Annotated in this window: 38 protein-coding genes and 1 tRNA gene; 13 read left to right on the top strand and 26 right to left on the bottom strand. The window is 59.7% G+C overall.

Annotation, left to right across the window (positions count from 1 at the left end; all coding sequences use genetic code 11):
- Nucleotides 1-649, bottom strand: a 649-nt coding sequence (locus HMPREF9720_RS01000) for an AvaI/BsoBI family type II restriction endonuclease (RefSeq protein ID WP_039939478.1), incomplete at its 3' end; no start/stop codon positions are given.
- 96 nt (nt 650-745) lie between these two features.
- Entirely contained in the window at nt 746-1,789 is a 1,044-nt protein-coding gene (locus HMPREF9720_RS00995) for a linear amide C-N hydrolase (RefSeq protein WP_175282383.1), read from the bottom strand.
- A gap of 378 nt (nt 1,790-2,167) precedes the next feature.
- Here HMPREF9720_RS00995 and HMPREF9720_RS00990 point away from each other — a divergent pair, with 378 nt between their 5' ends.
- The 5 genes from HMPREF9720_RS00990 to tatC all read left to right on the top strand — a co-directional run bounded on the left by HMPREF9720_RS00990 (nt 2,168) and on the right by tatC (nt 6,255).
- Nucleotides 2,168-2,920: an endonuclease/exonuclease/phosphatase family protein gene (locus tag HMPREF9720_RS00990; protein ID WP_009596255.1), complete on the top strand. Its 753-nt coding sequence runs from the start codon at nt 2,168-2,170 to the stop codon at nt 2,918-2,920.
- 274 nt (nt 2,921-3,194) lie between these two features.
- The gene (yihA, locus tag HMPREF9720_RS00985; RefSeq protein ID WP_009596237.1) at nt 3,195-3,788 is read left to right on the top strand and encodes a ribosome biogenesis GTP-binding protein YihA/YsxC; all 594 of its coding nucleotides are present in this window, start codon (nt 3,195-3,197) and stop codon (nt 3,786-3,788) included.
- A gap of 83 nt (nt 3,789-3,871) precedes the next feature.
- Entirely contained in the window at nt 3,872-4,813 is a 942-nt protein-coding gene (locus HMPREF9720_RS00980) for a ribose-phosphate diphosphokinase (RefSeq protein ID WP_009596248.1), read from the top strand.
- Between the two features lie 356 nt (nt 4,814-5,169).
- Nucleotides 5,170-5,412, top strand: coding sequence for a Sec-independent protein translocase subunit TatA/TatB (locus HMPREF9720_RS00975; RefSeq protein WP_009596234.1), 243 nt, complete (start codon nt 5,170-5,172; stop codon nt 5,410-5,412).
- Between the two features lie 6 nt (nt 5,413-5,418).
- Entirely contained in the window at nt 5,419-6,255 is an 837-nt protein-coding gene (tatC, locus tag HMPREF9720_RS00970) for a twin-arginine translocase subunit TatC (RefSeq protein WP_009596241.1), read from the top strand.
- A gap of 112 nt (nt 6,256-6,367) precedes the next feature.
- Here the strand turns inward: tatC and HMPREF9720_RS00965 are convergent, their stop codons facing one another.
- The 10 genes from HMPREF9720_RS00965 to HMPREF9720_RS00920 all read right to left on the bottom strand — a co-directional run bounded on the left by HMPREF9720_RS00965 (nt 6,368) and on the right by HMPREF9720_RS00920 (nt 18,939).
- On the bottom strand, nt 6,368-7,183 hold the full coding sequence (locus HMPREF9720_RS00965; RefSeq protein WP_009596236.1) for an SDR family oxidoreductase: 816 nt from the start codon (nt 7,181-7,183) through the stop codon (nt 6,368-6,370).
- A 1-nt stretch (nt 7,184) separates the two neighbouring features.
- Nucleotides 7,185-7,970, bottom strand: a complete 786-nt coding sequence (locus HMPREF9720_RS00960; protein WP_039939476.1) for an MBL fold metallo-hydrolase — start codon at nt 7,968-7,970, stop codon at nt 7,185-7,187.
- 420 nt (nt 7,971-8,390) lie between these two features.
- On the bottom strand, nt 8,391-8,684 hold the full coding sequence (locus HMPREF9720_RS00950; RefSeq protein WP_009596264.1) for a PG0541 family transporter-associated protein: 294 nt from the start codon (nt 8,682-8,684) through the stop codon (nt 8,391-8,393).
- Between the two features lie 16 nt (nt 8,685-8,700).
- A complete protein-coding gene (locus tag HMPREF9720_RS00945) occupies nt 8,701-11,841 on the bottom strand; it encodes an efflux RND transporter permease subunit (RefSeq protein ID WP_009596246.1) in 3,141 nt (1,046 codons plus the stop codon).
- A gap of 14 nt (nt 11,842-11,855) precedes the next feature.
- The gene (locus HMPREF9720_RS00940) at nt 11,856-12,866 is read right to left on the bottom strand and encodes an efflux RND transporter periplasmic adaptor subunit (RefSeq protein WP_014774297.1); all 1,011 of its coding nucleotides are present in this window, start codon (nt 12,864-12,866) and stop codon (nt 11,856-11,858) included.
- Nucleotides 12,867-12,893: 27 nt separating this feature from the next.
- Nucleotides 12,894-14,231, bottom strand: a complete 1,338-nt coding sequence (locus HMPREF9720_RS00935; protein WP_175282382.1) for a TolC family protein — start codon at nt 14,229-14,231, stop codon at nt 12,894-12,896.
- 21 nt (nt 14,232-14,252) lie between these two features.
- A complete protein-coding gene (locus HMPREF9720_RS00930; protein WP_009596261.1) occupies nt 14,253-14,885 on the bottom strand; it encodes a TetR/AcrR family transcriptional regulator in 633 nt (210 codons plus the stop codon).
- A gap of 270 nt (nt 14,886-15,155) precedes the next feature.
- Nucleotides 15,156-16,628, bottom strand: a complete 1,473-nt coding sequence (locus HMPREF9720_RS00925; RefSeq protein ID WP_009596238.1) for a sensor histidine kinase — start codon at nt 16,626-16,628, stop codon at nt 15,156-15,158.
- 3 nt (nt 16,629-16,631) lie between these two features.
- Nucleotides 16,632-17,168 carry a hypothetical protein gene (locus tag HMPREF9720_RS14765; protein ID WP_022044035.1) on the bottom strand — a complete coding sequence of 179 codons (537 nt, stop codon included), beginning with the start codon at nt 17,166-17,168 and terminating at the stop codon, nt 16,632-16,634.
- A 220-nt stretch (nt 17,169-17,388) separates the two neighbouring features.
- A complete protein-coding gene (locus tag HMPREF9720_RS00920) occupies nt 17,389-18,939 on the bottom strand; it encodes a peptide MFS transporter (protein WP_009596240.1) in 1,551 nt (516 codons plus the stop codon).
- 97 nt (nt 18,940-19,036) lie between these two features.
- Here HMPREF9720_RS00920 and HMPREF9720_RS00915 point away from each other — a divergent pair, with 97 nt between their 5' ends.
- Entirely contained in the window at nt 19,037-21,100 is a 2,064-nt protein-coding gene (locus HMPREF9720_RS00915; protein ID WP_009596230.1) for an alpha-amylase family glycosyl hydrolase, read from the top strand.
- A 272-nt stretch (nt 21,101-21,372) separates the two neighbouring features.
- Here the strand turns inward: HMPREF9720_RS00915 and HMPREF9720_RS00910 are convergent, their stop codons facing one another.
- The 8 genes from HMPREF9720_RS00910 to HMPREF9720_RS00875 all read right to left on the bottom strand — a co-directional run bounded on the left by HMPREF9720_RS00910 (nt 21,373) and on the right by HMPREF9720_RS00875 (nt 31,380).
- Complete coding sequence (locus HMPREF9720_RS00910; protein ID WP_009596263.1) at nt 21,373-22,398, bottom strand: Gfo/Idh/MocA family protein; 1,026 nt, start codon at nt 22,396-22,398, stop codon at nt 21,373-21,375.
- A 21-nt stretch (nt 22,399-22,419) separates the two neighbouring features.
- Nucleotides 22,420-22,869, bottom strand: coding sequence for a GNAT family N-acetyltransferase (locus HMPREF9720_RS00905; RefSeq protein WP_009596250.1), 450 nt, complete (start codon nt 22,867-22,869; stop codon nt 22,420-22,422).
- Nucleotides 22,870-22,879: 10 nt separating this feature from the next.
- On the bottom strand, nt 22,880-24,187 hold the full coding sequence (locus HMPREF9720_RS00900) for an amidohydrolase (RefSeq protein WP_009596254.1): 1,308 nt from the start codon (nt 24,185-24,187) through the stop codon (nt 22,880-22,882).
- Nucleotides 24,188-24,436: 249 nt separating this feature from the next.
- The gene (locus HMPREF9720_RS00895; RefSeq protein WP_009596253.1) at nt 24,437-24,889 is read right to left on the bottom strand and encodes a DUF1573 domain-containing protein; all 453 of its coding nucleotides are present in this window, start codon (nt 24,887-24,889) and stop codon (nt 24,437-24,439) included.
- An 18-nt stretch (nt 24,890-24,907) separates the two neighbouring features.
- Nucleotides 24,908-25,597 (bottom strand): TonB family protein, encoded by a 690-nt coding sequence (locus HMPREF9720_RS00890; protein WP_009596262.1) that lies wholly within the window; start codon nt 25,595-25,597, stop codon nt 24,908-24,910.
- A gap of 44 nt (nt 25,598-25,641) precedes the next feature.
- Nucleotides 25,642-26,049 carry an ExbD/TolR family protein gene (locus HMPREF9720_RS00885; protein WP_009596235.1) on the bottom strand — a complete coding sequence of 136 codons (408 nt, stop codon included), beginning with the start codon at nt 26,047-26,049 and terminating at the stop codon, nt 25,642-25,644.
- Nucleotides 26,050-26,055: 6 nt separating this feature from the next.
- Entirely contained in the window at nt 26,056-26,730 is a 675-nt protein-coding gene (locus HMPREF9720_RS00880; protein WP_039939472.1) for a MotA/TolQ/ExbB proton channel family protein, read from the bottom strand.
- 66 nt (nt 26,731-26,796) lie between these two features.
- Complete coding sequence (locus tag HMPREF9720_RS00875) at nt 26,797-31,380, bottom strand: translocation/assembly module TamB domain-containing protein (RefSeq protein WP_009596257.1); 4,584 nt, start codon at nt 31,378-31,380, stop codon at nt 26,797-26,799.
- A gap of 59 nt (nt 31,381-31,439) precedes the next feature.
- Here HMPREF9720_RS00875 and tsaD point away from each other — a divergent pair, with 59 nt between their 5' ends.
- Nucleotides 31,440-32,462 carry a tRNA (adenosine(37)-N6)-threonylcarbamoyltransferase complex transferase subunit TsaD gene (gene tsaD / locus HMPREF9720_RS00870; RefSeq protein WP_009596231.1) on the top strand — a complete coding sequence of 341 codons (1,023 nt, stop codon included), beginning with the start codon at nt 31,440-31,442 and terminating at the stop codon, nt 32,460-32,462.
- 147 nt (nt 32,463-32,609) lie between these two features.
- Here the strand turns inward: tsaD and HMPREF9720_RS14760 are convergent, their stop codons facing one another.
- Both HMPREF9720_RS14760 and HMPREF9720_RS00860 read right to left on the bottom strand, forming a co-directional pair.
- Nucleotides 32,610-33,758 carry an Ig-like domain-containing protein gene (locus tag HMPREF9720_RS14760; protein WP_009596239.1) on the bottom strand — a complete coding sequence of 383 codons (1,149 nt, stop codon included), beginning with the start codon at nt 33,756-33,758 and terminating at the stop codon, nt 32,610-32,612.
- Nucleotides 33,759-34,031: 273 nt separating this feature from the next.
- Entirely contained in the window at nt 34,032-35,126 is a 1,095-nt protein-coding gene (locus tag HMPREF9720_RS00860) for an NAD(P)H-dependent flavin oxidoreductase (protein WP_009596251.1), read from the bottom strand.
- Nucleotides 35,127-35,396: 270 nt separating this feature from the next.
- Between HMPREF9720_RS00860 and HMPREF9720_RS00855 the strand changes: the two genes are divergently transcribed.
- Nucleotides 35,397-35,945 carry an outer membrane beta-barrel protein gene (locus HMPREF9720_RS00855; protein WP_039939470.1) on the top strand — a complete coding sequence of 183 codons (549 nt, stop codon included), beginning with the start codon at nt 35,397-35,399 and terminating at the stop codon, nt 35,943-35,945.
- A 22-nt stretch (nt 35,946-35,967) separates the two neighbouring features.
- On the opposite strand, the gene terL is transcribed toward HMPREF9720_RS00855, so the two are convergent.
- Both terL and HMPREF9720_RS00840 read right to left on the bottom strand, forming a co-directional pair.
- Nucleotides 35,968-37,326, bottom strand: coding sequence for a phage terminase large subunit (gene terL, locus HMPREF9720_RS00850; RefSeq protein ID WP_039939479.1), 1,359 nt, complete (start codon nt 37,324-37,326; stop codon nt 35,968-35,970).
- Nucleotides 37,327-38,104: 778 nt separating this feature from the next.
- Nucleotides 38,105-38,389, bottom strand: a complete 285-nt coding sequence (locus tag HMPREF9720_RS00840) for a hypothetical protein (protein ID WP_014774309.1) — start codon at nt 38,387-38,389, stop codon at nt 38,105-38,107.
- Nucleotides 38,390-38,532: 143 nt separating this feature from the next.
- Here HMPREF9720_RS00840 and HMPREF9720_RS00835 point away from each other — a divergent pair, with 143 nt between their 5' ends.
- The 4 genes from HMPREF9720_RS00835 to HMPREF9720_RS00820 all read left to right on the top strand — a co-directional run bounded on the left by HMPREF9720_RS00835 (nt 38,533) and on the right by HMPREF9720_RS00820 (nt 43,907).
- Nucleotides 38,533-39,204 (top strand): XRE family transcriptional regulator, encoded by a 672-nt coding sequence (locus HMPREF9720_RS00835; RefSeq protein WP_022043543.1) that lies wholly within the window; start codon nt 38,533-38,535, stop codon nt 39,202-39,204.
- 361 nt (nt 39,205-39,565) lie between these two features.
- Nucleotides 39,566-40,528 carry an NYN domain-containing protein gene (locus HMPREF9720_RS00830; protein ID WP_009596267.1) on the top strand — a complete coding sequence of 321 codons (963 nt, stop codon included), beginning with the start codon at nt 39,566-39,568 and terminating at the stop codon, nt 40,526-40,528.
- A gap of 498 nt (nt 40,529-41,026) precedes the next feature.
- Nucleotides 41,027-42,871, top strand: coding sequence for a 2-oxoacid:acceptor oxidoreductase subunit alpha (locus tag HMPREF9720_RS00825; protein WP_009596245.1), 1,845 nt, complete (start codon nt 41,027-41,029; stop codon nt 42,869-42,871).
- Between the two features lie 4 nt (nt 42,872-42,875).
- Entirely contained in the window at nt 42,876-43,907 is a 1,032-nt protein-coding gene (locus tag HMPREF9720_RS00820; RefSeq protein WP_009596266.1) for a 2-oxoacid:ferredoxin oxidoreductase subunit beta, read from the top strand.
- 508 nt (nt 43,908-44,415) lie between these two features.
- Here the strand turns inward: HMPREF9720_RS00820 and trxA are convergent.
- Nucleotides 44,416-44,775, bottom strand: coding sequence for a thioredoxin (trxA, locus tag HMPREF9720_RS00815; RefSeq protein ID WP_009596243.1), 360 nt, complete (start codon nt 44,773-44,775; stop codon nt 44,416-44,418).
- 575 nt (nt 44,776-45,350) lie between these two features.
- On the opposite strand from trxA, the gene HMPREF9720_RS00810 reads away from it, so the two are divergent.
- A tRNA-Ala gene (locus tag HMPREF9720_RS00810) sits at nt 45,351-45,424 on the top strand.
- 111 nt (nt 45,425-45,535) lie between these two features.
- Here HMPREF9720_RS00810 and HMPREF9720_RS00805 read toward each other — a convergent pair.
- Nucleotides 45,536-46,505, bottom strand: a 970-nt coding sequence (locus tag HMPREF9720_RS00805) for a PA14 domain-containing protein (protein ID WP_009596242.1), incomplete at its 5' end; no start/stop codon positions are given.

The following is a 46,505-nucleotide window of genomic DNA, read 5'->3' as shown; positions in this document are numbered from 1 at the left end:
TATCTATATTATTTTTAACAAGAGGTATAGTTGCATTAAAAAATAAAACTCTATCGTAAGATTTATCTTGTGGCACAATGTTCCAATAAATAGCCGTAACATCATCCACTCGTTCAAAAACATCCTCATAACTTAAGGTCTGCCACTCATTATTCTTTTTGTCATCTTTAAAAAGAATTTGAAAGGCAATTTGTTGCATTGAAAGGATAGACAATATTTTTCTAACAAGTTTCACTTGGGCGGCAGAACCTACATAGTTACGCATTGAACCGCCCAAAGAATCTCCCTTGATCAACAAAAAACGATTTTCCAATTCATCTACAAAATTTTCACCTGCCGGAGCAAGAAATTCTGAAATTAATATCCTTATAGCTTCGGTTTTATCTTCTTCCGTGAAATATTTAAAGGCCTTATCAGAAAGTCCCGATGCGGTTAATAGACTATTGCGGATCTCTTCAATATTCAATAAATCCGAAGGAGATGCAGCTTGGGAAGATAAGCTCTTTAAGGTTCTAGCCTGCTCTATATAGGGTTGAGCCTTATAATTTTTAGCACGTGCAGCTTCAATGAAACCAGCTCTCGTCTGTTCTCGTGATGTAATGAGGTCCTCAGCACATTGTATGTATTGATATTTATCCATTTCTATCATAGTTGAGTATATTGAATTGACAAATATATCAAAAATCCGCATGCGCCGGACAGGGAACTGCACGGCACATGCGGATCGGTCGGATATTCCGGCCCGTCAGACCCCGAACAGGAAGACGAAGGGTTTGTCGCTCCTGCGGAATTCGGCCGTGGCGTCGCCCGTGTAGGTCCGGCCGCCGACCAGCTTCAACACCCGTTCGGGCGTGCCCTTGCCGAAGTCGATCTTCGCCAGATCGACCCGGAAAGTCTCCATGGCCAGCGTCGGCTCGAAATAGTAGACCCGGTTTTTCTGGTCGCAGACCGTGCGCCAGCGCGTCGAGGAGATGTGGGGCTTGTCGGGCGTCGAGATGCCGTAAGGCACCGAGACGTTGCGCATGACCGACATCACGGCCGGGACGGCGATTTTCGGATCGGGACTCTTCACGACGGCGTTGATGTAGAACGACGCGCGCACGAAGCGGTCCGGAGCGCGGTTGGTGCCGGGAAGCATCGTCAGACCGCCGATCTGCCGCCAATAGTCGAGGATCGCCAGCTGCTGGTCGTAGAAGGGCGAATTGGTCATCACCTGATACTGGCGGCCGTGGTGAATCACCAGCCGGCCGTCGATGTATTCGAAGATGGCGCTGTCGCCCGAAGGATCGGAGACGGCCAGATGCAGGCGCGACTGTACGCCGTTCGGAAGGTCGGGCGCGTCGATGCGGAATTTCTCCTTCGAGAGTTCGGCGACCGCCTCGTCCACCGTGGCGAAATTGTCGAGTACGTACTGCGTCCAGATGCTCAGTCCCATGACGGGCCGCGTGTCGCCCGGCCGCTCGTAGACCGATTCGGGCAGGAAGAGCAGGTTGGCGACCAGCCCGGCCTCGTTCATGCCGTCGGTGATGCCGATGTCGTAGCCCGCGGCCGAAAGGGAGCCGTATTTCGACGTCCAGAAGACGGTGTCGTCCGTATTGGCTCCGCGGCGGGCGGTGCCGCGCGGGAAGATATAGAGGTTGGTCAGCGGGTCTTCGCGCCAGTCCATGGTGCGTCCCGTGACGGTCATGCCGTCGGGACCGAGATAGACGGCGCGCGTGCAGGCTTCCGGCTCTGCGGGAAAAACGGCCAGCGCAGCGGCGCCGAACACGGTCAGAAATTGTGTTTTCATAAGCATAGATGTATTTACTCCGATGCAAGATGCAAATCGGATGCTAAAAGGTACGAAAAATTACCGGGAATAACAACGGAAAAAGTCCGAAAAATCTGAATATCCGGTTTTTAGTCTGCATTAACCATCGCCGCCGGAACCCACGCCGCGGTCACGGCGGAAGGGAACGCCGGACAGGATCGGCGGATACAACGGCGGACACAACGCCGGATACAACGGCGGACACAACGCCGGACACAACGCCGGACACAACGGCGGACACAACGGCGGACACAACGGCGGACACAACGGCGGACACAACGGCGGACACAACGGCGGGCCGGATTATTTGCCATTCAGGGGAGGTTGTATTACCTTTGCGGAAAATCCCGAAAAGTCATGAAGCAATATTTTTCCGTCGCACTGGCAGTTCTGTTCTGCGCCCTGATGCCGGCGGCCTGCACGACGCAGACCACGGCCGTGAAATTCATGAGTTACAACATCCGAAACGGCCGCGGAGCGGACGACGTACAGGACCTCGGCCGCATCGCCGAGGTCATCGGCCGGGTCGCGCCCGACGTGGTGGCCCTGCAGGAGGTGGACAGCGTGACGGGACGCATGAACGGCCGCTTCATCCCCGAAGAGCTGGGCCGGATGACGGGCATGCACGCCCGTTTCTGCCGCGCGATTGATTACGACGGCGGAGGTTACGGCATCGGGCTGCTGTCGCGCGCCGAGCCGCTCTCGGTGCGCCGCATCCCGCTTCCGGGACGCGAAGAGGCGCGCGTGCTGCTGATGGCGGAATTTCCCGGCTATGTGGTCTGCGTCACGCATCTTTCGCTCTCGCCCGAAGACCAGCGCGCATCGCTGCCGATCATCCGTCAAGCCACCGACACCTGCCGCAAACCCGTGCTGCTGGCGGGCGACTTCAACATGGACGACGCCGAGGAGGTACTCGGCGGGCTGGGCGGCGAATTCAGGCCGCTGTCGGACACCGCGCAGCTTACGTTCCCCTCGGACCGTCCTTCGATACGCATCGACTACATACTGGGCCGCGGCCTGCCGCAGTCGGCGAAAATCGCCGAACGCACGGTGGATTACACCACCGTCGCTTCGGACCACTGCCCGCTGTGGGTGTCGCTCGTCTGGTAGACTCCGGAGCAGGGGCCCCATATACCATTTTACACGACCGTTCGTCAGCACCTATTTTGCCGCTTCGCGGCACTAAGCTCCTGCCTGAGGCGGGGGTTTGGGGGTGGGTCAGAATTGCAAACGACGCCGAAGGCGGCGAAAACGACCGGCGGTTTTCCCATGCGGTATAATTTGTATATAGATGCTAAAATGCTATCTTTGCAGCAGACATCCGCTCAGACAGACAGCGGCCCGGCGCCCGGCCCGCACTGTCTTTGCCGCAAACTCCGACAACATGCAGATCAACAAAGCCGAATTCAAGTGCAGTTCCGAGCGTATTTCGCAGGTGCCCAAAGACGCGCTGAAAGACATCGCCTTCATCGGGCGCAGCAACGTCGGCAAGTCGTCGCTCATCAACATGCTCACCGGACGGCAGGGGCTGGCCAAAGTATCGGGAACGCCAGGCAAGACACGGCTCATCAACCACTTCCTGATCGACAACGCATGGTATCTGGTGGATCTGCCCGGCTACGGATACGCCCGCACGTCGAAAACCAAACGCAGCGAGTTCTCCAAAATCATCACCGACTATGTGCTCAAGTGCGAGAAGATGCACTTCCTGTTCGTATTGGCGGACCTCCGGCTCGAACCCCAGAAGATCGACCTGCAGTTCATCGAAATGCTCGGCATGAACGGCATTCCGTTCGCCGTGATATTCACCAAGGCCGACAAACTCTCGAAAACGCAGCGCGAAAAGAGCGTCGAACGCTACCGGGCGGCGCTCGCGGAGCAGTGGGAGGAGCTGCCCCGGATGTTCGTCTCGTCGAGCCAGCACGGCACAGGACGCGAGGAGATACTCGGTTTTATCGGCGAATGCCTGAATGTTTAACCGATTGTTGAAAAAAGGTCGTCCGGAGGGAACGTTTTTTCGCCGCGTTGTCCTATATTTGCACCATCAAAAATCCATCTTCTATGGCTATCCACAAAATCAAAATTTTCTCAGGTCGCGGCTCGGAATATCTGGCCGAGAAAATCGCGGCAAGTTTCGGTACGACGCTCGGACAATCGGAAGTCCTGCGCTTCAGCGACGGTGAATTCCAGCCCTGCTACAACGAGTCGATCCGCGGCTGCACGGTATTCATCATCCAGTCCACGTTCCCGCCCTCGGACAACCTGATGGAGCTGTTGATGATGATCGACGCCGCACGCCGCGCCTCGGCCTACAAGGTCGTGGCCGTGATCCCCTACTTCGGGTGGGCGCGGCAGGACCGCAAGGACCGTCCCCGCGTGCCGATCGGCGCCAAACTGGTAGCCAACCTGCTGATGGCCGCAGGCGTGGACCGCGTGATGACGATGGACCTTCACGCCGACCAGATTCAGGGATTCTTCGACGTTCCGGTCGATGCGCTCTATGCCAGCGGCATCTTCATTCCCTATATCGAAAGCCTGAAAATCGAGGACCTCTCGATCGCCGCTCCCGACATGGGCGGCGCCAAACGCGCCAACACCTACGCCAAGCTGCTCGGCACCCCGATCATCATTTCGCACAAGGAGCGCGCCAAGGCCAACGTCGTGGGCAAAATGACCGCCATCGGCGAGGTCGAAGGCCGCAACATCCTGATCGTGGACGACATGATCGACACGGCGGGCACGATCTGCATGGCCGCCGACATGCTCATGTCGCGCGGGGCGAAGAGCGTCCGCGCCGCCATCACCCACCCCGTGCTTTCGGGCCCGGCTTACGAGCGCATCAACGACAGCGCGCTGGAGGAGGTGATCGTGACGGACACCATTCCGCTCAACCCCGACAAGGACCTGCACAAATTCACGGTGCTGACCATCGCCGACATGTTCGCCGACGTGATCGAGCGCGTACACAACTACAAGGAAATTTCGTCGATATTCTTCAAATAGGAATACCCCGGAGGGCGAACCGGTTCGGGCGGGTGCATTGTAGCGGAGATTCGGCCCGTGCACTGCGGCGGAGATCCGGACGAAACGTCCATTCGGAGAAGGCAATCCGGCAAAGGAGCGGTTCGGCGGAGATTCGGCCGGCGCATTGTAGCGGAGATTCGGCCGGCAACTCCAAAGAGAAGATTCGGCGTAAATGCGTTTCGGAGCCGGAACGCATTTCGCAAACCGTACAGGGCGGGACGCATCACAAATGCGTTCCGCTTTTTTCAACCGGAAGAGGGAGGTTTCGGAAATTCTTATTACATTTGCGCTGAGGCGGAGACTCCGCCCCGCAACGAACGAAAACCGATAAAACAATGATGTTCATTCACCCGCTGTTTCTGGGCAAAATCGGCCTGACGGAAATACTGGTCATCCTGCTGATCGTCGTCATCTTCTTCGGCGGCAAGAAAATACCCGAACTGATGCGCGGCATGGGCCGCGGCGTCAGGGAGTTCAAGGACGCCATGGAAAATCCCGCGGCAGGCGACGAGAAGAACGGGAAAGAGCAGGCCGCGCCGCAGGAATCCCGGAAAGAAACCCCCGAAGAAAAGAAATAAGCCCGCATGTCCGGCCAAAAACGCAGCGACACGGACGAAATGACCTTTGCCGAGCACATTGACGCGCTCCGGCCCCATTTGGTGCGCGGTGTGCTGGCGATACTGGCGCTGGCCGTGGCCGCATTCCTCTGCAAAGGGCTGCTGATCGACGGAGTGCTGTTCGGCCCTATGTCGGCCGGATTTCCGACCAACCGGCTGCTGGTATGGATGGCCGGACTGGCAGGGATCGAATTCGTGCCGGGGATCGAGCGCATGCAGCTCATCAATACGGCGATGGCCGGACAGTTCAACCTGCACCTCAAAATCTCGATGGTCGCGGCCTTCTGCATCGGATTTCCCTACCTGCTGTGGGAGTTGTGGCGCTTCGCGCGCCCGGCGCTTACCGAGCGCGAACTGCGCGGATGCCGGAGATTCGTGTTCTATGTCTCGGCGGGATTTTTCGCGGGACTGCTGTTCGGCTATTTCGTAATCGCGCCGCTGACGATCGGATTCCTGTCTCAGTACAGCGTCAGCGAGCAGGTGACCAACATGATCGACGTCGGCTCCTACCTCTCGACCGTGCTCAACGTCTCGATCGCCTGCGCCGTGGTGTTTCAGCTGCCGCTGCTGGTCTATTTCCTGACCCGCATGGGTCTCGTAAGCCCCGATTTCCTGCGCCGCTACCGCCGCCACGCCCTCGTCGCGCTGGCGATTCTCTCGGCGGTCATCACCCCGCCCGACGTATTCAGCATGATTCTGGTCCTGCTGCCGTTGTTCGGATTGTACGAATACAGCATCCGGATTTCGGAACGGACGCTGCGGAGAAGCTCCGGGACGGAGGGAACAACAACGGAGGGGAAATAGACTCCGAACGAACAAAAGAGGCGTCCTGAAAACAGGACGCCTTTTCTTTCAGCCGTGCCGGACATGCAACCGCCCGGTCCATTTCCGCTCCATTTTTCGCCGGAGTCCGGAGCTATTTCAAGGGCGAATCGGGTTCTTTGGACATCACCAGATAGAACATCCTGTCGAGGAAACCCGGCGCGAATTTCTTGACGAAATGGGTGGCGCGCCCCTCGCTCTCCATCAGGCAGAGACGCTTGCGCTTCAGGACGCCGCGGGCGACGATCCGGGCGACCTCGGCGGAAGTCATCATCTTGGCCTCGTTGCGCGGGGTTTCGCCCTGCGCAGACCCGTCGGCCGTGAGGGCCGAGAAGCGGACGTTCGAAGCCGTGAAGCCGGGGCAGGCGATCATGACGTGCAGGCCCTTTTTGAGATTCTCGATGCGCAGGGTTTCGAGAAAACCCGTCATGGCGTATTTCGACGCCGAATAGCCCGTCCGCCCCGGAAGACCGTGCAGCCCCGCGACGGACGAGATGCCGACGATGGAACCGTGCGACTGCTGAAGATACGGCAGCGCGAATTTGCAACAGTTGACCGTGCCCCAAAAGTTGACGTCCATCAGGCGGTGAAGCACGCCGAGGTCCACGTCGTCGAAGATCGCACGCATCGAAAGCCCGGCATTGCAGACCAGCACGTCGATTCCGCCGAACTCGTTCACGGCGGTCTCGATCAGCCGGCGGCACTCGTCCACGTTCGTCACATCGACGCCGCAGTAGGCGGCCTGCCCGCCCTGTGAGCGGATTTCGCCCGCGATGAGCTGCAGTTTCTGCACGCTGCGCGCACCCAGCACGACCCGCGCGCCCTGCGCGGCGAATTCGCGTGCCATCGCCTCGCCGATGCCCGACGAAGCGCCCGTCACGATGACGACTTTATCCTTAAAGTTTTTCATATCAATCGTTTATTTCAATTTCCAAAGTATCGTAGGCCATATGCACATGGGGCGGAAGGGTCGGCTCCGTCTCGGCGTGCAGGCCGATGTCGTGGGACATATGGGTCAGGTAGGCTTCGCGCGGCGAGACACGGGCGATCAGCTCCAGCGCCTCGGCCACATTGAAGTGCGAATAATGCTCGGCAAAACGGAGCGCATTGACTACCAGCACGTCGAGACCGGTCAGTTTTTCGACTTCGGCGTCCGCAATGGTCTTGAAGTCGGTCAGGTAGGCCAGCCTGCCGATGCGGAATCCCGTCACCGCAAAGCGTTCCGAATGGTGTCCCGAAACGGGGAGGATTTCGACGCCTTTGACGCTGAAAGGCCGCGTAACGTCGATCTCGTGCAGTTCGATTTCCGGAACGCCCCGGTACTTGTCCTGCGCGAAGGCGTAGTCGAAATCCTTGCGCACGACATCGAGGGTGTGCGGAGCCGCATAAAGGTCGATGCGGTGAATCGTCGGCGGGTAATCGACGAAATTGAAAGCCCGCACGTCGTCCAGCCCGCCGATATGGTCCTTATGTTCGTGCGTCAGCAGAATGGCGTCGATACGGCGGACGCCGGTGCGCAGCATCTGACAGCGGAAATCGGGTCCGGCGTCGATGACGATGCGCACGCCCTGCGTCTCGACCATGGCCGAAGTGCGCAGACGGTCGTCGCGCCGGTCGGACGAAGTGCAGACCCGACAGCGGCATCCGATGACAGGGACCCCCTGCGAGGTGCCCGTTCCCAGAAAGGTAAGTTTCATGCAGACAAAAATAGTAAAAATATGGCGACTGCGCACCCGCGCCGGAAAGATTCTCCGCACGGACTTTCGGATAAGGCGCAAAACCGGATATGAAAAAAACGGAGCGTCAAGGAGGGGCGGAGCGTCGGCAGGGAAAAGCAGGCGGAGCGTCAGCCGGAGAAAAGCGGACGGAGCGTCAGCCAGAGAAAAGCAGGCGGAGCGTCGGCAGGGAAAAGCAGGCAAACAGTCGGCAGAGAAAAGCAGGCGGAGCGTCAGCGGGAAAAGCGAGCGGAGTGTCAGCCAGAGAAAAGAGGCGGAGCGTCGGCCGAAGAAAAGCGGACAAACCGTCGGCACGGAAACAGGCGGCGGAAGCGAAAAAAGCCGCAGGATGTTTCCTGCGGCTTTTCAGCATTTCCGGACAGCGGGCGGAACGCCCGGCGATCAGTAGGTCTGCTCGATATTCCAGACGAAGGCCCGCGAGCCCTGCAGTTTGGTGGCGGCGTCCATTTCACGGAAGGCCGCCATCAGCGGCGCGACCTTTTCGTCGTCGACGATCGCCATGATCGAAGCATTCATCGACGGCCACGCATGCGTGCCGTAATGCGGTTCGCCGTCGACGGAGCCGCGGCCCTCGGTCAGCGCCCAGCGGGTGAAGCCGCGGATGCCCTGCTCGTCGAGGATGGCGTTCACACGGTCGGTAAGCGCCTGATTATAGGATAAGAATACTGCTTTCATAATCGTTTTACCTTAATTAATGCACACTCGCCTGATGTTCGGCCGACAGACGGGCCAGTTTCTCCTTCTCCTTGCGCTGGGAACGGTTCACGAATACCGAATAGAGCGCAGGAATGATAAACAGCGTCAGCAGGGTCGAACAGGTCAGACCGCCGATCACGGCGATACCCATCGGCTGCCACGTCTCCGAGCCTGCGCCCGTACCGATCGCCAGCGGCAGCATGCCCAGAATAGTCGTGAACGAGGTCATCAGCACGGGACGCAGACGGCTCTTGCCGCCGGCGATCACGGCGTCGAAGACGCCCGAACCGCGCTCGACCAGCAGGTTCATGTAGTCCACCATCACGATACCGTTCTTGGTCACGATACCCACCAGCATGATGGCGCCGATCAGGGCGATGAGCGACAGTGGCGTGGAGGTCATCCACAGCGCGAGGAACACGCCCGTGAAGGCGAACGGAATGGTGAACATGATGATGAACGGGAACAGCAGCGACTCGAACTGCGTGGCCATCACGATATAGACCAGAATGACGATCAGGATGAACAGCACGCCCAAATCGCCGAAAGCGTCGCCCTGATCCTCGACCGTGCCGCCCACTTCGAGGTCCACGCCGTCGGGGATGTGGTATTCGGAGATCAGCTTTTCGACCTCGGCCACCACGTCGCCCAGCGCGACGCCGGCGCCCAGCGTCGATTGCACCGAGATCACGCGCTGGCGGTTCTCGCGCTCGATCATCGGAGCGGCATACTCCTCCTGCACCCGGCCGACCTCCTTGAGTTTCACGGGGCGGCCATGCGCGTTGTAAAGCGTGATGTTCTCCACGTCATCGACCGAGGTGCGGAACGGCTCGCCGTAGCGTACGACGATGTCGTATTCGTCGCCGTCCTCGCGGTACTTCGACGCCACGAGACCGTCGATCCGGTTTTTCACGGCCTGCGACGCAGTGGCGCTGTTCATCCCGTAATACGACAGGCGGTCGCGGTCGAAGACCACGTTGTATTCGGGGCGCAGGTCGTCGCGCGAAAGTTTCACGTCGCGCACGCCCTTCATCCCGCGCATCTTCTCCTTCAGGTCGTTGGCGATGGCGTTCGTGACGTCCATATCATAGCCGAAAACCTTGACATTGACCGTCGCCGAGCCGCTCATGCTGCCCGACATGCCGCCCGGCGTCACCGTGTACTGACGCACTTCGGGAATCCGGTCGAGGTCTTCGCGCAGCAGGTCGGAAACGACGTAGATCGAACGCTCGCGCCCCTCGACATCCGTCAGACGCATGTTGTAGTTGATGATATGCGAGCCGGTGGTCTGCATCGCGGCGAAGGCGTTGTCCGAAGAGTTGGCTCCGGCCGAAGCCGACACCAGCACAATCTCAGGATATTTCGCATAGATGATGCTGTCGATCTGCCGGGCGATGCGCGCCGTATACTCCACGCCGATATTCTGCTCCAGCTCGACCATCGCCGAGATACGGCTGTTGTCCGAAGGCGGGAAGAACTCGGTCGGCACGCGGGTGATCAGTCCCAGCGAAACGACGAAAAGGCCCATCATCGAGAAGATCGTGATGCGGCGGTGGCGGACCACCCAGTTCAATGAACGGGCGTAGATGTCGTCGAGCCATTCGAGCGCACGGTCGATCGGCTTGTAGACGATGCCGACGCCTTTGTAGTCGTGTACGCCTCCGTCGAGTTTGAGGAGGTAGGCCGACATCATCGGCGTGAGCGAGATGGCCGCCGTCGTCGAGACGCAGACCACGATCGTCACGATCCAGCCCAGCTCGCGGAAGAGGATACCGGCCATGCCCGGCACCATCGTCAGCGGCAGGAACACGGCGACGACCACCAGCGTGGTGGCGATGACCGACAGCCACACCTCGTTGGTGGCGTAGATGGCGGCCTCCTTGGGACTCGATCCCCGCTCGATATGGGTCGTAATGTTCTCCAGCACCACGATGGCGTCATCGACGACCATACCGATGGCGATCGAGAGCGACGAGAGCGAAATGATGTTCAGCGTCGATCCCGTGGCGAAGAGGTAGATGAACGAGCAGATCAGCGAGACGGGGATCGTCATGCAGATGATAAGCGTCGCCCGCCAGCGTCCGAGGAAGATCATCACCACCAGCACCACGAAGATAAAGGCGTACATGATGGTCTCCGAGAGCGACCCGATGGCGTCGGTGATCTCCTGCGAGCCTTCGAAAATCAGCTCCATCTTCACGTCCTTGGGCAGCGTCTTCTGGATTTCGGGCAGACGCTTCTGGATTTCGTGGACGATATTCACGGTATTGGCGCCCGACTGTTTCTGGAACATCACGCGCACGCCGCGCTGGCCGTTCACACGTTCGTCCATGGTGAATTTTTCGAGCGTGTCGCGGATTTCGGCCACGTCGGAGAGCATCACCGTGCGGCCCCCGGCGTTCGACACCACGACCTTGCGCAGCTCGTCGCTGAGTTTGAACTCGCCGTCGGCCTTGATGTTGAAGGTGTTGTTGCCGATGTCGATCGTGCCGCTCGGAATATTGACGTTCTCGGCGGCGATGATCTGGCCCAGCTGCTCGACCGTCAGGTTGTAGGCGTCGAGCTTGGCGGGATCGACATTGACCTGCACCTCGCGTTCGGGCGCACCGATAACGGAGACGGCACCCACGCCGTCCACGCGGTTCAGCACGTTGACCAGCTTGTCGTCGAGCAGTTTGCTAAGGGCCGGATAGCTCTCCTCGGCCGTGACGGCGATCATCATCACGGGGATCATCGAGGTCGAGAACTTGAAGATCGTCGGATAGTCGATGTCGTCGGGCAGCATGGACTGCACGCGGCTCACCACGTCGCGGATCTCGTTGGCACCCTCATTGAGGTCGGAGCCGTACTCGAACTCGACGGTAATCATCGACACGTTGTCCTGCGATTTGGAGGTCAGTTTCTTGAGGTTGCTCACCGTATTGAGGTTGTCCTCCAGCACGCGGGTGATGTTGGTCTCGATCTCCGCGGCGTTGGCGCCGGGGTACATCGTAATGACCGAAATCTGCGGAATCTCGATCTCAGGATACTGGTCCACGGCCAGATTCATCAGCGAGAAGAGTCCGAAGACCATCACGCCGACGAACAGCAGCACCGTGGAGACCGGTTTGCGGACCGCACTTTCGTAAATTTTCATATGCGTCGGGGCGTTTAATTCTGTTTGACTTCGACCTTGGCGCCGTCGAAAAGCTTCGACAAAGCCGTCACGGCAACCCGCTCGCCCGGAGCGACGCCCGAAAGGATGTCCACGCGGTCGCCGACCTGACGGCCCACCTCGACCCGGCGGCGTTCGGCGACGCTGTCACCCTTGATGACATAGAGGAACCGCTCGGCGGTGCCCACCTGTTTCTGGACCGCCACGTCGGGCACCATGACACCCTCTTTCTCGCCCATGTTGAATCCCGTGCGGGCGAACATGCCCGGACGCAGCGTACGCTTGGCGTTGGGCACCTTCACCTCGACCTTGAACGTGCGGGTCGCGGGATCGAGCGCCGGATAGATCAGCGACACGGTGCCGGGGAAGGTCTCGCCGGGGAAGATATCGACCTTCAGATCGACGGGCATGCCGACCTTCACGTTGCGGAAATACTGCTCCGAAATGTTGGCGACGACCTTCAGCGGATCGATCTGCATGATATGCAGGATAGGCTGCGCGGCGAACAGGTCGCCCGACTCGTAGTTGCGGGCCGTGACGACGCCCGTAATGGGCGAATGGACCTCGATATTCTTCTTGAGGTTGGCGACCACTTCGCGCTGCACGTCGAGCTGGGCCTTGGCCTGCTCGATCTGCTGGGCCGAGATTCCCCCCGCCTCGTAGACCGGAAGCAGGCGGTTGTAGTCATCCTCGACGGTCTTCAGCTGCACGAGCTGCTGGGTGTACTGCGTGGGGTCGAGCGTCACGATCAGCTGCCCCTGACGCACGGGATCGCCCACCTCGACCAGAATCCGGTCGATATGCACGCCCGACGCCGCGGGCGTGATGTCGTTCTGCTTGTAAGGTTCGATTTCGGAGGTGAACTCCTCGGCAAGCTGCACCGGAGCTGAGACGGCCGTCTCGGTTTTGGTCAGCACACGGGTCTCCTGCTGGACGTCGGCGGTTTTTTTGCCCGTGCAGCCGGCGAGGGCTGCGGCGGCGATCAACATAACTGTTAAATTCTTCATAGGTTTTATCTGTTTTTCGATTTTATGCTAATTCTCCTTGCCGACGATGCGGTCGTACTCGGCCTTGGCGGTCAGGTAGTCGAAAATCGCCTGCGAAAAGTTCAACTCAGCCTGCGTCTGCGCCAGCTGCGCGCTGTTCAGTTCGAGGATCGTTCCCGCGCCCGCACGGTAGCGGGTGTCGGAGATGCTGTAGGCCTTGCGGGCCTGCGCGACGGTCAGCTCCTGCGCATACATCGTCTCGCGCGCGGTGAGCAGGTCGTTCAGGGCCGCGCGGACCTCGACGTCGATCTGCTGCCGGGCATAATCCCGCTGGAGACCGATCTGCGAAATCTGGTTCTTGATCTCGCGCGACCTGTTCATCTTCGTAAGGCCCGAAAAAATAGGGATCGAAACCTGCAGGCCGGCCGACATCGGGTGCTGCCACCAGAATTTGGAACCGTCGAGCACGTCGCCCGGCTGTCCTCCCTCCGCGCCGCCGAAATTGAGCTTCGTCATGTCGATATCGTTACCGGTATAGGTCGCCGTAAAGAATGCGGTGACCGTGGGCATGCGTCCGGCGTTCGCCACTTTGAGCTGACGTTTGAGCAGATCCTCCTGCAGTTCGAGCGTACGCAGGTCGGAGTTATCCTGCACGTCGGTCGTCAGGCCGTCGGTTCCCGCCAGCACCGCGTCGCGCATGGCGTCCAGCTCTCCGACGACTTCGATTTCGACGTTCTCAGGGATCGAAAGGTACATTTTGAGCATCAGCTTGGCCAAGCGGATCGAATTCTCGGTCTGCAGGATCGAGGGCTTCAGGTTGCTCAGCTGCACCTGCGCCGTAAGCAGGTCGTATTCCGACGCAAGTCCGTTGTCGTACTGCAATCTGGTGTCGTCCACGGTGCGCTGCACGGTGGCCTGAGATTCGCGGAGCACTTCGAGCGACTGCTCGGCCAGCAGAATGTTATAGAAGGCCTTTTTGACTTCGGCGACCAGCGTAATCCGCGACGAGCGCGCCGACTCCACGGCGGCAGCCCGCTGGACGTCGTTCATCTTCAGCGTGCGGAACACCGCCGGAGCGAAGAGCGTCCACGTGGCGTCGCCCTGCGCCGCCAGCGTATTGTCGGCTCCGAACGAAAGCCCCTTGGTCATGCTCTGCTTGACGATCGAGCGGGTATAGGTGCCGCCGACCGAAATCTGAGGTATCCAGCTCCCCCACGTCTGCCGCTTCACATAGTCGAAGCGCTGCACCTCCATTTCGGCGACCTTGACGGTCGGGTTCTCGCTCAGCGCCAGATCGAGGGCCTCACCGAGCGTGAGACGCATTTGTGCCGCAGCGCCGAAAACGCCCGTCGCAGCAAGACACACGGTTAAAATCAGTTTTTTCATAAAATATCCCAAATTCAATTTTTATTTGCCGTACTTGGTCAGTTCGTATCTTTTCAGGTTGTCGTCGATCAGCCGCAGCCCCTTGGCCGTCGAAATGCCGCGGAAGAAATTGCTGATTATCTGCACGAAGGCTTCGCGTTCGGTCATTCCGGCGGGCAGCATCAGCTCCTTGCGGGTCACCAGCGCGGAGGCCGTGTAATAAAGCACCGAGATCGCCAGATCGATATTGATGTTATCGACGAACAGGCCGTCGACGATACCCTGATCGAGCATGCCGCGCAGGCTGCGCCGGTTCTTTTCCATGCCTTCGCGCGTCAGTTTGTCATGGACGGCGGGATAGAATTTCTTGAGATTGTCCATCATGCGGCTGGACACCTCGGCCTTGTCCATCACCTGCGCCAGCACCATGAACATGGCTTCGAGGACGTTGCGGGCGTTGGCAGTAAGTTCGGTCCAACGCTGCCGGTCACGCTGGAAGTAGCGCTCCATCGCCAGATAGAGCAGCCCTTCCTTGTCGCCGAACAGTTCGTACAGCGTACGCTTCGATACGCCGAGATGCTGTGCAATGTCGTCCATGCGCACGGATTTGATGCCCTGCGTGGCGAACATCTGCATCGCTTGGTCGATTATGCGTTCTTTCTGGGGAGGGGTCATGTCTTCAGTCGTTTTATTCGAGGGCAAATATAGCAATAAAACTCACGAAACCAAAAAAGTTTTCTGTTTTTTGGAGTTTTTACCGCCGATTATGCCCTGAACAAGCAGAAATGCAGACAAACAGAACAATCGGAGCCGGAAACCGGGGCCGAAAAGAAAACTTATTGAATAATAAAACAGGGAAAGGAAAGAGATTGCAAGAGGTGGCTTCGGCGTTACGGATTCCGGATCAGGCAGATGTTTCGGGCAGGTCGAACGGCACTTCGAAAATCATGCGGCAGCCGGACGCATACTCCGGATCGACGAACAGACGCCCCCCCCCAGTTTCACGGCGATAAGCCGGCAGATAGGCAGTCCGAGTCCCGTCCCCTGCGAAAAGGGATCGAGTTTCACGAAACGCCCGAAGACCTCTTCGCGCAGGTCGGCGGGAATGCCCGGCCCGGTATCGGTCACGGAGAAGCGCAGCAGCCGTTCTGCGGGCAGGCAGTCGTAAGTCAGGGTAATATGTCCGGAGAGCGTGAATTTGGCGGCGTTGCGGAGCAGATGCAGCAGCACCTGCTCGATACGCTTGAGGTTGGTGCGCACCACGGGATCGGAGACCGGAAGTTCGTCCAGCAGGCTCACGCCGGGATGCAGTTCCGGCAGGGTGCTCTCCACGCAGTCGTTGCAGAGGTTGTTCAGCGCCGTGACGTCGCAGCGAGGCAGGTCGCCCGTCTGGTCGAGGTAGGCGACTTCGAGCACGTCGTCGAAAAGCCGCAGCAGGGTCGCACTGTTGGCTTCGATGATGGAGGCATACTCGCCCGTGGCGGGCTTGTCGCGGAATTCGGACGCCAGCACCTGCGAAAATCCGACGATCGAATTGAGGGGCGTGCGCACCTCGTGCGACATATGCTGGATAAATTCGGTCTTCATGCGGCTGGCCTGCTCGGCCTGCTCCTTGGCTTCGAGAAGCTCTTCGCCGCTGATCCGCAGATGCTCGTTCTGGGCCAGCACCGTCGCTTCGGAGGCCTTGAGACGCCGGTTGAGCTTCATCATGCGCGCATATCCCACGCCGCCCGTCACCAGCACTCCCGCCAGCAGGCAGATAATCAGATAGGTGTTGCGCAGGCGTTTGCGCTGGAGGTCGTACTGCAGCTCCTTGGTTTCGTTGTGCAGGCGGCTGATTTCGAGAATTCCCGAAAAATCGTCCGTCGCAGTGCGGATTTCGCGGTTGCGCACCGAGTCCGACAGACGGATGTATTCCCGGTAATTGGCCGCGGCCCGCTCCATCTCACGCAGGTGCCAGTAGACGTCGCCAAGCTCCTTGGTCAGCGCATAGTTGTTGAACCCGGAACTGCGGATCACCGTGTCGCGCTGCGTCTCCAGAATCGTCTCCAACGCCTTCCCGTACTGGCCCGAAGCCTTGAAATAGGCCGTTCGCAGATAGCTCAGCCCGGCCGTATGGAACCGCAGCGAGGGGTCGCGGCGGAACAGCTCCTCCGAAGCCTCCAGCCGTTTCTTCGCCTCCGCGAAATTTTCAGTCCGGATATAGTAAAGGCCGAAGCCCTTATTGACGGTAAATTCCTGATAGGTGGTCCGCTTGGGCAGCGACGCGGCCTTCTGCAGCGCGACGAACGCCGAATCGGGCATATCCAGCTCCAGCGCGCACTGCGCCAGCGAAGCGTACTGCGTCGGCAGGTTGATGTCGTCGATGCCGTTGTGTTCGAGCACCTCGATCTGGCGGCGGAAGTTGTCGTAAGCCATCCGCTACGCGCCCTGCGTCAGGTAGAGGTTGCCGAGCATCCGGTAGCAGGAGGCGACGCCTTCGGGGTAATCGTCGTCCTCGGCTTCGGCGAGCATCTTGCGGGTCTCGTAAATCGCCGTGTTGGACTGGTTCTGCTTGATATAATAGGTAATCAGGCGGCTCGACCAGACGAAATAATAGAAATAGCGCAGGTCTTCCTTGGGATGCCTGCGGCAGAATTCCTGCACGCGCCGCACGCCTTCGAGGATTTCCGCCCGGTCGTTCTTGTAGTAGAAATGGTCGAGACGGACGCAAAGCGCGATAGCCTGCATCCTTACGTTGCGCGCGGCTTCGGCCCGCCGAAAGAGCGTGTCGCACATTGCAGGGGCTTCGGCATCGGCGCGGTGCGCCTTGCAGAGTTTGTAATACGCCGTCAAAGCGCTGTCCGCCGGTTGTGAAGGAGTCTGCAAAGCCCGTTCGCCCGCCCGCATCGGGAAGGCATGGGAGAAAGCCATGAGGATGCAGACCGCAAAAGCGGCGAGAGATGACGGAATCCGCATGTATAAAGTGACGTTAAGCGCTACAAAGATAGCATTTTCAACCGGAGAATCAACAGAAAAAGTCCATTTTATCGAATTTGCAAAAAAACCGCCGCGTAAAATTACGCGGCGGCAAACTCGGCGGAACAGCGTTCCGACCATCGGGCGTTCCGTTCGGAGCCGTAAAACAGAGCCGTCCTTTCCGACGTCCCGTCCGGTCCCGCGAAACGCTCCCGTCCTATTATCGGGTGACCCGTTCGAGCCAGCGTACCATCGACAGCATGACGAGCATCGACAATCCGCAGGCGGCCACGAAAACGAACCACGTAGCCCACATCGGGGTGTGCAGATAAAGCCATCCGCCCACGAACAACAGTGCGTTGCCCACGGCCGTGGCAGCCAGCCAGAAGCCCTGCATCAGACCCTGCATGTGCGGCGGCGCGACCTTCGACACGAAAGCCAGTCCGAGCGGCGAGATGAACAGCTCGGCGACCGTCAGGATGAAGTAGAGTCCCACCATCACCCACGGCGTAACCAGAATCGACTGCATCTCGTCGGCCTTCATGCCTGCGAGGGCGGCCTTGCCGGGCAGCGCCAGCGAAAAGAACATCAGGAAGAGGTAGGCCGTGGCGGCGATACCCATACCGATGGCGATCTTCATCGGCGTCGAGACCTCGACGTTGCGTTTGCGCAGCCAGCCGAAGAACCACATGATCAGCGGCGTGAGGGTCACCACGAAGAACGGGTTGACGCTCTGGAAGATTTCGGCGCCCTTGATGACCGTGAAGCCCAAGTCTATGTTGATGACGTCCAGATTCACGTAGTCACGGGCGAAGTAGGTCAGCGAATAGCCGTTCTGATGGAACGAAACCCAGAAGAAGATCACCACGCCGAACACGGCGAAAAGCGCATAGATGCGCTGGCGGATCTCCTGCGCCGACATCGTGATCTCGGCGGCGGAAGCCTTCCCGCCCTTGGCCGCAGCCTTCTGCGAGGGATCGGGGAAGCGTTTCTTGTTCGACATGTAGATCATCAGCGAAACGAGCATCATCACGATAGCGGCGATGAAGGCGTAGTGGAAACCGCGGTTGAAAACGTCGAGGTAGCTGTTGCAGAAAGCGTGCAGGTCACCGACGGGCGACCCGTCGAGGTAAGCCGAATTGGCATACGAGGTGAGGTTGGCAAGCCCCTCGCCGGCCATGTCCTGCCCTTTGGCAAGGTATTCGTGGCAGAGTTCGGGCAGTTTGGCGTTGTAGTCGAAATTATTGACCTTGAGCCACCAGTTGCGCACGCCGATGGCGACGAACGGCGCGAAGAAGCCGCCGATGTTGATGAACATGTAGAAGATCTGGAAACCCGACTCGCGCTTGGCGCTGAACTCCTTGTTGTCGTACATCTGCCCCACCAACGCTTGGAGATTGCCCTTGAAAAGGCCGTTGCCGAAGGCGATGACCAGCAGTCCGAGGCAGGTCAGCGTCAGATAGAGCGGCAGGCTGGGAACCGGCGTGGGCGTGGGAATGGCGATCAGCAGGTAACCCAGCGACATCACCACCAGCCCCCACATGATGGTGCCCTTGTAGTTCTTGGTCTTGTCGGCGATGATACCGCCGACAAGCGCCAGCAGGTAGATCGAAGCGTAGAATCCCGAATAGATGTAACCCGCCGTGGCCTCGTCGAGACCGAACTTGGCGGAGATGAACAGGGTCAGGATCGCCATCATGATGTAGAAACCGAATCGCTCGCCCATATTGGCCAAAGCCGCGGCGATCAGTCCTTGGGGTTGTCCTTTCATAAGTTAATTTTTGGTGTTAGTAATAAATGATTCGTTTTTTGTTTGCTGACAAAGATAGAAAAATTTTCCATATATTTGTATAAACACAAAACCGGTTATGGAAAAAACGACCCGCAGGCTTCCGATCGTCGAACGCGACGAGTGGCTGCTCCCCGCAGAGCAGGAGCTCAATAACCGTTACGAGCGGTATATGGACAAAATGAATGCAATCGTGCAGGCGGCGGGGTCGCTCGTCGATTACGCCAACGGCTACCGCTATTTCGGCTGGCAGCGCGACGAGACGCTCGACGGCTGGTGGCTGCGCGAATGGCTGCCCGGAGCGCACGACGTCTACGTCTTCGGCGATTTCAACAACTGGCAGCGGACCGAAATCCGCATGCAGCGCGACCGCCACGGCGTATGGAGCGCCTTCTTCCCCACGGCGATGTACCGCGACAGGCTGGTGCACGGCTCGCTCTACAAGCTCCACGTCCATGGCGACAACGGCTGGCTGGACCGCATTCCAGCCTACGCGACGCGCGTAGTGCAGGACGAGGAGACGAAAAACTACACGGCGCAGTTCTGGGCGCCGGAGCCGTTCGACTGGCGGGGCGACGCATTCGACATTTCGAAAAACGGGAACCTGCTCATCTACGAGGCACACGTGGGCATGGCGCAGGAGAAGGAGGGCGTCGGGACCTACCGCGAATTCACGGAGAAGATATTACCTATAATAAAAAAGGACGGCTACAACGCCGTGCAGCTCATGGCCATCGCCGAACACCCCTATTACGGGTCGTTCGGCTACCATGTGTCGAGTTTCTTCGCCCCGGCATCGCGCTGCGGCACGCCCGAAGAGCTGAAGGAGCTGGTGCGCCGCGCCCACGAGCTGGGGCTGGGAGTCATCATGGACCTCGTACACGCCCACTACGTGAAGAACCTCAACGAAGGCATCAACGAGCTGGACGGCACAGACCACCACTATTCGCTGCCCGGAAAGGCGGGCTACCAGCCCTATTGGGACTCGATGCTCTTCGACTACGGCAAGGACGAGGTGCAGCATTTCCTGCTTTCGAACGTCAAATACTGGCTCGACGAATTCCATTTCGACGGCTACCGCTTCGACGGCGTGACCTCGATGATCTACCACCACCACGGCTACGTCGATTTCGACTGCCGCGAACGTTTCTTCGACGCGGGGGTGAACGGCGACGCGCTGACCTATCTGACGCTGGCCAACCGGCTGGTGCACGACTTCCGCGCGGGCGACGTGACCATCGCCGAGGACGTGTCGGGCATGCCGGGGATGTGCATTCCCGACACGGACGGAGGCATCGGCTTCGACTACCGGCTGGGGATGGCGATTCCCGATTTCTGGATCAAGCAGCTCAAGGAGGTGCCCGACGAGGAGTGGAACATCTGGGAGATGTGGAACGTGATGACCGACCGCCTGCCCGAAGTGAAGACGGTGGCCTACGCCGAGTCGCACGATCAGGCGCTGGTGGGCGACAAGACGCTGGCGTTCAGACTGATGGACAAGGAGATGTATTTCAACATGGACCGCGCGTCGCAGAGCGTGGTGATCGACCGCGGTATGGCGCTGCACAAGATGATCCGCCTGATGACCATTTCGACGGGCGGGCAGGCCTACCTCAACTTCATGGGCAACGAGTTCGGGCATCCCGAATGGATCGACTTCCCGCGCGAGGGCAACGGCTGGAGCTACGCCCACGCCCGGCGGCAGTGGTCGCTGGCCGGGAACGGGTTCCTGCGCTATGCATGGCTGGGGGATTTCGACAAGGCGATGATCAAACTGGTGAAGCGGTACAAGGTGCTGGCCGACGGCTACGCGTGGAATCTCGTGATGGACGAATGCAACAAGACGATGGCCTTTGCCCACGGCGACCTGCTGTTCGTCTTCAACTGGCACCCCTCGGCGTCGATTCCCGACTACGAGCTGCCCGTGCAGGCGCCCGGCAAATACGTGCCCCTGCTCTCGACCGACGAACGGCGTTTCGGCGGGCAGGAGCGGCAGGCGATGGACGGCGAGCACTTCTCGTTCCCGGCGCAGGACGGGGATAACACCGAGCGGCCGCATATCCGCATCTACAATACTTCGCGCACGGCGACGGTATATCTGAGAACCGACGGACGACAACCCTCCGCCGTGACCGGGGAGTGAACGGTCCGGAGAAAGGAGGAGGAGGCCGGGAGGAACAGCACGGAGAAGGGCCAAGGCCGGAAAAGCCGGGGAGGAACGGGGCTGGGAAAGTCCTGCTGCGATAAAGGGAAATGCCGAAAAAACAAGGCTGGAAAGCAAAAGCACGGAGAGGAAACAAGGCCGCAAAAGCCGGGGAGGAACGGGGCTGGAAGACCGCAAAAAAAACGATAACGATTAACGGCAGGGAATATCCCTGCCGTTAATCGTTACCGAGCAACACGAATCGGCGGAAGTCAGCGCGCCCCGTCGGCGGGATAGACCACGCCCAACTGGCGGCGCACTTCATCGATGATCTCCAGCGTCGCAAGCGAATTGGCGTGGCTGTTGACCGCCGATTCCGGGCGGCCCTGTTCGATCAAATCAATGAACTCCGCGATTTCGTAATAGTAACGGTCCCGGTCCGGCTCCACACCGACCGATTCGCCGACAGTCTCCGGGCCGCGGTCCGAAGCGGCGCCTCGGCGCGGGAAACGGGTCACACGGTGTATGTCGTGGATCGTATCCAGCAGCAGCGTACCCTCCTCCCCTTCGATCTCGGAGGGCAGGCGCGAATCGGCGATCTTGGAGTAGAGCACCGTGGCGTTCATCCCCTCGTAACGGAAATTGACGGCGCCCTGACCGTCCGCCCCCGAAGAGAGCACGACACCCTGCGCATCGACGGCCTGCGGCCGCCCGAAAAGCGCGACCATCGGGTAAACCGTATAGACGCCGATGTCCATCATGGCGCCGTTGGAAAGCGAAGGATCGAAGGCGTTGAGCACGACGCCCTCCCTGAACTTGTCATAGCGCGAGGAGTACTGGCAGTAGCTGGCGAAGTAGCGGCGGATCGTTCCCAGCCGGGGCAGCTGCTCGCGCACGATCCGGAAATTGGGATTGAGCGTCGCAATCATGGCCTCCATCAGCACGACGCCGTATCTGCGCGCGGCTTCGATCATCGCACGGGCTTCACGCGCATTGGAGGCCAGCGGCTTCTCGCACAGCACGTGTTTGCCGCAGCTCATGCAGAGGATGCTCTGCGACGCATGCAGGGCGTTGGGCGAGGCGATATAGACGGCATCGACGAGCGGACTGCGGGCCATCTCTTCGAGCGAGGTGAACGTATGCGGAATCCCGTGCTTCGCGGCGAAGGCATCGGCCGTAGCCTGATTGCGCGAACAGATCGCCGCCGCCTCGAAGCGCGGGTCCTGCCGGGCGCCGGCAAGCACCCAGTCGGCGATAAAGCCCGTACCGACCATTCCGAAACGAATCTTTCCTTTCATACCTATGCTGTCAATATATTGTTATAGAGTACGTTCGTAAATCCGGGACTCCGCACCCCACGGGTGATAGCCCTGTCCGAGATAACGGAAGCCCCACTTTTCGTACAGCCCGGCGTGATCGGTGCTGAGGTAGAGCTTGCCGAATCCTGCGCGGCGGGCGTCTTCGGCCGCACGGTCGAGCAGCAGCCGTCCGTAGGCGTGTCCGCGCAGACGCTCCTCGACATAGAGGGCGCAGGCCCACGGCCACAGGTCCATGCGGCTGATAAAGTCGTTGGCGATCAACCCTGCACAACCGACCGGCTCGCTGCCCGACATCAGCAGGTACCACTGCGGAAGCGGACCTGCGGCGCTGACAGCGTGGCGGATGCAGTCCTCATAAAGAACGGGCCGCACTTCGGGCCAACAGGCCGAAATATAGCCGATCGCGGTATCCGCGAATTCGGGGTGCTCCCTGACGGAGACGATTCTCATGGTCGGACGGTTATTTCGCCGTGATGCGTTTCACGGCGGCGGCGACTGCGGCATAGAGCGCAGGCAGGTCCACGCCCGCCACACGGCGGTTTTCGACCACGATGCGGCCGTCGACCATGACCGTATCGACATCCGACGCCTTGCCGCAGTAGACGATATTCGACACCAGATCGTGAACGGGCTGCAAATGGGGTTTCTGGAGGTCCACGACGATCAGGTCGGCCAATGCGCCCTCGCGGACCACGCCCAGTTCGCCTTCGGCGTAGCCCAAAGCGCGGGCGCCGTTGACCGTCGCCAGCTTCAGCGCTTCGTAAGCCGGGAGCGCGACGGGGTCGCCCGTGGCGGATTTCTGCAGGAAAGCCGCCGTGCGCACCTCCTCGAACATGTCGAGGTCGTTGTTGGAGCAGGTGCCGTCGGTGCCGATGGTCACCAGCGCACCCGCGGCGCGCAGCCGCTCGACGGGCGCCACGCCGCTCGAAATCTTCATGTTACTCTGCGGGTTGTGCGACACGGCCACGCCGCGCGCGGCCAGCGTCGCAATATCGCTGTCGGTCAAATGGATGCAGTGTGCGCCGATGGTGCGGGCGTCGAGCATGCCCAGCGCATCGAGGTGTTCGACGGGCGTCATGCCGTATTTCTCGCGCACGATGCGCACCTCGTCCTGCGTCTCGGCGATATGGGTCATCAGGTGCAGTCCGTACCGCTCGGCCGTCTCTTTGCCGCGCCGCAGGTTTTCGGGCGACACGGTGTAGGGCGAATGGGGTGCGAGGGCGATCCGGACCCGGTCGCAGCAGGCGGCGAGTTCCACCGCCTGCCCCACTTCGGGAAGCACCTCTTCGACGTTGCTGTCAAAATAGTTGCAGCCCAGCATCGCGCGGATGCCCAGCCGCTCGGCCACTTCGACGCAGCGGTTCTCGTGGTAATACATATCCACGAACGAGGTCACGCCGCCCAACAGCATCTCGACAACGCCGAGAGTCATTCCCAACGCCACGTCGTCGGCCGTCTGCCGCGCTTCGAACGGCCAGATATAGTCGTGGAGCCACTCCATCAGGGCGATATCGTCGGCATAACTGCGCTGCAGCGTCATGGCGGCGTGGCAGTGGGTATTGACAAGCCCCGGCATCAGCAGCCGGCCCGTGCAGTCGATGATCCGCGCGTCGGGGTGTGCGGCGCGGAATGCGTCGGCTTCGGACGCGGACTCCGTGACCAGCGCGATGCGGCTGCCCGCGACGCCCACGAAACCCGTAAAGGTTTTGGGACTGCCTTCGTCCGCCGTCATCGGCAGAATCGTGGCGTTGGAAAAAAGAATTGCCATAAATAGCGTAGTTACTTTATTGTAGTATATGTATATTATTCGGCCCGCGGATCGACTCCGACGGTCGTTGCCGCCGCCAAAGGCGGCGTTTGCAAGTCTGCCCTTCCCTGAATCCCCTCCTCGGAGAAGACTTCCCGCATGCGGGCGGATTGCGGGCGGAAACTTCAGCCGCCCCCCGAAACCGTCAAGCCCCCGGAAACCCGAAACCACCAGTCCCCGGAAACCCCGCCCCGACCCGGAAAGGCAGTCCTACTTATCTTTCTTATACTTTATCTTCACCTCCCCGGTCTTGACCTTGCGGGGTCCCGGATCGATCGAGTTGCCCTGCACGGTGATTACGTCGCGGCCGTCCACCGAATTCGAGTAAATCTGAATCACCTTGTTGAAGACGCCCGGTTCGCTCTTGTGGGGTTCGTAGATGATGCTGATGGTTCCGCTCTCGCCCGGAGCGACCGGCCGTTTGAAGTACGACGCCTTGAGACACGAACACGAGGTGATGACGCGCGTCACGACCAGCGGCACCGTGCCGTCGTTGGTGAAGGTGAATTCGCGCACCAGATCGCCGCCCTTGCGGGGCACGTCGCCGAAATCGTGGCTCGCGACCTCCATATGCAGATGCGCCCCCTCGATCTTCGCGGGCTGCTGGGCGCGGCCCGCCGCAAAGGTCAGGCATCCGAAAAGTGTCAGTAATAAAAATCGCATTGTCTTTCGTTTCAAAAATTACTCCATACGGAAAACATAGGTGATCGTTCCGCCCTGCACCGCCGCACGGCTCTCGGTAAAGCGCGCCTTGCGCGCCGCGGCTTTGGCGGCTTCGACCAGTTCGGCGGCGTCGGTGGTCGAGCCTTTCGGTTCGTAGGCCGCACTCGTGACCCGTCCCGAAGCATCGACCGTCACGCGGACGATCACCTTGCCGCTCTTCGAACCGGGGTACGAAGGTTTGGGCAGGTCGCCCACCAGCCCGCGCCCCTGCAAGCCCTGATCCAGCTGGTCCAGCCCGTCGGGATTGAGTCCCGGACCGGTGCCGCTGGCCCTGTCCTCGCCTTCGGGAGCACGGGGATTGCCCGCGTTGTCGGGTTCGTCGGCGCCGCCCTTGTTCATGTTGAACAGCGCGCGGGGATTGGGCGTCTGCGTCGTCTCGTCCTTGCCGGAGACCTGCGCCGTCTGCTCGACGGGAGCCGTGCGGTCGTGCACGCGCGGCTCGGTGGCCGTCCTGACGCGCGGCTTGGGCGGTTCGGGCGCAGGCGGCTCGGTGAAGTCGATCGTGATCGTATCGCCCGGCTTGTCGTGGATCTGCCGGAAGTCGAACGAGACCAGCGCGAACGAACCGATCAGCAGCAGCGCGTAGACCGCCGTCGCAACCGTCGCCCACCTGCGGGGATTCCTGTTATTTGGATCGTAATAATACATAAAACCTGATTTTGGCGACGGCTGCCGCCGCCGGACGGCGTCCGTCAATTCGGCGCCGTCGCCAGAATTAACTTGTAATTGTTGTCCTTGGCGATATTCATCACCTTGACCGTCTCGCCCACGGCTACCGTCTCGTCGCAGTGCAGCGACACGGTGGCGTCCTTCTGTCCGTCGAGACGCGTCTTGAGCGCACGCTCCACGCCCTCGATCGAGCCGACCTCCTGCAGTTCGACGTAATAGCGGTACTTGCCGTGGCCCGCATCCTGTATCGAAACCGTGGTCATCGCCTTGTCCTTGAGCTGGTTGGAGCTTTTCGGCAGCATCAGCTTCAGGGCATTGGGATTGATCAGCGTCGTAGCGATCAGCAGAAACAGCAGCAGCAGGAACATCAGGTCGGTCATCGACGATGCCGAGAAGGACTTATCGACCTTCGATCCGTGTTTAATTGCCATAGCGCGTTATTTTTGAACGGGTTGATTCAGAATGTCCATGAATGCGATCGAGTTGGCCTCCATCTGGAACACCAGCTTCTCGATGCGCGCGACGAGGTAGTTGTAGCCGAAGTAGGCCGGGATGCCGACGATAAGACCCATCACGGTGGTCACCATCGCCACATACATACCGCTCGAAAGCAGTCCCAGATCCACCGTGCCGCCTGCGGCCGACATGTCCATGAAGGTCTGCACCATACCGAGCACCGTACCCAGAAAACCGATCATCGGGGCGCCGCCGGCGATCGTCGCCAGAAACGGCAGGCCGTTTTCGAGCTTCGAGACTTCGAGGTTGGCGACGTTCTCGATGGCCGTCTGCACGTCGCTCATCGGGCGTCCGATGCGCTCGATGCCCTTCTCGATCATGCGGGCGATCGGCGTGTCGGTCTTCTTGCACAGATTCACGGCCGTCTGGATCTTGCCGTCGGAAATGTAGTCGCGGATGCGGTTCATGAAGTTCATGTCCAGCACCGAAGCCTTGCGGATAGCCATGAAACGCTCCACGAAGATAAAGATCGTCACCCCGCCCAGAGCCAGCAGCGGCCACATCAGCCAACCGCCCTTGGTAAACAGCGTCCACAATCCCATACGGGTCTCCTCACTGGTGGCCACCGCCTCGGCAGCCTGCAAAAAAGTCATCATAGTGTTTTAGAAATTATAGAAGTTTGTCATTGAATTTTTTCTGTTTCCGGTTCCGGCCGATCCGTTTCACGGCGCGGACACATCCTTTTCATGTTTAACGTATCGGAACGCCTGCAGCGTATCCGCCGCCGCACGCCGAAGCTCCTTTTCCCGGCGGGCGGCCTCGCGGCGCGCTTCGCGCCGGGCCTTGCGCTTCTTGTTGGTGAAACGTTCCCGGATGCGCCGCCGCAGGTCGCGGAAGTTGTCGAAATCCTCCTTGAAGTAGATGCCGACGCCGGTCTCCTGAAGACCCTGATTCTCGTCGAAACGGTCGATGGTCTGCGTAAAGGCCTTGGCCTTGAGCGTTCCCGCCCGGTCGATCAGGTAAGTGATGTAGGCTTCGCCCATGAAGTTGGACATCGAGCTGTTGATGGCCTGTTTGTTGTCGATCAGGTAGTTGCCCTCGACCTCGACGAACAGACGGTTGTTTATCAGGCTCTTCGAAAGGCCGAAGTCCACTTCGTCGCTGGTCAGCTCCGACTTGGGGCGGTAGCGGATGACAATGTTGTAGTCGTCGTTCGAGAGCAGGTTGCTGACCATGTTCGAGAGGAACTCCAGCCCCGTCGCGGCCGAAACCGACGCGCCGATGTTCGACGAGGCGGCGTTGTTCTCGGACATGAAGCTGTTGAACAGCAGCAGGTAGGCGAACTGCGTATCGACCGTCTCAGGGGTGGTCAGCGCATTGGCGACCACGGCCTGCGTCTCAGGGTCGGTGCCGGGCACGTTCACGTCGAAGGTGACGGCCGGGTTCGAAAGCCGGTCGCCGAGGTGGATGATGCACTCGACGGGCACCGAGCGGTCGGCCGTCACGTTTTCGGCCGTGCCTTGCAGCAGCGGCTGCAGCGAGGCTTTCAACTTATAGATGGCGTCGATATTGAGCATGGCGTCCATCGGCGCACCGGTCCACTGGATCGTCGAGCCGTTTTCGATAATGAACTTCTTGTTGATGATGTTCTGGAGCGAGAAAAGGAAGCTTCCCTCGGTGATGGTATAGTCGCCGTACATTTCGAAGACGTTCGAGCGGGGATTGATCTGCAGGTTGAGCGTTCCGTCGCCGCGGCCCTTGAGCGTATTGCCCGACACGCTCAGCTCGACCTCGACGCCGGGCCGTACGTTGAGCGCCAGCGCAATGTTCATCTGGCTGCCGGCCACCGTCTTCTGCTGCCGCTGGCGTTCGAACATCATCTTCCGCCGCGCCAGATTGTCCACCGTATCGACCTTGGGCTTCTCCTTGAAGGTCACGAAATCGGCGTACGAGATATTGGACTTGTTCGACAGCGGCATGAAGAACGACGAATGGTCGTCGGTGGAGGCGGCGATGTCCATATTGACGGCGCCCTTGTCGCCCGAAATGCGCGCCGTGCCCGAAGCGTAGACCTTGCCGTAGAAGAAATCGTTGTCCTGCGCCGTGGTGTTGAGCACCAGCATCTGCTGGGGTGCGACACGCACGTCGTAGGCGATGTTGGAGAGGTGCTGCAGGCTCAGGTCGATGTCGAAACGGCCCCGGTTGCCTTCGGGGTCGAAGACCGGAACGTTCGACGCGCGGAAGCGGTTGCCCCGCACGTCGAGAACGGCTTCGGGCATCGAATAGGCCACCTGCGTAAAATCGACTTTCGTCGAGAGTCCCGTGACGTGAATCCGTCCCGTCAGGTCGGCATCCCGGCGCTGGCCCTGCAGCACCAGTTCGGCCGAAGCGAGCCCCTCGGTCTGGGAAATCACGCCCGAAAGCACCGGGTCGAGCAGCCCCATGTCGAGACTGTCAATGTCCAGCCGGGCGTAGTAGCGCACCTGCGAAGGGGCGTAGAAGCCCCGGATAAGCGTATCGCGCTTGTTGCGGTCGGTGACGGTCACTCCGGCGCGGTTGCGCGAGAAATCCCAGCGCGAAGAGAGCCGCAGCGGAGGAGCCGGAATGTCGTTGACCTCCAGACTGTCGAGCAGGATGTCGGCGGAGATTTCGCCCGCATGGAGCACGGATTTCATCGTCGCGGAACCGTTGGTGCGCCCCTCGACGACGTACCCCAAGCGCTCGGCAACCTGCATGAAAGGCGCGAGGTCGAAGTTGCGCAGGCGCAGGGTCACCGAATCCTCGCGGCTGCGCGAGGCGACGCCGTCCAGCAGCAGCTCCTGCTCGCGGTTCATCACGAAAAACCGGTCGATCACGACCTGCGCCGTGTCGAGCTGTATCTTGCGGGCGTAAATCTGCCACGTCTTCGAACCGCGGGTGACGTGCGAAGGCAGGATGCGCAGGTCCACGACGCGGCCGTTGGGGCCGTGTTCGTCCACCACGTGCGCCTGCACGCCCAGCAGTCCCGACACCTTGCGCAGCGTATCGTTGAAACCCGCCGAAACCTGCATGCGGCCCTGCTTGGCGCCGCCCGTGAGCGACAGTTGCGGCAGGTGCAGCACCCCGGCGTAGAGATCCTCGGCCGAAGCGTAGACCGTGAGCGAGTCGCCCCGGTTGGAGGCGTTGATGCTCAGGCGCGTGGCCAGCATGCGTTTGCGCTCGACGTATTCCGACGTCGCCTTGAGCGAAAACTGGTCGCTGGCCGGATTGAAAAGCAACTGCATCGACGACCCGTCGGCGATCTGCAGGCCGGCCGTGATGGCGTCGGTAATGGGGTCTATGTGACGGATATTGACCGACAGCAGCGAATAGTCGTTGGCCACGGCCGTCTTGCGGCCGCGGGGCGTCGGGTCGCCCTCGCCGCGGCGCAGCAGGGGCAGGTATTTCCATGCGCTGCGGCGCAGGTATTCGAAGACTTCGCGGTAGCTGGTCTTGCTGCGGAACGTGGCGTCGGCGAAGTCCGAGCGCAGTTCGACGAGTTTGCTCCGCGCCGAGTTCTCGCCCGTGACGGTCATGGTCTTCGAGGTGATCCGCTTGTCGTTGTAGCGGTAGACGGCGTCGGTGACGTGGATACGGCCGTTCAGGTCGTCCAGCGAGCGTCCCCCGGCATTGGCCTCGATACGCGCCGCGAGCTGCGAGACGGAGTCGCGGCGGTTGATATGAAGCCGGGCGAGGTCGGCATGGCGCAGGTCCATCGTGAAGTCGTAGCGCGGAATCGAGTCGTTGAAATCCACCAGCCCCGAAAAATCGAAATCGAGGTTGGGATCGCGGGCCGTGACGCGGCCGTCGAACTGGCGGTTGCGCAGGCGGCCGTCGAGCCGCAGCGAGTCGTAGATATAGTCGTTGAAGCCCAGCTGCGTGACGTTGCCCACGACGTTGGCGTCGGTATAGCCTTTGCCGACCACTCCGTCGATATAGGCCGAGAGGGTCGCGTTGCCCAGAAGGTCGCGGCGGCCGAGCAGCTCGCCCAGACGCAGGTTGTGCGTCTCCACGTCGCCCCGCACGCTGCTGCGCCCCGCCTTAAGCGGCGTCATCCGCAGGTTGCAGGTCACCTCGCCCACGCCGGTCGAGGCGCCGAGCTGCATGTCGAACGACGAAAGCAGCCCCTTGAAGCGGGCGTTGACGTCGATCTGCCCCGTGTTGCCCAGTATGCCGACCAGCTTGTCGGACAACTCGCGGCCGCCGATCCCCGCAGCCAGTTCGTCGACGGCTTCGGCGGAGGATTTGAGCCGCGGAACGTTCAGGTCGAAACGGGTCTGCCGGATGTCGGGAAGCCCCCGGACCGAAGCGTCGGCGATGAGCCACGTACCCTCGCCGATCTGCATGCTTTTGACCTTGGCCGTGAAATCGGCGACCACGCCCGCGACCTCGACATTGACGTTGCTGAAATCGGTATGCCAGCCGCGCAACTTGGGGGCGAAGTAGGCGATGTCGTCCGTCGAGACGGTCGTATTGCGCAGCGCGCCGTCGATGCGCACCTCGCCGATGAAGTCCTTGTACTCGGCCCACGAATCGCCCGCCAGCGAGATATAGGGAATCTGGACGTTCGAACGGCCCGTCACGACCGAGACGTCCTCGAAACCCATGCAGCCGTTGGTCAGGTAGAACCGCCCGGCGAAGCGGTCGAGGGCGAAGCCGCTGCGCTCGCGCGCCGAGAGGGTTTCGATGGTGGTGTAGATGGACTGCCCGTCGATGGTGAAGTCGTTCACATATGCCGTGATGCCGTAGAGGTGCATATGGCTGAAGTCGATGCCGAACTCCGGGTCGCGGCGGTCGAGCCGCTCCAGACAGAGGTCCGTATTCTCGATCGACGCCTTGCGCAGCGACAGGCGGAAGTTGCCTTTCTTGGGTTTGTCGGGGTTGCTGATACGATTGACGATCTGCTTGATGTTCATCTCCCCGCCGGGCGTCTCGCGCAGGTAGAGCTTGGCGTCGGCGATTTCGCCGCGGCTCAGCGAAAGCCCCCCGCCGAAGATGCCCAGTCCGGTGACAAAGGCGTCGAGACGGCCCACGTAGAGCAGCGTGTCGCGCTGGTAATCCTCGACATAGAAACCCTTGATCTTGACCCTGCTGAAAAGCCCGATGTCCACGCGGTCGATGCTGACGGTGGTTTCGAGCTTCTTCGACGCCATGCGCACGGCTTTCTGCACCACGTAGTTCTGCACGGCCGGAATGTCGAGCAGCAACGAGAGCGCCAGAGGCAGAATTATCAGCAACAATACCGCGGCCGATAACACCTTTCCCAATATTTTTATACCTTTGCGCATTGATAGGTCGTTATAACCTGCAAATTTAACTATAATTAGTTAAAAAAACGAAAAACCGCATGGATATTACTATTCTGGGCATCGAATCCTCGTGCGACGACACATCCGCCGCCGTGATACGCAACAACGTGCTGCTGTCGAACGTCATCGCCTCGCAGGCTGTCCACATCAAATACGGCGGCGTGATCCCCGAACTGGCTTCGCGGGCGCACCAGCAGAACATCATTCCCGTGGTGGACACGGCGCTCAAGGAGGCCGGACTGACGCCCGAAGAGATCGACGCCATCGCCTTCACGCGCGGCCCCGGACTGCTGGGCTCGCTGCTGGTGGGCGTGTCGTTCGCCAAGGGGCTTTCCATCGCGCACAACATCCCGATGGTCGAGGTCAATCACCTTCAGGGACACATACTTTCGCATTTCATCGACCTTCAGGACCGCGCGCTGCCGCACCCCGGATTCCCGTTCCTCTGCCTGCTCGTGAGCGGCGGCCACACGCAGATCGTGCGCGTGGATTCTCCCCTCGAAATGGAGATCATCGGCACGACCATCGACGACGCCGCGGGCGAAGCCTTCGACAAGTGTGCCAAAGTGATGGGACTGCCCTACCCCGGCGGCCCGGTGATCGACAAACTGGCCAAGGAGGGCGATCCGAAGGCGTTCAGGTTCGCACGGCCCCACGTAGACGGATACGACTACTCGTTTTCGGGGCTAAAAACCTCGTTCCTCTACACGCTGCGCGACGCCGTGGCCAACGATCCCGGTTTCATCGAGAACAACAAGGCCTCGCTCTGCGCTTCGCTGCAGAGGACGATCGTCGAAATCCTGTTGGACAAGCTGGTGCGGGCGTCCAAGGACCTCGGCATCCGCGACATCGCCATCGCGGGCGGCGTTTCGGCCAACTCAGGACTGCGCAACGGGATCGTCGAAGAGGGCAGCAGGCGCGGCTGGCGCACGTTCCTGCCCGAATTCAAGTTCACGACGGACAACGCCGCGATGATCGCCATGGCGGGTTACTACCGCTACCAGCACGGCGACTTCTCGTCGCTCGCCGTCTCGCCCGTGGCGCGGCTGCAGGAGCTGTAGGAGCCGGACGCGGAAACGGCAGAAACCGGACGCCGAAGCCGCATGAGCCGGCTGCAGCCGGCCACAAAAAAGCCCCCGGTCGAACGGCCGGGAGCAGGTCCGGAAGCGGCGGAAAAACACTCCGCACTTCCGCAAAAGCGATCTATGTTAGAATGCAAGGATCGGACGGGCGATACCGTCGTAATCGATATACTCGCACATAAGCTCCACCAGATGTTTCTCGGAACCGCCGATATGAATGATACATGCCGTCTCGCCGGGTTCAAAGCAGGTCGTAGCCCACAGCGTACAGGTATTGTAATGGGTGCCGTCCGTCACGAACAGCTCCTCCTTCTGATCGGCGGGAATCATCGCAAGCGTCTCGTTGAATTTCGCAATCACGTCATAGCTTACATTTTCGGAGTTGTAGCCGTAATAGACATTGTAACTCGAAGTCTGCCACTCTTTCAGAAGCAGAGCAGCTTCATGGCCGCAGAGATTGGCCACCATATCCCATAACTGCCCGGTGCTCGGCAGGAACCAGCCGCTCGACGTTTCGGGAGCCGGGAGCGAGAAATTATTAACCGTCAAATCGAAAGCAGGGCACCATGTAGCAAGGTTCGGTCCATAATCGGATACGGTTTTCATCGTCTCTTCGTAACCATTGACATTGCCATACCACGTGCTTGCGATTTTCGCTTTCGGAGTGCTTGCGAAATCATTGTCGGTAGAATACTGAACCGTCTGGCTGTCGGCGCTATGGGCATTTTTTACAGCTACGACATACCCGTGCGTATAGCCCTTCTCCTTGTCGCCGGCGGCGATCCGGTTTTCGTCCGTCTGGCAGACGATGCCGATAACGGTCTTACCGGCGACGGGAGCGGGTTTGGTGTCGGCCCAGACGGGATTCAGTCCGTCGGCCTCGATGCTTACCAGTCCGCCGTCGCTCCACGTACCGTCGGAATAGTAATAGTCGCCGATCTTCGGCGCAACGTAAGCCACCGTCACCGTGCAGGTCGCCTTGCTCTCGCCCACGCTGGCGGTAATAGTGGCCTCACCGGCGGCAAGAGCGGTGACGACACCGTCCTCGACCGTCGCAACTACCTCGTCGTCAGAAGACCAAACTACCGCTACGCCGTCCTGCAGGGGGGGGGTAACGGTCGCTACGAGCGTTTCGGAAAACCCGACATTGAGATTCAATTCCGTCCGGTCGAGCGTCACGACCGTTTCGGGGACCTTCTTCTCATCGTCGTCGCAGGCGAAAAACACCAGCGATGCAGCCGTCAGCAAAGCTGACTTCCTTAAAAAGTTTCTCATAAACCAAGTTTTAAGAATTAATAATACGGCAGTACCGACAGCAGTCTCTCCGGACTCACGACAAAAAGCCCAGTAATGTTTTCGATGATCGTCCGGCAAAACACCATCAATAACCTAACCGGGAGTCAAATATAACAAAAAATCAACCCGGTGGAACGCGGATGCCGGAAAAAATTCACGGTCAAATAAAAAGCCCCTAATAAATTAGGGGCTGAAAAGGCAGGCGTCCGGAAACGCCTGCCGAAATATTATCCCGGCAAACCGGGAGGGGGCTTATCTTGCGCCGAAGAGTTTTTCCTTCAGCGAAAAGTTATCGTACTCGTCTCTGAGCGCGGCCATCAGGTCGCGCACCGACTGAATCTTCTCGGCGCGCCATGCGTTGGCGCCGCAGAAGGCGTAGCCGTTCTGCAGCTTGCCTTTGAATGCGTTGTAGAGCGCCAGCATGATGCAGTAGGGACTGTGCGTCACGTCGCAGGTCTTGATGCAGTCGAACGGACAGTTCTTGGGGCGTTTAAGCCCCTCTTTCACCCTATCGAGGAACGAGCTGTGGATAGCCCGTCCCGGCATGCCGACGGGACTTTTGATGATCTCGATGTCCTGCGGTTTGGCGTCGAGATAGGTCTGCTTGAAGGCCGGATCGGCGTCGCACTCCTCGGTGGTCACGAAGCGCGTGCCCATCTGCACGCCGTCGGCGCCCAGCTGCATGATACGGTAGATATCCTCGCCGGTGTAGATGCCGCCGCCCGCGATGACGGGAATATGGCAGTCGTGTTCGGCACCGAAAGCGCGCACCTCGGCGACGATTTCGGGAACGAGGGCTTCGAGCGAAAAATGCTCGTCGGCGAGCTGCTCCTCCTTGTATCCGAGGTGACCGCCCGCCTTGGGGCCTTCGACGACGATGGCGTCGGGAATGTACCTGTACTCCGAGAACCACTTCTGACACAACAGTTTCGCCGCACGCGCCGACGACACGATCGGGGCCAGCTTGGTCTTGGCGCCCTCCGTGAGGAACGACGGCAGGTTGAGCGGCAGGCCGGCGCCCGAAAAGATGATGTCGGCCTTCTCGGCGACGGCGGTCTTCACCATGTCGGCGAAGTTCGACATGGCGACCATAACGTTTACGCCGACGATGCCCCGCGTGGCTTCGCGGGCCTTGCGAAGCTCCTCCTTAAGCCCCCAGATCGAGGCTGCGCGGTAGTCTTTCGAATAGTTGTTGTAGATGGCTCCGAGACCTGCCGACGAAATGACGCCGACGCCGCCCTGATTGGCAACGGCCGAAGCCAGTCCGGAGAGGGATATGCCTACGCCCATGCCGCCCTGCACGATGGGGACGGTGGCGAGCAAATTTCCGATTTTCAATGCTTTCATGTTAAATTGGGATTAGTGCGAACTAAATAACCATGGGGCCAAAGGTACGAAAAATCGAGGCGATTGGTTCCGCACGGGAAGATAATTTAACGCAGGCTTCACATTGCGTCGCCGCAGCGGCTGCCTTTTCGGGGCGGGAAGCCGCGGCCGGCCGGCTGTCCGGAAGTGAAAAGCGGCATTTTTTACAGGCAAAAAAACGGCGGATATCGCTTTTTTTTCTAACTTGGAAGCGCAAACGTCACTCAACCGCTAACCTTTAAATCGACAAGCATGAAAAAACTTCTCTTTCCGGCTCTGGCCCTTATGCTGTGTATTCCGACCCTCTCCGCCCAAAGCAGGGGTGACAAATATGTCGGCGGAATAATCGGCATAACGACGACGTCGATCAGCATCGACGGCTCCTCCGCATCGCAGACGACATTCGGATTTGCACCCGAATTCGGTTATTTCGCATCCGACCGACTGCGCGTCGGCGGCTCGATCGGCTACCAACTGATTTCATCCGACGGCGAAACGACGCACGGGCTGACGGCAGGTCCCAGCCTCGCCTATTACGTCAGACTGTGCGACCGCTTCTACTACACGCCGCAGCTGGCCGTGGGATTCGCGTTCGCATCGACGGACGGGACCAGCGGATACGGCTTCGATGCAGGATTGTCGCTCGGAGCGTTCGAAATCAGGCCGTCGGCCCATATCGGACTCTCAGTCAGCCTTCTGACGTTGGACTACAGCTACCTGTCATATTCGGGAACGGGTGTGAACGGGGTCTCTTTCCAGCTCGGAATCAGCCCGACGGTCGGTTTCAAATACTACTTTTAGGCCGCAAAAACCCGATCCCGACCTACAGAAACCGCACGCCCCGCACGCGGCTCCGGCTGCGGTCGGCGGCTTCGCGTTCGACGATGCCCGTCACCACGTCGGCGGCATCGTGCCAGCGGTTGGCGCGGAAACGGCGGCGGTAGGTAGTCAGGTGGGCGTAGAGTTCGGGCCAGCGGAAATTCCATCCCCGCGGCCACCGCAGGAGGTGAAGCGCAGTGGCCGAATTGGAGAGGATGCGGGCCTCCTTGTTGCCTCCCTGATGAAACCATTCGATGCGCACGCCGGGCGAGAGCGACTGCACGGCGCGGGCGAAGCCGCGGCCGCCGTTGTTGCTCTCGACGGCCGCCTGCCGCGTGTCGGAGCGCAGCAGCATCTCGGCGACCAGCGGTTCGGAGACCTCCATCGGTTCGCGCGTATAGACGGCGTCGGTGATGTAGATAGCCCCGTCGGCATCGACCGCGTACGAGAGCGAACAGAGGTAGTCGTCGCCCGTATCAGCCGTGTCGGTATAGTTGCCGCGGCGGACGATCTCGTGCGGCAGATCGTCGTACTCGGCGAAATTCAGCCCGTATAAAAGCCCCTCGCGCGAGGAGGGATGCCCCTGATACATGCTTTCGAACTGCAGCGGATCGAGCCGCCGCTTGGCTTCGAGCAGGGCGCGGCCCTGCTGCTGCTCCCACAACGCCTCGCCCGGCATGCGCGGGTCGATTCCGGTCGGCGGCGAGGATTTGAGCGCTTCGAAGTTCAGATGCAGCCACGTGTCGGCGGGCAGGCCGTCGAGCTGCGCCCACTCCTTCAGCTCCGCGACCGGTTCGCGGGCCGTGAGCGTGCCGATCAGGTCCTCTTCGTGCCAGCGGGTGAAGACGATCAGCTCACGCGAAGCGTTGTGCATGCGGGTGCGGACCACCGACGTATACCACTCCCAGCAGTTGGCGCGGATGAGCGGCGAATTGGCTTCGAGGGCGTCCTTGTAGAGGTCGTCGAGGATAAAACAATCGACGCGGTTGCCCGTGAGCGAACCTTCGCGGCCCACCGAAAGCAGGCCGCCCCGGCAGCCGATGATTTCGACCTCGTCGGCCGTGCGGATATAGCTGGGCGGCTTGGAACCCTGCTTGATGGTCGTCGCGGGGAAGAACGCGGCGTATTCGCGCGACTCGATGATACGCTGGACACGGCGGTTGAATTTCGACGCCAGCGCCCCGGAATAGGAGGCGATCGCCACGCGCTGATCGGGGTCCAGCCCCAGCACATAGGCCGGAAGCAGGGTCGTGGCGCCGACGCTTTTGCCGTGCTGAGGCGGCATGGTGACGATCAGCCGCCGGACACGGCCCGCGGCGAAAGCTTCGAGCACGCGGTAATAGGCCCGGTGGAAAGGCTGCAACTCCAGAAAGGGATAGACTCCGAGGGCGAACCGCTCGAACGGAGGAAGGTCCGCCGGGCCGGAAACTGCCGAGGTGACGCCGGAAAGCGAGGAAAAGGAGGCGGAAGCAGAGTGAGCGGAACCTGAAGGAACGAAATCCGACGGCACAACATCGGATGGAACTGCACCGGACAGAGCAGAACCGGAAGGAACGAAATCCGACGGCGCAGAATCGGGAAGCACGGAATCAGACGGGGTGGAACCGGACGAAGCGGAACCGGACGAAGCGGAACCGGACAAAGCGGAACCGGTGCCGCAACCACGTGAGCCGCAAGCACCGGAAGTCAAAACATCGGAGCCGGGGAGCAGATCACCGGCGAGAGATTCACCGGGGAGAGATTCGCCGGAAAGTGATTCGCCGGAAAGTGATTCGCCGGAAAGTGATTCGCCGGAAAACGAATCGCGGAGCAAAAATTCGCCGGCGAGAGAATTCGCAGGATAATCCGGCGCGAGAATGCCGGCCGGAACAAAAACCTCTGCGGAATCGGCTTCCGCAGAGGACAATTTGGATTTCAAGACCATTTGTAGAAATTTTGAACCCATGCGCGGCGCCGCGGCGGGAGGTTCGGAGAGAAAAAGAGCGTTCCGGCGGGCTGCGCCGCACCAAGGAAGGATAAATGCCGGAACGAACAAGGCGGGGAGCCGGAGGGCGCACGGCCTGCGGCCGGGGAGCGGCCCGATGCAAAACGGGGACCGGGCGGTTGCGCACACCGGCGGCAGGACATGCCCACGGCAGCGATCAGACGAAGCGCTTCATCTCGGAAAAATCGAAGTCGTTCAGCATTTCGCCCTCCGCCGAGAAGGTGTGAAACTCCCACCATACGGGCACGAGGTCCGAAACAGGCTCCGCATCGCCTTCGGGCTGCGAGAGCCGCGTCCGGTAGACGATGACCGACGCCGTAAAGCGGCAGTCCGTATCGCCGAAACGGAATGCGAGCGATCCCGAAAAGTAGTTTTCCCCGTCGACAGCATCCGCCAAACGCGCCGCCACCTCTTGATAAAGTTCAGGTGAAACCGAATACATAGTTGATAATTAGCAGGATTTTTGCAAAATAATTTGCATGTACAAATAAATTGTTTAACTTTACAGCACAAATATAGGTTCAAAATTTGAATTTCCAATCGAAAAATACAATTTTTTGATATAAAATTTTCCGATTAAAAGCTATGAACACGCGGGTAAAATTGATACGAAAACAGCTGGGCATGACGCAAGAACAATTGGCTCAGCATCTTGGCATCGGCAAAGCGGCCCTTTCGATGATCGAAACGGGGAAAGCCGGACTCTCGGCCCGGAACCGCAACATATTGGTTCAGGAATTGAACGTAAACCCCGAATGGCTGGAGAGCGGCAAAGGCAACATGTTCAACGCCGAACCCGACCTGACGGCCTACAGACTCCGCACGGACAATTCGCTGCCGCTGCAGAGCGTGCCGCTCTACTCGATCGAGGGGACGGCGGGACTGGTGCCGCTGTTCACGGATCAGGCGCAGGCCAAACCCGTGAACTTCATCCACATCCCCAACCTGCCGAAATGCGACGGCGCGATATATATAGTGGGCGACTCGATGTATCCGCTGCTCAAAAGCGGCGACATCGTGCTGTACAAGCAACTGGGCAACATCGACGACATATTCTGGGGCGACATGTACCTGCTGTCGATCGACATCGACGGCGAAGAGTACGTCACGGTGAAATACATCCAGAAATCCGACCGCGAGGGTTACGTCAAACTCGTCAGCCAGAATCCCCACCACGCCGACAAGGAGGTTGCGCTCAGCCGCATCCGCGCGATCGCGCTGGTCAAGGCGAGCATCCGGATGAATTCGATCCGATAGCGGCGGCCCGCTGACCGGCACCGAAGGCCCGCAAAAAATTCACGCCGTAAAAATCCGAGGGGGGGGAGGCATTCGTGTGGGTGGGGCCGGGAAAGGACCGGGCAGGAATCAGAGAAGAATCGAGGCAGATCAGGGAGAAGCCGGGACGGGATCCGAAAAGGCCGGGAACGAAAATTCGGAACGGGAACGATGCGGAAATGCGGAAGAACCGCCCAAAAGGCAGCGAAACGGCGGCTGGAAAACAGGACAAAACAGAGCAGAACAAACAGAGCAACACAAGCCGAAAAGACCGGAACGGTCCAACCGGAGCAACAACCTGAGGAAAAAATTCGTATCTTGCCGGAAACAAAGACGACCCAATATGGAACTCTCCGATAAAAAATTCGCGGTGCTGATCGATGCGGACAATATCTCACACCGGAAAATCAAAGACATACTCGACGAAATAGCCAATTACGGAACGCCGACGATCAAGCGGATCTACGGCGACTTCACCGATCCGAAATTCGCGGCATGGAAAAGCATTCTGCTGGAGAACTCGATCACCCCGATTCAGCAGTATGCCTACACCACAGGCAAGAACGCAACGGATTCGGCGCTGATAATCGACGCGATGGACATCCTGCACAAGGAGTCGGTCAACGGTTTCTGCATCGTATCGAGTGACAGCGACTATACGCGTCTGGCGAGCCGCATCCGCGAATCGGGCCGCGAGGTGCTGGGCTTCGGCGAAAAGAAAACGCCGAAACCGTTCATCAAATCGTGCGACAAATTCATCTACGTCGAGATTCTCGGACAGCCTGCCGCTCCGACGCCGGCACTTGCGCCTGCACCGGGTACCGCTCCGGCTGCGACACAGGCCCCGGCAGCGAAAGCCGCACAAAAAAAGACATCCGCCAAAAGACGTCAGACGTCTGACACGCAGGCCCCCGGAACGCCGGAAGCCGCCGCAGGCAAAAAAACCGCTCCGGCTCCGGGACAGACTCCGGGTGTGGTTCCCGCTTCGGAGCTGCCTCAGGTTACGGTTCAGGCTCAGACTCTGGACCCTGCGCAGTCCCAATCGATCATCCGTCCGATAGACGACGATTTCAAAGACCTGCTCGCCAATACCATAGAAGACGCCGCCGACGACAGCGGCTGGGCATTCCTCGGCATCGTCGGCAGTGTCCTGACCAAGAAAATGCCCGACTTCGACCCCCGCAACTACGGTTACAAAAAACTTTCGCTGCTGGTGAAAGCCCTCTCCGAGGCAATCGAAACCGAAGAACGACTGTCCGCAAACAAAGAGCAGAAGTTCATTTACGTCCGGAACAGAACAAGGTAAACGCTCCTTCCGCCGACCACCCGTCCGGCGGAAGGATACTCCTCAACCCCAGCCGCACAATTACGCGGCAAAAAGAACTTGCGGGATTTTCCGCCGGCCGGAACCGTTCCGCCCCTGCCATGACCATAATACGCAAACCGCCGGGCAAAACAGCCCGGCGGTCTGAGTATCGAAACAAATCAACAGTCCAACGCGACAGCAAGCGCCTTCGCATGATTCATACGGATCACGCCTTCCCGTTCTTCGACACTGGACGGCGGCATTCCAAAAAAATTAAAAAACTCCCCGCTTTCGGATTCGCGCAGAAACGGGCGTTTTCCGAACGAAACAAAAGCCGGAATCCGCCGAATCCGCACATATTATCACCGAAAAACCGAAACTCCCCGCAAAAAAGCCGCAGGAAAACCCCGAAAAAAGTCATCTCCGGGGAACAAACTGACAATAAATTTATATATTTGCAATATTGTTTTTCTAAACCCTACTAATCCGAAACAAGACATGGAGAAAACCAATGTACGGGAGTTGCAGGATGTCGTGATTCGCTTCTCAGGAGACTCAGGAGACGGCATGCAACTCACGGGTACGCTCTTTTCAGACACTTCGGCCCTGCTCGGAAACGGCATCTCGACCTTTCCGGACTACCCCGCCGAAATTCGTGCGCCGCAGGGAACCGTGGCCGGCGTATCGGGATTTCAGGTACACTTCGGCAGTCACCGCGAACTCAACCCCGGCGACTACTGCGACGTGCTCGTAGCCATGAACCCCGCAGCGCTCAAAGCCAACCGCAAATGGCTCAAGCAGGGCGCGACGGTGATCATCGACGGCGATTCGATCACCGAAGAGCATCTCAAGAAAGCGGGATTCGCCACGCTCGATCCGATCGCGGAGCTCGGACTGGACGAATACAACGTCGTCATCCCCGACATCACGTCGATGACGCGCGAAGCGCTCAAGCAGACCGGACTGGACAACAAGGCCGTGGTCAAGTGCAAGAACATGTTCGCGCTGGGCATCTGCTTCTACCTCTTCGACCGTCCCGAAGCGTACGCATACAAATATCTGGAGACCAAATTCGCACGGAAAAATCCGGTCGTGGCAGAAGCCAACAAGCTGGCTATCGACGCGGGCTATAACTATGCGGCCAACACCCATCAGTTCGCCAACACCTACACCGTGTCCCCGGCGCCGCTCGAAAAGGGCACCTACCGCACCATCAACGGCAACGTGGCGACGGCATGGGGCCTGTGCGCCGCCGCCGAGAAAGCCGGGCTGCCGCTCTTCTGCGGTTCGTATCCGATCACTCCGGCGACGGTCATTCTCGAAGAGCTCGCCAAGCGCAAGGACCTCGGCGTGAAGACCGTGCAGGCCGAAGACGAGATCGCGGGCATCTGCACCGCCATCGGCGCGGCATTCGCCGGCAATTTCGCGGTGACGACCACGTCGGGTCCCGGACTCTCGCTCAAGAGCGAAGCGCTGGGACTGGCCGTGATGACCGAGCTGCCGCTGGTGGTCGTGGACGTACAGCGCGGAGGCCCCTCGACGGGTCTGCCGACCAAAACCGAGCAGAGCGACCTCTCGCAGGCCCTTTACGGCCGCAACGGAGAGTGCCCGGTGATCGTCGTGGCGGCATCGTCGCCCAGCGACTGTTTCCACTATGCGTTCGAGGCCGGACGGCTGGCGATGGAGCACATGACGCCCGTGATCCTGCTCACCGACGGCTTCATCGCCAACGGCTCGGAGCCGTGGCGCATTCCCTCGATGAAGGACTACCCGGCAATCCAGCCGCCGATCGTAGACGACGCGCCCGAAGGCGGATTCATGCCCTACGTGCGCGACGAAAAGCTGGCCCGCGGCTGGGCGTTCCCCGGCAAGGTGGGACTGGAGCACCGCGTGGGCGGTCTGGAAAAAGACTGCGTGAAAGGCTGCATCTCGCACGACCCGTCCAACCACCAGAAGATGGTCTCGACGCGCGCTACGAAGGTGGCCAAGGCCGCGGACGACATTCCCGCACAAACCGTATGGGGCGACCCGGAAGGCGACCTGCTCGTCGTGGGATGGGGCGGAACGCGCGGACACCTGCAGAACGCCGTCGATCAGATGCGCGCCGAAGGCAAACGCGTGTCGCTCGCACATTTCAACTACATCAACCCGCTGCCGCACGGCGTGCGCGACATCTTCGCGAAGTTCCGCCGGATCGTCGTCTGCGAGCTGAACGAAGGTCAGTTCGCCAACTACCTGCGCCAAAACCTGCAGGAGTTCCGCTACGAACAGTACAACAAGTGCGAGGGCCTGCCCTTCACGATCGTAGAACTGAAAGAAAAATTCGAATCCTTATTGAAGTAACGCCATGGCAGAATACAAATACACCCCAGCGGATTTCAAAAGCGATCAGGAGGTACGCTGGTGCCCCGGATGCGGCGACCACGCCATCCTCAACGCCGTGCAGCGCGCGCTGCCCGAAATAGCCGACGCCACAGACACGCCGCACAACATGTTCACGTTCGTGTCGGGCATCGGATGCTCGTCGCGCTTCATCTACTACATGAAAACCTACGGGTTCCACTCCGTACACGGCCGCGCAAACGCCGTGGCGACGGGCGTCAAGGTCGCCAACCCGCGGCTCAACGTCTGGGTCACCACCGGCGACGGCGACTCGCTGGCCATCGGCGGCAACCACTTCATCCACGCCATCCGCCGCAACGTGGACCTCAACGTCATTCTGTTCAACAACGAGATTTACGGCCTGACCAAAGGCCAGTACTCCCCCACTTCGAAGCTGGGCAAGATCACCAAGACCTCGCCTTACGGCACGGTCGAGAAGCCGTTCAACCCCGGCGAACTGGTGATCGGCGCCAAGGGCACGTTCTTCGCCCGGTCGGTGGACATGGAGGTGGGACTTTCGAAGGAGTGCATGGTGGCCGCCGCGATGCACAAAGGGATGTCGGTAGTCGAAGTACTGCAAAACTGCGTGATATTCAACGACAAGACCCACGGTGAATTCGCCGCCGACAAGGCCACGCGTGCGGAGCGCACCGTAACGCTGCGCCACGGCGAGAAGATGCTGTTCGGAGCCGACAAGCAGAAGGGCATCGTCTTCGAGAACATGAAGCTGAAGGTCGTAACCGTCGGTGAGGACGGCTACACGCTGGACGACGTGCTGACGCACGACGCCCACCAGCGCGACACGACGCTCCACTCGATGCTGGCGGCGATGAAGTACCCCGACTACCCCGTCGCCTTGGGTGTAATCCGGGCCGTCGAGGACGCCACGGTCTACGACCGCGAGGTCGCCCGGCAGGTCGAGGAGGTCAAAGCCCAGAGCAAAATCCACTCGGTGGACGAGTTGCTGCATTCGGGCGCGACTTGGGAGATCGAGTAACGGAAGAGTGCGCGGACGGAAGACCGAACCACGGAAAATAGCGAGACGGCAAACTGCGCAGACGGCAGGCCGGACCACGTGTGGGACGCAGCAGAAAGTGCGTCCGCAGGCCCTCCCCCGAAGGACAGAGCGACACCCGGCAGGATGCTGATGCTGAGGGGAGCCTGTTCCGGAAGGGCGTCAATCCCGTAAGGATGCTGTCCCTGAAAATTCGTTACAGTTCAATAAGAAACAGCCGGAAATTCCGGCTGTTTCTTATTTCAGAGCATATCTCCCGTTTCCGGCAATCAAAGCGCCGCATACGCTGGTTCCGACAGCAGGCATATGGGTGAAAGGGCTTCGAGAAGCGTTCGCAAGAACAGGTCCCGCGTCCGAACGGCATCCATCGCAACAAGGCGGAGGTTTTATGCAAAGCGGGCGCAGCCTGCTGCTGCCCCCCCCCTCCGCAAAGTCATAAAAGGCAAGAAGCATGTCTTCATACCGTGTGTCCTTGCGGCCGTGGACCAATTCAGTGTTCGAGAAGCGTGGTGTCGATGATCCGGCGCATTTGGGCGATCTCCATGGCTCCGTTGGCGTGCTTCGGTTCACCGGACACGGGAATAAACAGGAACGTCGGAATGCTCCGCACGCGGAATATCGCCGCAAGCCGTTTTTCCTTGTCCACATTCACCTTATACATGCGGACCTTCCCGGCATATTCTTCGGCCAGCGACTCCATAACCGGCCCCATCATCCTGCAGGGACCGCACCACGGGGCGTAAAAATCGATTACGGCGGGCAGGTCGCCCTCGTATTTCCATTCCGGATTGGCCCGGAAGTCATAAATCCGCGTCTGGAATTCCGTTGTCGTCAGTTCGATTGCTTTCATAGTATGCTGTTTTTCAGTCGCCGCAGGCTGCCGGCCGAAGCTGCAATGCCGAGCATTTGTGCAACTGCCGTTCCGATCCTTGCTTTCCGAATCGTCTTCAGGCCCCGGCTCTATTCAATAACGCAAAAATCGGAGATTTCATATGCCCCGGCGACATCCGGGGACCGTCAACGATGAGCCGGCGACGTATTCGGCGACATATCCGGCGAGGGCCGTCAAGGCACTCCCCTATGCGGCTCTGCATGCAGTCCGACTACAGATCGGATGCAATTTGGATGCGGTTTGGATGCAGTCTCGCTACGGTTAATGCAGCTCTGTATACAGGCCGGCTACAGCTCAGATGCTGTTCAGAAGCTGTCCCGCCACAGTCGATGCGGCTCGGTATGCGGTCCGAATACCGTCATGAACGCATCTGAATGCGCTCCTGATGCAGCCCAGAGCGGCTCTGCCCGCAGTCCAGATACGATCCGGATGCGGATCTGATGCGGATTTTGCGGTAAAAATTCATTTTCGGCGATTTTTTCCGAGCGTAAATTGCAGAAATAAAAAAATCCGATTATCTTTGCACCTGCATTGGGGGATTAGCTCAGTTGGCTAGAGCGCTTGCATGGCATGCAAGAGGTCACGAGTTCGACTCTCGTATTCTCCACTATTGTGAACAAGGGGTTGCAAAATATTGCGACCCCTTGTTTTTTAGCTTCCTGCAAACAATTCGCACACGCATTGACAATCACACGACTTTAAACCGAAAATACAATCCTCACGGATCGTGGCGGAGCAGGTCGGTATCGAGCGGGTGGCGGGCACCGTCGTCGCCGAGCAGGACAAGACGAATCTCGCCGCCGTTGTAATCGAAATAGCGCAGTTCGAGCGGATGCAGGCCCGCAGACAACGCAACCTGTCCGCTCTTTTCGAGCAGAGGATGTTCTCCGTCGTTATCAACCACCACCCTGCCGCCGATACGCAGGATGGCGCCGTCGTCGGAAGCGAGCGCAAAGGTATAGATCCCGGTTGCCGGAATGTCGATATACCCCCGGAAAATCATCCCGACGGCCCGGCGGCCGGCAGCCGCACGAGGGAAACAGACCGAATCGACGACACAACGGCCGCCGGCAGCGTAAAGAGTCTCCGGAATGCCGATCGCGTCGCAACCGGGAAAACGGCGGAAGTACCAATCGACGCACAAACCGGGTTCAGTGTCCCGCGGCTCCAAAGGCCGCGCATAATCCTGCTTCTCATAGCGGACGGTTATCCAGTCGCCCGTACGGCCGTCGGCATGGTAGGGCCGGATGTGCAGCATACAATCGTCGCGGATAACCAGCGGGGCGTCGTAACGCGGCGAGTTTACGGTCGGCACCGAGCCGTCGAGTGTATAGCGCAAAACGGCACCGGGCAGCGGACAGACGACGGCAGTCCGGACCGAATCGGTGAAGACGCTGACAGCATGATAATTCGTCAGCGACGGAATCCGATAGTTGACACCCTCATCATCCAGCCGTCGGCAATAGTCCAGCAGCCGCGACATGAAAGCGTCCTCGTCGAACTTGCCCGGCTCGGTCCACCCTTTCTCGGCCAAAACGAGCAGGCGCGGGTAAAACATATATTCCGCACGGGACCACGTGGGGATTTTTTCGGTCCAGAGGTTGCCCTGCACACCTTTGATCTGTCTTTTCTGCGCATCGGACAGCGAGTCCGGCAGCATATCGAAGCGACAGATGCGCGCGAGCGAG

This window comes from Alistipes sp. HGB5 (assembly GCF_000183485.2).
Classification (GTDB): Bacteria; Bacteroidota; Bacteroidia; order Bacteroidales; family Rikenellaceae; genus Alistipes; species Alistipes finegoldii.
Note: the sequence above shows the minus strand (reverse complement) of the source record. Positions and strands in the feature narration are given on the sequence as shown.

Excerpts from the sequence above, each read along its gene's own strand:
- HMPREF9720_RS00980 (WP_009596248.1), top strand. The coding sequence starts at position 3,872 with ATGGCTATCCACAAAATCAAAATTTTCTCAGGTCGCGGCTCGGAATAT.
- HMPREF9720_RS00825 (WP_009596245.1), top strand. The coding sequence starts at position 41,027 with ATGGAGAAAACCAATGTACGGGAGTTGCAGGATGTCGTGATTCGCTTC.
- HMPREF9720_RS00905 (WP_009596250.1), bottom strand. The coding sequence starts at position 22,869 with ATGAGAATCGTCTCCGTCAGGGAGCACCCCGAATTCGCGGATACCGCG.
- HMPREF9720_RS00965 (WP_009596236.1), bottom strand. The coding sequence starts at position 7,183 with ATGAAAAACTTTAAGGATAAAGTCGTCATCGTGACGGGCGCTTCGTCG.
- HMPREF9720_RS00860 (WP_009596251.1), bottom strand. The coding sequence starts at position 35,126 with ATGAAAGCATTGAAAATCGGAAATTTGCTCGCCACCGTCCCCATCGTG.
- HMPREF9720_RS00910 (WP_009596263.1), bottom strand. The coding sequence starts at position 22,398 with ATGAAAGGAAAGATTCGTTTCGGAATGGTCGGTACGGGCTTTATCGCC.
- HMPREF9720_RS00990 (WP_009596255.1), top strand. The coding sequence starts at position 2,168 with ATGAAGCAATATTTTTCCGTCGCACTGGCAGTTCTGTTCTGCGCCCTG.
- HMPREF9720_RS00855 (WP_039939470.1), top strand. The coding sequence starts at position 35,397 with ATGAAAAAACTTCTCTTTCCGGCTCTGGCCCTTATGCTGTGTATTCCG.
- HMPREF9720_RS00895 (WP_009596253.1), bottom strand. The coding sequence starts at position 24,889 with ATGCGATTTTTATTACTGACACTTTTCGGATGCCTGACCTTTGCGGCG.
- HMPREF9720_RS00875 (WP_009596257.1), bottom strand. The coding sequence starts at position 31,380 with ATGCGCAAAGGTATAAAAATATTGGGAAAGGTGTTATCGGCCGCGGTA.
- HMPREF9720_RS00840 (WP_014774309.1), bottom strand. The coding sequence starts at position 38,389 with ATGTATTCGGTTTCACCTGAACTTTATCAAGAGGTGGCGGCGCGTTTG.
- tatC (WP_009596241.1), top strand. The coding sequence starts at position 5,419 with ATGTCCGGCCAAAAACGCAGCGACACGGACGAAATGACCTTTGCCGAG.
- HMPREF9720_RS00830 (WP_009596267.1), top strand. The coding sequence starts at position 39,566 with ATGGAACTCTCCGATAAAAAATTCGCGGTGCTGATCGATGCGGACAAT.
- HMPREF9720_RS00945 (WP_009596246.1), bottom strand. The coding sequence starts at position 11,841 with ATGAAAATTTACGAAAGTGCGGTCCGCAAACCGGTCTCCACGGTGCTG.
- trxA (WP_009596243.1), bottom strand. The coding sequence starts at position 44,775 with ATGAAAGCAATCGAACTGACGACAACGGAATTCCAGACGCGGATTTAT.
- HMPREF9720_RS00900 (WP_009596254.1), bottom strand. The coding sequence starts at position 24,187 with ATGGCAATTCTTTTTTCCAACGCCACGATTCTGCCGATGACGGCGGAC.
- HMPREF9720_RS00820 (WP_009596266.1), top strand. The coding sequence starts at position 42,876 with ATGGCAGAATACAAATACACCCCAGCGGATTTCAAAAGCGATCAGGAG.
- HMPREF9720_RS00920 (WP_009596240.1), bottom strand. The coding sequence starts at position 18,939 with ATGAAAGGACAACCCCAAGGACTGATCGCCGCGGCTTTGGCCAATATG.
- HMPREF9720_RS00835 (WP_022043543.1), top strand. The coding sequence starts at position 38,533 with ATGAACACGCGGGTAAAATTGATACGAAAACAGCTGGGCATGACGCAA.
- HMPREF9720_RS00925 (WP_009596238.1), bottom strand. The coding sequence starts at position 16,628 with ATGGCTTACGACAACTTCCGCCGCCAGATCGAGGTGCTCGAACACAAC.
- yihA (WP_009596237.1), top strand. The coding sequence starts at position 3,195 with ATGCAGATCAACAAAGCCGAATTCAAGTGCAGTTCCGAGCGTATTTCG.
- HMPREF9720_RS00890 (WP_009596262.1), bottom strand. The coding sequence starts at position 25,597 with ATGTATTATTACGATCCAAATAACAGGAATCCCCGCAGGTGGGCGACG.
- HMPREF9720_RS00960 (WP_039939476.1), bottom strand. The coding sequence starts at position 7,970 with ATGAAACTTACCTTTCTGGGAACGGGCACCTCGCAGGGGGTCCCTGTC.
- HMPREF9720_RS00930 (WP_009596261.1), bottom strand. The coding sequence starts at position 14,885 with ATGACCCCTCCCCAGAAAGAACGCATAATCGACCAAGCGATGCAGATG.
- HMPREF9720_RS00935 (WP_175282382.1), bottom strand. The coding sequence starts at position 14,231 with ATGAAAAAACTGATTTTAACCGTGTGTCTTGCTGCGACGGGCGTTTTC.
- tsaD (WP_009596231.1), top strand. The coding sequence starts at position 31,440 with ATGGATATTACTATTCTGGGCATCGAATCCTCGTGCGACGACACATCC.
- HMPREF9720_RS00975 (WP_009596234.1), top strand. The coding sequence starts at position 5,170 with ATGATGTTCATTCACCCGCTGTTTCTGGGCAAAATCGGCCTGACGGAA.
- HMPREF9720_RS14760 (WP_009596239.1), bottom strand. The coding sequence starts at position 33,758 with ATGAGAAACTTTTTAAGGAAGTCAGCTTTGCTGACGGCTGCATCGCTG.
- HMPREF9720_RS14765 (WP_022044035.1), bottom strand. The coding sequence starts at position 17,168 with ATGCGGATTCCGTCATCTCTCGCCGCTTTTGCGGTCTGCATCCTCATG.
- HMPREF9720_RS00995 (WP_175282383.1), bottom strand. The coding sequence starts at position 1,789 with ATGAAAACACAATTTCTGACCGTGTTCGGCGCCGCTGCGCTGGCCGTT.
- HMPREF9720_RS00915 (WP_009596230.1), top strand. The coding sequence starts at position 19,037 with ATGGAAAAAACGACCCGCAGGCTTCCGATCGTCGAACGCGACGAGTGG.
- HMPREF9720_RS00940 (WP_014774297.1), bottom strand. The coding sequence starts at position 12,866 with ATGAAGAATTTAACAGTTATGTTGATCGCCGCCGCAGCCCTCGCCGGC.
- HMPREF9720_RS00885 (WP_009596235.1), bottom strand. The coding sequence starts at position 26,049 with ATGGCAATTAAACACGGATCGAAGGTCGATAAGTCCTTCTCGGCATCG.
- HMPREF9720_RS00950 (WP_009596264.1), bottom strand. The coding sequence starts at position 8,684 with ATGAAAGCAGTATTCTTATCCTATAATCAGGCGCTTACCGACCGTGTG.
- HMPREF9720_RS00880 (WP_039939472.1), bottom strand. The coding sequence starts at position 26,730 with ATGATGACTTTTTTGCAGGCTGCCGAGGCGGTGGCCACCAGTGAGGAG.